This is a genomic window from Rhizobium sp. CBN3, from assembly GCF_030518245.1.
GTDB classification, from domain to species: domain Bacteria; phylum Pseudomonadota; class Alphaproteobacteria; order Rhizobiales; family Rhizobiaceae; genus Rhizobium; species Rhizobium aethiopicum_A.
In genome coordinates, this window is sequence record NZ_JAULSE010000021.1 from 1 (window position 1) to 57,671 (window position 57,671).

The window sequence follows — 57,671 nt, forward strand, 5'->3', positions numbered from 1 at the left end:
CAATCGCCAATCCGCTTGAGTTTCTTAAGAGCGAGAGACTTCGTCGCCAGCAGCGCCGCCGCCCTCGTTCAGTGAGTGGGCTTATAGAGCTAACCCCTTTTCTAAGTCAACTGCCATCACAAAAGTTTTTTGACATTTTTGTAACAGGTTGTTTCAAAAAGGGTTTTTGGCTTGCCGTCCGAAACTGCGCAAATTTACTGCCCGATCTGGCAGTTCCGGGGATTCGTTTTCGCCGAATCTCGATAAATCGCTTCGACGGCGAGGCCATGACCTATATGGGAAGCCGTGAGATGGAATTCCAGGGCGCTTGCCTCTCACGCACGGCACTCGCTAGTTTGCCGCGGAGAGAATGATCCGGCGGAGAGAAAAATGCTTGTACTCAACGAAGAACAGACGCGCGAGGCCCTGCCCTGGCCTGAGCTGATCGAAGCGATCGCCGCCATGTTTGCGAGCGAATGCGTGATGCCGGTGCGTCATCACCACGAGATGGATGTGCCCGGTGAAGAGAGCGCGACGCTGCTTCTGATGCCGGCCTGGGATCCCGGGCGTTATGCCGGGGTGAAGGTGGTTTCGGTCTTTCCCGGCAATGCGCAGCGAAGCCTGCCAGCAATTTCAGGGACCTATCTTCTTTCCTCAGGCGCGACCGGCGAAATGCTGGCCGTGATCGACGGCGCCGAATTGACGGCGCGGCGGACAGCGGCGGCATCGGCGCTCGCCGCCCGTTATCTCGCGCGCCCGAATGCGGAGGAAATGCTCGTCTGCGGAACCGGGCGGCTGTCACTCAACCTGATGCTCGCCCACGGCACGGTCCGGCCCATCCAGAGATACAGGATCTGGGGACGCAACGCGCAAGCGGCGGAGAAGATCGCGGCGGAAGCGCGAGCGCTGGGCCTCGATGCTAGAGCCGTCGCCGACAGGGAAGCGGCGGCGCGGACGGCCGACATCATTTCCTGCGCCACGCTTTCCAGCGAACCGTTGATATCAGGGGCATGGCTGAAGCCCGGCGCACATCTCGACCTCGTCGGCGCGTTCAAGCCGAGCATGCGCGAAAGCGACGACGAAGCCATCCGCCGCGCTTCGGTGCATGTCGATACCCGCGCCGGCGCCACCAGCGAGGCTGGCGACATCGTTCAGCCGATGAAAAGCGGCCTGTTGGACATGAACGACATCCAATCGGAGCTTGCGGAGCTCGTCAGCGGCGCCCATGGAGGGCGAAGCCATGACGAGGAAATCACGCTGTTCAAGTCGGTCGGCGCAGCACTCGAGGATCTCGCCGGCGCCATCCTTGCCTATGAGACGGTGGCGGGCCGCAAGTGACGATCAGTGCATCATTGCCGGAGCTTCCGGTTTCGCATGTCCTGCCCGCCGTCGCGGCGGCACTGGCCGAGCAGAGACGCGCCGTTCTTTCCGCTCCGCCCGGCGCCGGCAAGACGACGCTGGTGCCGCTCTACCTGCTCGACCAGGCCTGGCGCGGCGACGGCAAGATCATCCTGCTCGAACCGCGGCGGCTGGCGGCGCGAGCCGCAGCCAGCCGGATGGCGTCGCTCATCGGCGAACAGGTGGGCGAGACGATCGGCTACCGCATGCGCCTCGACAGCAGGATATCGGCGGCGACCCGGGTCGAGGTAGTGACCGAAGGGGTTTTCGCCCGGATGATCCTCGATGATCCGGAATTGACCGGCGTCTCGACCGTGCTTTTCGACGAATTCCATGAGCGGTCGCTCGATGCCGATTTCGGGTTGGCGCTGGCGCTCGACGTGCAGTCGGCGCTGCGCGAGGATCTGCGCATCCTGGTGATGTCGGCGACGCTCGACGTGGAGCGTGTGGCCGGCCTGCTCGACCATCCCCCTGTCATCGAGAGCCTGGGGCGCAGCTTTCCGATCGATATCCGCTATCAGGACCGACCCGGCGGCGAGCGCATCGAGGATGCCGTCGCGCGGGCGATCATCGAGGCACATGCCGACGAGGACGGCTCTATCCTCGCCTTCCTGCCCGGCCAGGCGGAAATCACGCGCACCGTGGAGCGCCTGCAGGGGCGATTCGGGCCTGAAACCTTGATTGCCCCTCTCTACGGCAATCTCAGCCAGAAGGAGCAGGATGCGGCGATCCGGCCAGCGCCGAAGGGGACGCGCAAGATCGTCCTTGCCACCTCGATCGCCGAAACCTCGATCACCATCGACGGCGTCCGGATCGTGATCGACAGCGGGTTGCAGCGGCTGCCGGTCTTCGAAGCGTCGACCGGGATTACGCGGCTCGAGACGGTGCGGGTGTCGCGGGCCTCCGCCGATCAGCGGGCCGGCCGCGCGGGACGAACGGAGCCCGGCATCGCCATCCGGCTTTGGCACCAAGGGCAGACGGCGGCGCTGCCGGCTTTCACCCCGCCGCAGATCCTCTCCAGCGATCTCTCCGGTCTGGTGCTCGATCTTGCGCATTGGGGCGTCCAGGATCCCAAATCCCTTGCCTTCGTCGATCAGCCGCCGGAAACGACGCTTAAGGAGGCGCGGGCGCTGCTCGGCCAGCTGGGAGCGCTCGACAAGGACGGCGCGTTGACCGTCCGCGGCAGGACGATGCGCGATCTCGCTCTGCCGCCGCGGCTTGCCGCCATGGTCGTTTCATCAGGCGAATCGGGCCACGCCCGGGAGGCGGCGATGATTGCCGTGCTCCTGACCGAACAGGGGCTCGGCGGACCGAGCGTCGACATTGAGGACCGGCTACGGCGCTTCAAGGCCGAGCGCGGCGAAAGAGCCGACGCCTCGCGGCGGCTGGCTGGACGACTGGCCGCCGGTCTCGAGACCGTCACAACAGCCGCACCCGTATTGGCGGGTCAGCTGCTGCTGCACGCATTCCCAGATCGGATCGCGCTTCAGCGCGGCGGGCGCGGGCGATTCGTCATGGCGAACGGGCGGGGAGCTGAACTGCCGGAAACCGAGAGGCTCGCCGGCAGCCAGATGCTCGTCATCGCCGATCTCACCGGGCGCGCGGCGCAGGGGCGGATTCTGGCGGCGGCCGAAGTAACGCGTGCGGATATCGAAGCCGAACTGCCTGGCGAGATCAGAACCGATGACCAGATATTCTTCGACCGGCAAAGCCGGCAGGTGCGGGCGCGGCGGGCAACCCGGCTCGGCGCGATCGTCTTCGAAGAGACGCCCTTGCCGCGTCCTTCCGGGGCCGCCGTCACTCAGGCGCTGATGGAGGGCGTGCGCGAACTGGGACTCGGTCAGCTCGCCTTCTCGAAGGAAGCGCTGCAGCTTCGCGAACGGATCGGTTTCCTTTATCGGACGATCGGTGATCCCTGGCCCGATGTCAGCGACGATGCTCTGCTTTCTCGGCTGGAGGATTGGTTCGCTCCCTTCCAGGAGGACGCCCGTAGCCTTTCCGAGGTTTCTGCGGCAGGGCTTTCGAACGGCCTGATGTCGTTGGTACCACACGAGCTGCAACGCGATCTTAGCCGGCTTGCCCCGACGCATTTCGAGGCGCCGACCGGTCAAAGACATCCTATCCAATATGAGGGCGAGGAGCCGGTCCTGACGATCCGCGTGCAGGAGCTGTTCGGGCTCAAGCAGCATCCGGCGGTCGCCGGAGGCCGCCTGCCTCTGCTCCTGGAGCTGACGTCACCGGCGCACCGGCCGATCCAGACGACGCGCGACCTGCCCGGCTTCTGGGCGGGTTCATGGAAGGATGTACGCGCCGAGATGCGCGGACGCTATCCCCGCCACCCCTGGCCGGAGCGGCCGGAAGAGGCGTCGCCGACGACACGGGCAAAACCACGTGGTACATGAGAGCCATCAAGGAGCCCCGGCATGATCGACAAGCCCGGCGTAATCGACAAGACCGAAAGCCATACGCTGGAAGACCGGCACAGCAGCCGCAGGCTGCGGCTGCAGACGCTGGTGCGGCTGCGCTGGCTTGCGGTCGGCGGCCAGGCGCTGACGGTGTTCATCGTGGCCTTCTGGCTGAAATTTCCCCTGCCATTGATCGCCAGCTCTTCGCTGATTGCCGCGCTTGCCTGGGTGAATTTCTACCTGACGATCCGCTATCCGCCGACGCACCGGCTGGAACCGCCGGCCGCCTTCGCTTTGCTCGGCTTCGACCTTCTGCAGCTCTGCGCGCTGCTCTTCATCACCGGCGGCCTCGCCAATCCCTTCGCCGCACTCGTCTGCGTGCCCGTCATCATCTCTTTCGCCTCACAGCCGATCCGCTACAGCACGGCACTGATCGGCTTTGCGATGGTCTGCATTACAGTGCTTGCCTTTTCGCCGTTCCCGCTCCCCTGGTTCGACGGGGTCGAGATCAATGTCCATAACGTCATGCAGTTCGGCGTCTGGTGCTCGATCGCCTCGACCATGGCCTTTGCCGCCTTCTATGCCTATCGCGTCTCGATGGAAGCGAGCCAGCTTGCCGATGCGCTGGCCGCGACGGAACTGGTGCTGCAGCGGGAAAAGCATCTTTCGCAGCTTGACGGTCTGGCTGCGGCCGCCGCTCATGAACTCGGCACGCCGCTTGCCACGATCAGCGTCGTCGCCAAGGAAATGGAGCGCGAGCTCAAGGACGATGATCGCTTTCGCGAGGATGTCATGCTGCTGCGAAGCCAGAGCGAACGCTGCCGTGACATTCTGCGGCGGCTGACGACGCTCTCCTCCGAAGGCGAGGCGCATATGCGCCGGCTGCCGCTTTCCTCCATGATCGAAGAAGTCGTCGCACCGCACCGGGAATTCGGCATCACGCTCGAGCTCATCGAGAAGAGCTCGCGCAAGAGCGAGCCGGTCACCGATCGCAATGCCGGCATCATGTACGGGCTCGGAAACCTCATCGAAAATGCCGTCGATTATGCCAGGGAGAAAGTGACCGTCACCGTCGAGCACGATCAAGACAAAGTGCTGATCGTCATCGAGGACGACGGCAATGGTTATTCGCCTGACATCCTGACGCGCATCGGCGAGCCCTATGTGACCAAGCGGCAGAAGGAAGATACGGCCGGCGGCCTCGGGCTCGGACTTTTCATCGCCAAGACACTGCTGGAGCGCTCGGGCGCATCGCTGGTTTTCGAGAACCGCGAGCCGGAAAGAGCCGGCGCGCGCATCCGCATCGAATGGCCGCGAATGCTGATCGACGCAAATTCGACAAAATGAGTTTGTGGGCATAAGTAGAATGAGAAACGGTTGCCCAGGATCAGGCGCAACCGCCGGGACCCGAGACGATGACAGAACAGAATCATGGAAATTTCGCCGCACCGGATGAAGACCATATCGGGCCCGACGCCAGCCTGCTGATCGTCGACGACGACGGGCCCTTCCTGCGCCGTCTCGCACGGGCGATGGAGACGCGCGGTTTCGAGGTGGAGACGGCCGAATCAGTGGCGGAAGGCGTTGCGAAATCGAAAGGCAGGCCGCCGAAATATGCGGTAGTCGATCTTCGCCTCGGCGACGGCAACGGCCTCGACGTCATCGAAGCGATCCGGCAGCGGCGCGACGATACCCGGATCATCGTGCTGACCGGCTACGGCAATATCGCAACAGCGGTGACGGCCGTAAAACTCGGAGCCGTCGATTATCTGGCCAAGCCCGCGGATGCCGACGAGGTCTTTTCAGCGCTGACGCAACGGCCGGGCGAAAAGGCCGAGCTGCCGGAGAATCCGATGTCGGCCGATCGGGTGCGCTGGGAGCACATCCAGCGGGTCTACGAGATGTGCGAGCGCAATGTCTCGGAAACAGCACGTCGGCTCAACATGCACCGGCGAACGCTGCAGCGCATCCTTGCCAAACGCGCGCCGAAATAGACGAAACCTTCGTCAGACATCATCCACAGTGAATGGTTTTCCGTTCGCCCATTCGGCCATCATCAGCCTTTGCGCGGCGGCGCGCGAGAAACTGAGCGTGACGGATTTGCGCGTGGCCGGCGCCATGCGGTGTTCCGGCGCCTCGCGAATCATGTGGGCGCCATAGCCATCCGAGAGGAAGAGCCCGCATTCTTCGGGAAAGATGTCGAGCGGCACACCTTCGTGAGTCGCGAAGAACAGGCGGTCGCAATGCAGCCTGTATTCCGGCCATTTGCGATCCACCCGGAAATCCTCGATCGATGTCTTGATTTCGATGATCCAAACTTCGCCCTTTTCCGAAAGCGTGATCAGATCGGCGCGTCGGCCGCTGGCGAGCGGCAGTTCCGGCAGCACGGCATGGCGCATTTCATGCAGTAATATCTGCGTTCCGCGCCGCACCATCATGGCCCTGTCCGATTGCCGGCCATCGATTAACGGATTGTTATTGTAAACGCTCAAAATCGTCATGGATAACCATCGCCGAGCCGGGTGTGTTGTTGCAAAAAAACCATGCGCTTTTAATTTGCGCGGCAGACGGATTCCTCGCGCCGAAGCAGTCTTGCAAAGCGCAAGTTAATCGAAAATAAACCATAATCAACGATGGTCGAAAGACTGTTCTCCTCGCCCGAAAACTTCAAGAGTTATCTATGCGCATCCGCAACGCATTCCCTGTATTTGGCCTGCTGACGACACTCGCACTGGCCGGCTGCTCCACCAATTCCGAAAGCGCATCCGTCGACGACAAGGGCGCAGGCCCGACGGTCCAGACAGCTCAAATCTTCAACGACGCCTATGGCGTTACGAAGGATGCCGGATACTCCCTGCCAGCGATCCCGATCGACAGGGTCAAGCCGCAGTTCCGCCGCCAGGTCGTCAGCTACCAGACCACCGAGCGTCCAGGCACCATCATCGTCAATACGCGCGAGCGCTTCCTCTATTATATCCTGCCAAACGGCAAGGCGATGCGTTACGGCATCGGCGTCGGCAAGCAGGGCTTCGCATGGGCCGGTACCGCCTACGTCGCCTGGAAACAGGAATGGCCGACCTGGCACCCGCCGAAGGAAATGGCTGAACGCCGCCCCGACGTCGCCAAATACGTCGAGGAGGGCATGGGCCCAGGCCTCAGCAATCCGCTCGGCGCGCGCGCCATGTATCTCTTCAACGACGACGGCAAGGACACCCTGTTCCGCCTGCACGGCACGCCGGAATGGGCTTCGATCGGCACCGCCGCTTCCTCGGGCTGCATTCGCCTGATGAACCAGGACGTCATCGACCTCTACAGCCGCGTCCGTCCCGGCAAGGGGACCTCCAAGGTCATCGTCATCCAGTAAGGTAGATACCGAATTCGGTATAAAAAAGGCCGCCGGACTGTCGTCCCGGCGGCCTTTTCGTATTCTCCGTCACGCCGATTGTTTTGCCTTGAACTCGAGGCGGCGGCGGTGAAGCACCGGTTCAGTATAGCCGTTCGGTTGCTCCCTGCCCTTCAGGACAAGATCGAGGGCGGCCTGAAAGGCGACCGAACCATCGAAATTGCCGGCCATCGGCCGGTAGGCCGGATCGGATTCGTTCTGTCGGTCGACGATGGCAGCCATCCGTTTCATCGTTTCGACGATCTGAGCTTCAGTGACGACTTTGTGATGCAGCCAATTCGCCATGTGCTGGGCCGAAATGCGCAAGGTCGCGCGGTCCTCCATCAGGCCGATATTGTTGATGTCGGGCACTTTCGAGCAGCCGACGCCCTGATCGATCCAGCGCACGACATAGCCGAGGATACCCTGGGCATTGTTGTCGAGTTCTCGCTGGATTTCCTCCGGCGTCCAGTTCGGCCGCACCGCAACCGGCACGGAGAGAATGTCTGACAGTTTGGCGCGGGCCCGGTCCTTCAGCCCCTGTTGAACCCGGGCGACATTGACCCGGTGATAGTGGGTGGCATGCAGGGTTGCAGCCGTCGGCGAAGGCACCCAGGCGGTATTGGCGCCGGCCTTGGGGTGGGCGATCTTCTGTTCCAGCATCGCCGCCATCAGGTCCGGCATCGCCCACATGCCCTTGCCGATCTGCGCATGGCCGGAGAGGCCGCATTCCAGACCGATATCAACGTTCCAGTTCTCATAGGCCGATATCCACGCTGCCTGGCGCATATCGCCCTTGCGAATCATCGGACCGGCTTCCATCGAAGTATGGATCTCGTCGCCGGTGCGGTCGAGGAAACCGGTATTGATGAAGACGACACGCTCGCGGGCGGCACGAATGCACTCCTTGAGGTTGACCGTCGTGCGCCGCTCCTCGTCCATGATGCCCATCTTGATGGTGTTGCGCGCCATGCCGAGCGCGTCTTCGACCCGGGAGAAAATCTCGACGGCGAAGGCGACCTCTTCAGGCCCATGCATCTTCGGCTTGACCACGTACATGGAGCCGGTGCGGGAATTCTTCTCCCGGCCGGCGGGACCGATATCATAAAGCGCGATCAGAGCAGTGATGACCGCATCCATGATGCCCTCAGGCACTTCGTTGCCGTCCTTGTCGAGGATCGCGGGGTTGGTCATCAGGTGGCCGACATTGCGCACGAGCATCAATGAACGGCGATGCACCTCGAACGAAGCACCATCCGGGCCGGTATAGTCCAGATCCGGGTTGAGCTTGCGGATGAAAGTCGTTCCGCCCTTTGCCACCTCTTCCTGCAGATCGCCCTTCATCAGGCCGAGCCAGTTGCGATAGACGACGACCTTATCTTCAGCATCGACGGCGGCAATCGAATCCTCGCAGTCCATGATCGTGGTGATCGCCGATTCCAGCCAGACATCGGAAATATGGGCCGGATCGGCCTTGCCGATCGCGGTTGTCGGGTCGATGACGATATCGATATGGATGCCGTTATTCTTCAGGAGAATGTGGGTCGGCGCCGCGGCATCGCCGCGATGGCCAGCAAAATGCCCGCCATCCCCGAGTATTGTCTGCTCGCCGTCGACCGATCTGACGACGAGCGTTCCGTCCTTGACGGCGAAGCTGCCGACATCCTTCCAACTGCTGTCCTGCAGCGGCGCCGCCGTATCGAGGAAATCACGCACCCAGGCGATGACCTTTTCGCCGCGTTTCGGATTGTAGCCCTTGCCCTTCTCGGCGCCGTCGCTCTCGGGAATGGCATCGGTGCCGTAGAGCGCGTCATAGAGCGAGCCCCAGCGGGCATTGGCGGCGTTCAGGGCGTAACGCGCATTCATCACGGGAACGACAAGCTGCGGACCGGCGATCGAGGCGATCTCTGGATCGACCTTTCCGGTCGAGACCTGGAAGTCCGATCCTTCCGGCAGAAGGTAGCCGATGCTGCGGAGAAAGGACTGATATTCGTCCATATCCAACGGGGCGCCATGCTGGCGATACCAGTCATCGATCTTCGTCTGTAGCTCGTCGCGTTTGGCCAGCAGCGCGCGATTGCGCGGGGCGAGATCGTGGACGATCACCGAAAAATCGGCAAAGAACCTGTCCGCATCGATCGCCAGACCCGGCAGAACCTCCTGCGTCAGGAAATCGTGAAGGACGGTTTCGATGGCAAGACCGTTCTTATCAATGCGGCTCATGCGATATTCTCCCTGGCAACGCCTGTGAATGCTGCCACTTTGCCCGGCTTTCATTCACAGTCAATTCCGCAATAGTTCGAAAGATTTATGCCGTTCGGGAAATTATGCGCGACGTCACGCGCATCGGAAGCCCGTTCTGCGGCTGAGTCGTCAGCTTTTGCACCGGCCAGGGATTGGTGGTTGCCGTCTGATCGAAACGGAAACGGTGCATCATCACCGCCAGTGCGATCACCGCCTCCTGCAGCGCGAAGGTCGCGCCGATGCAGACGCGCGGGCCGGCGCCGAACGGCAGAAACTGGAACCGGCCGATGCTGCCGCGGTTTTCCGGCAGGAAGCGCTCCGGCATGTAGGCGCGCGGCTTTTCCCAATAAAGTTCGTGGCGATGCAGTGTCCAAGGCATGATCAGCACGGTGATATCGGCCGGTATTTCGATCTTATCGCCCTTGGCATTCCTCCAGAGGTCATCAGCGATCGCGGCGCGATTGATGGACGGTGCGGGCGGATAGAGCCTGAGAGCTTCTTCAAAGGCCGCCCGCGTCACCGGCATCAGATCCAGCCATTCCACAGGTTCGGCTCCAGTCGCCAGGACGGCATCGATCTCCGTCTCCATCGCCTCGCGAATATGCGGGCTGTTGGCCACACAATAGAGCGTCCAGGCAAGCGCACGTGCGGTCGTCTCGTGCCCGGCTCCGATGAAAGTTAGGATATTATCCTCGATCTCCTCCTTGGTCAGTCCATCCGGACCCGCCTGTTCCAAGAGCAGCGTCAGAAAATCTTCCGGTGCGGCGGCGCGATCGGCCTTCATCTTCGCCAGACGCATATCCATGGTGTCGCGAACGATCGCCCTGAATTTTTCCAGCACCTTCTGACCGCCGATGCGGGTGAGCCGCGGCACCCAGGCGGGCGCGCGCAGCAGGTCCATCGGGTCGATGCGGCCCATGCGGTGGAGAAGCTGGTTGACGTCGTCGGCGAAATGACCGCTCGATGAGACGATTTCGCCGGAAAAGAGCGTCTCGGCAAGAATAGCAAAGGTCAGATCGGTCATGTCGGTGGCGATATCGAAGACCTGGCCAGCCGCATCGACGTTCTCGTATTTGCGGACAAAATCTTCCGATTGCCGCAGCATCTGGCCGGCAAAGCCTTTGGCGTGGCGCGGCGTGAAAACAGGGGCGACCGCCTTTCGTGATCGCTTCCAGACCTGGCCTTCCGCCGTCAACAACCCGTCACGCAGGATCGGCCGCAGCACCAACTGGCGAATGTCGGACATGCGGTAATTGGCGGCATTGTCGACCAGCACGTGCTTGATCAAGCCGGGATCGTTGACGATCAGGGTGTGTTGCCCGAAGAAGCTCGTCTTGATCCAGGGCAGCGTATAAGAGGGCTCGCCCCAAAGTTCGAGCGGGTTGCGCAGGATGATGCGGATGATATCAAGCCGGCTCGGAGGCACGGTGCGCGGCAGCGGTGCCGGCGGAACGAAGGGGTCCGGACGCATGTCCATCGTCAAAGCCTTTCGGGGAAGAGCGACGCCTTCCCGGCAAGCTTGAAGCTAGAGCAGGCCCTTGAGTTCGTCCAGCTTGTCGTTGATCAGCCAGCCGTAATAATTCTCTTCAGGCCAAACGGTCGCACCGGAAGAGCGGTTTTTCGCCGCGAGTGCCGCGGCACGCTGGCGGGAATTGCCGACATTGTACAGCGTCGCCGTCAGGCCGGGATTGCCCGAGATATCCATGCTGGCAATCTCCTTGTAATCGTCGATCGACCGGCGGATCGAGGCCGCGACGAAGGCGAGTGAGATGTCGGGATCCATGATCGCCTTATAGACGTCGCCGGCATTCTTCTCGTTCAGCTTCGGATAGCCGGAGACGCGGCTGACGAGATCGGAGAGCATCAGCGCCGTCAGCGGATTGACCTGGCCGAGGCCGAAGGTCTGGCCGGCGTAAAAGGGCTGGAAGAAGACCGCACTGAAGCGATTGTTGGGGAAGCTCTCGCCGCCCACGGTCTTGCCGCGGAAATCGCTTTCCCAGACATCTTCGCGGCAGGACCAGAGGGTGTAGGAATCACTCTTGCCCTTGCACTGCGCAAATTGCGGCCGCGCCACGAAATCATCGACGTTTTCGCCGTCATATGCGAAGCGGAAGCTTTCACCGGCATAGGAGGCCGCCTTGACATAATAGGCCTGCAGCCGGTCGTAGGCGTCTACATTATAGGTGTGTTCGCCAACGATTGCGCCGACGACATGGATGGGATTGATGCCGTAAGCGCTGGAAACCTTGCGGATCTTGGCCATCAGCTCGCGATCGGTCGCCAGAAGCTCGTGGACCTTCTCGTATTTCAGATCGAAGCTGCTCTTGGTGCCCTTGGTGCGGCGGACGGATGCGCCGGGAATATCGGGCTGCTCAGCATGGCGATTGCCGGCCGGCACCGTCTGCATGGCGAAGGCCGGCGCAGAATTCACCAGGGCAACGGCTATCAAAAGGCTTGTCAAAAGGCGTCGCACGATCCGCTATCCCCTCCGTTCATCGTCCTGTTCGCGATGCGGCTGACTGGACCAGAATCTTGGCCGAATAAAGCCGTAGCGGAAAACAAAACGGGCCTTCACTAAAAAGGAAAAGGCCCGCTGTCGATAGTCGAGGTCAACAGAATGCGGCATTCACATCGGTAAAGCCATGAACCGGTGCGCCGATATCACAGAATGAAGCGTGACAGATCGGTATTCTGCGCGAGATCGCCGACATGTTCGCGCACATAGGCTGCATCGATAGTGATGGCTGCCCCGGCCCGATCGGGTGCATTGTAGGAAATATCGTCCAACACCCGCTCCATCACCGTCTGCAACCGGCGTGCGCCGATATTCTCGACCGAGGAGTTCAAGTGCACGGCGACATCGGCGAGCGCGTCGATCGCGTCCTCGGTGAAATCGAGGTTCAGATTTTCGGTTTCCATCAGCGCCCGATACTGGCGGATGAGGCTTGCTTCGGTTTCCGTCAGGATCCGGCGGAAATCTTCCTTGTTCAGCGGACGCAGCTCGACGCGGATCGGCAGGCGACCCTGCAGCTCCGGCAGAAGATCCGAGGGTTTGGAGACATGGAAGGCGCCAGAGGCGATGAAGAGGATATGGTCCGTCTTCACAGGGCCGTATTTGGTCGAAACCGTCGTGCCTTCGACGAGCGGCAGGAGATCGCGCTGGACACCTTCGCGCGAAACGCCGGCGCCCATGCCGCCGTCGCGGGCGGCGATCTTGTCGATCTCGTCGAGGAAGACGATACCGTCGTTCTCGGTGGAGCGGACGGCCTCGCGCTGGATCACCTCGTTGTCGATCAGCTTGTCGGATTCATCGCGGATCAGATCGGTATAGGAAGCCTTGACCGTCGTGCGCACCTTCTTGGTGCGTCCGCCCATCGCCTTGCCGAACATTTCCGACAGGTTGAGCACGCCGATATTGGCGCCCGGCATGCCGGGTATTTCGAAGCCGCCCATGCCGGAACCGGCATCGGCCACCTCGATATCGATCTCCTTCTCGTCGAGCTCGCCGTCCCTGAGCTTCTTGCGGAAACTTTCGCGGGTGGCGGGCGAAGCGGTGGTGCCGACCAGCGCATCGAGCACACGCTCCTCGGCGCTCACATGCGCCTTGGCCTGCACCTCGGCCCGCTTCTTCTCGCGCACCAGGCCGATGCCGACTTCGACCAGATCGCGGATGATCTGCTCGACATCACGGCCGACATAGCCGACTTCGGTGAACTTGGTGGCTTCGACCTTGATGAAAGGTGCGCCGGCGAGTTTTGCCAGACGGCGGGAGATCTCCGTCTTGCCGACACCGGTCGGGCCGATCATCAGGATGTTTTTCGGCATGACTTCGTCGCGCAGGCTTGGGTCGAGCTGCTGGCGACGCCAGCGGTTGCGTAGCGCGATCGCGACAGCGCGTTTGGCGTCATGCTGGCCGATGATGTAGCGATCGAGCTCGGAAACGATCTCGCGGGGGGAAAAGGTCGTCATTGCGTATCATTCTCCTGGCGATCCGGAGCCATCGGCGCCCGGCCGCAATTCGTTATTTCGCCGCGGCAGGTCAGCCGCGGCAGCAGCTGAAAGGCCGGGGATTCAGCTTTCGACATCCAACAATTCCACCACGATATTGTGGTTGGTGTAGACGCAGATATCAGCGGCAATCTCAAGAGCCCGCCGCGCGATCTCTTCGGCCGACTTGTCGGTATCCATCAGTGCACGGGCGGCGGCGAAGGCAAAATTGCCGCCAGAACCGATCGCCGTCGTGCCGTGTTCGGGCTCCAGAACATCGCCGTTGCCGGTGATTGCCAGCGTGATCGACTTGTCGGCGACGAGCATCATGGCTTCGAGATTACGCAGGTATTTGTCGGTGCGCCAGTCCTTGGCGAGCTCGACGGCGGCACGCATCAGCTGGCCGGGATATTGCTCCAGCTTCTTTTCAAGCCTTTCGAGCAGGGTGAAGGCGTCAGCTGTGGCGCCGGCGAAACCGGCGATGACCTCGCCCTTGCCGATGCGCCGCACCTTGCGGGCATTGCCCTTCATGACGGTCTGGCCGAGGCTCACCTGGCCATCGCCCGCCATCACCACCTTGCCGCCTTTTCGAACTGTAATGATTGTTGTCATAAAACACCTGTCTGCCCATGAGGCGGGCCTTTACACGAGACCGCAAACCGGCCCTTGTTGAACCCTATGTAAGCAGGCCGGAGCCGATTGCAAATGGGCGGGCTTTTCTCCTGGCCGGCTTCTGGATATTTGCCGATGCGCCTGATAAGGAACGGCCTTATTCCGATGGAGGGCCACATGGCCGAGACCGCAGCAAGCCGTACGGGCAGCGTTGCCCGCAAGACCAACGAGACGTCGATTTCCGTTTCCGTCAATCTCGACGGCACCGGCAAATCGAAGATTTCGACCGGCGTCGGCTTCTTCGACCATATGCTCGACCAGCTTTCGCGGCATTCCCTCATCGACATGGACATCGAAGCCAAGGGCGACCTGCATATCGACGATCATCATACGGTCGAAGATACCGGCATTGCGATCGGCCAGGCGATCTCGAAAGCGCTCGGCGACCGCCGGGGCATCACACGCTACGCTTCGATCGATCTCGCCATGGACGAGACGATGACCAAGGCTGCTGTCGATCTTTCGGGCCGACCCTTCCTCGTCTGGAATGTCGCCTTCAGCGCGCCGAAGATCGGCACCTTCGACACGGAACTCGTGCGCGAATTCTTCCAGGCGCTCGCCCAGAACGCCGGCATCACCTTGCATATTGTCAACCATTATGGCGCCAACAATCACCATATTGCCGAGACATGCTTCAAGGCGGTTGCCCGCGTGTTGCGCACGGCGACAGAGATCGATCCGAGACAGGCGGGCCGCGTTCCCTCGACGAAGGGCACGCTCGTCTGAGCCCCTCAGGGAGCGGCGACAATGACCTCCAGCTATATTTTCCTGACACCGCCAGGCGGGGCGAGCGTAGCGACCGATGAGGTGCGCACGATTCGCGACGGTTTCACCTGGCTCGGCCTCCTGTTTCCATGGGCTTGGCTTCTGGTGCACCGGCTATGGCTGCATGCGGCAGCGGCGTTTCTCTTGCAGGGAATCGGCGGCGCACTGATGGACGAACCCGGTCTGGGGCCGGCGGGTGCGGCGATCATGCTGGGCGTGAATATAGTGGTCGGTCTCGAAGGCCAGAACTTTCGCATCCGCAATCTTGCCGCCAAGGGCTGGAACGAGGACGCCCTCATTGCAGCCGATAAGCTCGATATTGCCGAGCAGGTCTATTTTGCGGACAAGACGGTCCCTGCGGGCAGTGACGAGACGGCCGCACCGGATTGGCAGAACAAGCCCGGCGCAAACAGGCTGCGCGGCCAAGCGACATCGCTTGGTCTCTTTGGTTTTGATGGAGGACGCTGACGATGCGCGTCGCGATTATCGACTACGGTTCCGGCAACCTTCGTTCGGCGACCAAGGCTTTCGAGCGGGCCGCGCGCGAGGCGGGCATCGATGCCCATATCGATCTCACCGATAAGGCGGAGGACGTTGCTGCGGCCGATCGCATCGTGTTGCCCGGCGTCGGCGCATACGCCGATTGCCGGCGCGGACTGGACGCCGTGCCCGGGATGAGCGAGGTGCTGATCGAGGCTGTCGAGAATAAGGCGCGGCCTTTCCTCGGCATCTGCGTCGGCATGCAGCTCATGTCCTCGCGTGGCCTCGAGAAGACCGTGACACACGGCTTCGGCTGGATCCCAGGCGACGTCATCGAGATGACGCCTGGCGATCCCGCCTTGAAGATTCCGCAGATCGGCTGGAACACGCTCGACCTGAAGCGCGAACATCCGCTGTTCGACGGTATTCCCACCGGGCCGCAGGGACTGCACGCCTATTTCGTGCATTCCTACCATCTTGCCGCCAAAAGTGCCGAGGATGTCATAGCGACCGTCGATTATGGCGGGCCGATGACCGCCCTCGTCGGGCGCGACAACATGGTGGGCGCCCAGTTTCACCCGGAAAAGAGCCAGAAGCTCGGCCTCGCCTTGATCGCCAATTTCCTGCGCTGGAATCCGTAATACCTCCGCCTTATTTCCTCTTTATGGAAAGGGCGGAACAGGAGTGCGCTCGGTGCCGGCTTCGCGGAAATCAGGCAAGGTGTTCTATATGCTGCGGCCCTCCAGGGAGGGTCTGCCTCCCTTCTCGGATATCCGGCTTCCTGACGGGACGATCATTCGCCGTGTCGACGAGGCCCTCCATAAAAGAGCGCTTTCCAACGCGGCCAAGGCATTGAAAGAAAGGCTGGACCGATGATCCACGAATTCCTTGCCGGCAGCGAGAATTCGCAGCTGCGCGCCAACGGGATCAATGCCGGCGATATCACCGAAGCCGTGCTGGAATTCTATATCGAAGGCGAAGACGATCTGATCGGCCTGCTTGCCTACGCCCTTTACGAGCGGCAAAAGCGCGATTTCGTCGTCAGCTATCGCAAGCGGAATGCCGGCCGTTCGCCCAATGAGGCCGAGCTTGCCGCCGTCTCCAGTAACTATCTCTCTACCGATCTGCGCAATACGCTGCGCGATCGCGCCTCGCAGATTCTTTCGAGCTATGCCGAGACCTATGTGGAAGCGATGGAGCCGGATATCCGGCTCGCCGCCGTCAACAGCGACGCCCTGCGGCGGGTGCGCGAGATCGAGACATCGGTGAAGAAGCGCCTCGGTTTCTGGCGCCAGGTGCGCGCCGGCTTCATCGTCACCTTTCTGCTTCTGCTGCTTTTGAGCGCGGCCGCCATTGCCGCTGTCTTTTTCCGCTCGGATATCGTAGATGCGTGGAATGCGCTGATGGCAGCGATCACTCTACGGACGTAAGACGACATGATCCTTTTTCCCGCGATCGATCTGAAGGGCGGCCAATGCGTCCGCCTGAAGCTCGGCGACATGCAGCAGGCGACGGTTTACAACACCGATCCGGCCGCCCAGGCGAAATCATTCGAAGACCAGGGCTTCGAATGGCTGCACGTGGTCGATCTCGACGGCGCCTTCGCGGGACAATCGGCCAATGGCGACGCCGTCGAAGCGATCCTGAAGGCGACGAAAAACCCGGTGCAGCTCGGTGGCGGCATCCGCACGCTCGACAACATCGAAGCCTGGCTGTCGCGCGGGTTGCGGCGTGTCATCCTCGGCACCGTCGCGGTCAGAAATCCTGAGCTGGTCATCGAGGCCTGCCGGAAGTTCCCCGGCCAAGTCGCCGTCGGCATCGATGCCAAAGGCGGCAAGGTGGCTGTCGAGGGCTGGGCTGAAGCTTCCGAACTCGGGATCATCGAGCTTGCCAGGAAATTCGAGGGCGCCGGCGTTGCCGCGATCATCTACACCGATATCGACCGCGACGGCATCCTGACCGGCATCAACTGGAGCTCGACACTGGAACTCGCCGATGCCGTCTCCATTCCTGTCATCGCTTCGGGCGGCCTGGCCTCCATCGAAGATATCAGGCGCATGCTGCAGCCCGACGCGCAGAAGCTGGAAGGGGCGATTTCAGGCCGGGCGCTTTACGACGGCCGCATCGACCCCAAGGAGGCGCTGGCGCTGATCAAGGCCAACAGGGCCAAGGAGACTGCGTAATGACCCTCAAGGCCCGTGTCATTCCCTGCCTCGACGTCAAGGACGGCCGCGTCGTCAAGGGCGTCAATTTTCTCAATCTCGTCGATGCCGGCGATCCGGTCGAAGCGGCGAAGGCCTATGACGCCGCCGGCGCCGACGAGCTCTGCTTCCTCGACATCACTGCTTCCTCGGACAATCGCGAGACGATTTTCGATGTCGTGTCGCGCACAGCAGATCAATGCTTCATGCCGCTGACGGTCGGAGGCGGGGTCAGAACCATCGCCGACATCCGCAAGCTCCTGCTGTGCGGCGCCGACAAGGTGTCGATCAACTCGGCAGCTGTCAGCAATCCCGATTTCGTCGCCGAGGCGGCCGACAAGTTCGGCGACCAGTGCATCGTCGTCTCGATCGACGCCAAGCGCAGGCGCACGCAAGCGGTCGGCGGCGACAATCTCAGCGCCTGGGAAATCTATACGCATGGCGGCCGCAACGCGACTGGCATCGATGCCGTCGAATTCGCTCAGAAGATGGTGGCGCGCGGGGCCGGCGAACTGCTGGTCACCTCCATGGACCGCGACGGCACCAAGGTCGGCTACGACCTGGAGCTGACGCGGACGATCGCCGATGCCGTGCGTGTGCCGGTCATTGCATCCGGCGGAGTCGGCGACCTCGACGATCTCGTCGCCGGGGTGAAGGAGGGCCATGCCAATGCCGTGCTCGCCGCATCGATCTTCCACTTCGGCACCTATACCGTCGGCGAGGCAAAACACTATATGTCGAAGTGCGGCATCGACATGCGTCTCGACTGAAACCTGAGAGCAGACAATGAGCGGATTTTCCCTTTCCGACCTCGAACGCATCGTCGAAGAGCGATCGAAAGCCTCACCGGAGCAGTCCTGGACAGCCAAACTCGTGGCCGCCGGCCAGCCGAAAGCGGCGAAGAAGCTCGGCGAAGAGGCCATCGAAGCGGTGATGGCGGCGGTGACAGGCGATCGCGACAATCTGACCTATGAGGCGGCCGATGTGCTCTATCACCTATTGGTCGTATTGAAGATTGCTGAAATACCGCTAGAGAATGTCATGGCCGAACTCGAGCGCAGAACCGCGCAGTCCGGTCTCAAGGAAAAGGCCAGCCGGCAGAGTTCATGAGTATCGCGACTGAGATTATCGGGGTGTCGGAGATATTGGATCACTTCCAGTCTGAATCCTATTCGCCCTACCATTTCTTCTCTTCCGAGCAATGGGCGAAATTCCGCGCCGACACGCCGCTGACGCTGACCGGCGACGAGGTCAAGCGGCTGCGCTCAATGGGCGACCCCATCGATCTCGACGAGGTCCGGCGCATCTACCTCTCGCTGTCGCGCCTGCTCTCGTCGCATGTCGAATCCTCGCAGATGCTGTTCGACCAGCGCAACCGCTTCCTCAGCATGTCGGATGTGACGAAAACTCCTTTCGTCATCGGCATCGCCGGCTCGGTCGCTGTGGGAAAATCGACCACAGCCCGTATCCTGAAGGAGCTCCTGGGCCGCTGGCCTTCCAGCCCGAAGGTCGATCTCATCACTACGGATGGCTTCCTCCACCCGAACGCGGTGCTGCAGCGGGAAAAGCTGATGCAGCGCAAGGGTTTCCCGGAAAGCTACGATACGGGCGCGATCCTGCGCTTCCTCTCGGCGATCAAGGCCGGGCGGCCTGATGTGAAGGCGCCGTGTTATTCGCATCTCGTCTATGACGTGCTGCCGGACGAATACAAGATCGTCGACCGTCCCGACATTCTGATCTTCGAAGGCATCAACGTGCTGCAATCGCGCGACCTGCCGGCCGATGGCAAGATCGTGCCGATGGTGTCCGACTTTTTCGACTTCTCGATCTATATCGATGCCGCGGAAGACCAGATCCACAACTGGTATGTGACGCGCTTCATGCGGCTGCGGGAAACCGCCTTCCGCGATCCGAACTCCTATTTCCATCGCTACGCCTCGATCACCGATGCGGAAGCGCTTGAAATCGCCGAAGATCTCTGGACGAACATCAACTTGAAAAACCTGCGCCAGAACATCCTGCCGACGCGGCCGCGCGCCGATCTCATCCTGAAAAAGGGCAAGGACCACCTGATCGAACAGGTCGCGCTCAGGAAACTATAGCAGGCGATCAATTTTCACGGACGAACGCGTCGCAGCGTCAGATTGATGCGGCCGCCGTTCTTCAACAGCGTCGACGTCGCAGGGTAGATGCGGTCGACGCCATGAAAGCAGAGCCTCCCCTCGCCGCCCAGCACCACCAGATCGCCGCTCGCGAGCTTGAAGGATAGCGTGCGATCATTGCGGTTGAGACCGCCGACCCGGAAGAGGCAGCTATTGCCGAGCGAGATCGAGACGACCGGCGCCTCCAGGTCCTGCTCGTCCTTATCCTGATGCAGGCCCATGCGAGCGTCGTCGGAATAGAAATTGACGAGGCAGGCCTCCGGTGGCTTCTCATAGCCGGAAACGTCATTCCAGATATCGAGCAAAAGCTTCGGCATCTCAGGCCAGGGCCCGCCGGTTGCCGGATGCGTCGGCTGATAACGATAGCCCCGCTCCTTGTCCGTTACCCAGCCGAGCGGCCCGCAATTGGTCATCCTGACCGACATCGGCTTGCCGGTGCCGGGCATGGCGGGCACATAGAGCGGCGCTTCGGCGACGACGGCACGGATCACTTCGACCAATGCTTCCTGGCGCGTCCGGTCGAGATAACCAGGAAGATGGCGGATGCCGTTCAGGAGACCGGACATATCATTCGCCGCCGCCGGGGCGGCCACGCATTTTCTTGACCTCCGAGCGGCCGGATTTTTCCTTCAGGCGGCGCTCGACCGAACCTTTGGTCGGCTTGGTCTTCTTGCGCGGCGGCGGCGGCGGCTTGGCAGCCTCCAGAATCAGTTCCTTCAGCCGCTCGCGCGCATCCTCGCGGTTGCGGTCCTGGCTGCGAAAGCGGCTCGCCTCGATCATCAGCACGCCCTCCTTCGACATACGCCGGCCGGCGAGCTTGATCGCGTTGGCTTTGACGCGATCGTTGAGGGAAGGCGAATTCGCGATGTTGAAGAACAGCTGGACCGCCGTCGAAACCTTGTTGACGTTCTGCCCGCCGGGGCCGCCCGCCAGAACGAATTGTTCCGTCAGTTCCCATCCCGCGATGGTGATCCTGTCGTCGATATAGAGTGCGTCGCTGGCCATGCGGCGTTCTATCTCATATCGGCCGCCGATTGAAAACATCGGCTATCACGGAGAAACCCGACAATCCTGCGACGCCGGGTTTCACGTGAATCAGAGAGTCTGTTTAACGCAATTCCCGGCAAAAGCGCTTCGCGCTTTGCCTGGCAAAACCGCTGCACACTTTTGCTGGAATTGCTTGCGCTTCTTATTCGGCTGCGACCTTCACGCCGGGGGCCGCATCGCGGACGCCGCCATCGACGTGACCTTCGAACTTGGCGAAATTGGCGATGAACATCGAGACCAGCTTTTCGGCCTGCGCGTCATAGGCTGCCTTGTCGGCCCAGGTCGAGCGCGGATCGAGAATGCCGCCGTCGACACCATCGACGGAAACCGGCACAGCAAAGCCGAAATTCGGATCTGCGCGGAATTCGACCTGGCCGAGCTTGCCGCTGAGGGCGGCAGCGAGAAGGGCGCGCGTCGCCTTGATCGGCATGCGCTTGCCGGTGCCGTAGGCGCCGCCGGTCCAGCCGGTGTTAACGAGCCAGCACTCGACGCCGTGGCGGCTGATCAGCTCCTTGAGCAGGTTGCCGTATTCGGCCGGGTGACGCGGCATGAAGGGCGCACCGAAGCAGGTGGAGAAGGTCGCTTCCGGCTCGACGACACCCTTTTCGGTGCCGGCCACCTTGGCGGTGTAGCCGGAAAGGAAGTGATACATCGCCTGATCGGGCGTCAGGCGCGCGATCGGCGGCATGACGCCGAAGGCATCGGCGGTCAGCATGATGATCGTCTTCGGATGCCCGGCCCGGCCGGTTTCGGAGGCATTCGGGATGAAATGCATCGGGTAGGCGCAACGGGTGTTTTCAGTCAGCGAACCATCATCGAAATCCGGCTCACGCCGTTCGTTGAGGACGACGTTTTCGAGCACGGTGCCGAAGCGCTGCGTCGTCGCGTAGATTTCCGGCTCGGCCTCGGCCGAAAGGCGGATGGTCTTAGCGTAGCAGCCGCCTTCGAAGTTGAAGATGCCGTTTTCGCTCCAGCCATGTTCGTCGTCACCGATCAGCGTGCGGGCCGGATCGGCTGAAAGTGTCGTCTTGCCGGTGCCGGAAAGACCGAAGAAGACCGCCGCGTCACCGTCGGGGCCGACATTGGCCGAGCAGTGCATCGGCATCACGCCCTTGGCCGGCAGCAGGTAGTTGAGCACAGTGAAGACCGACTTCTTCATTTCGCCGGCATAGGAGGTGCCGCCGATGAGGACGAGACCGTTGGTGAGATCGCAGGCGATCACCGTTTCCGAACGGCAGCCGTGGCGCGCCGGATCGGCCTTGAAGCTCGGCAGATCGATGATCGTCAGCTTGGGCACGAAGGTCGGCAGCGCCGCCGGCTCGGGGCGGATCAGCAGATTGCGGATGAACAGCGAATGCCAGGCGAATTCGGTGATGACGCGGGTCGGCAGGGAATGGCCTTCCTCGGCACCGCCGACAAGATCCTGGGCGAACAGTTCCTTGCCGGCGGCATGCGCCAGCATGTCGTCGCGCAACAGGGCAAAATGCTCCGGCGAGAGCGGCTTGTTGTTGTCCCACCAGATTTGACCATCGGTATTGGCGTCGCGAACGACGAATTTGTCGCGCGGCGAACGGCCCGTATGCTGACCGGTGAGGGCCCGAAGCGCGCCCTGAGCGGTCAGTTCGGCTTCACCCCGGCGGATCGCTTCTTCATAGAGCGCTGCAGCGGAAAAGTTATAACGGACGCTGGCTGCGCCGCCCAATCCCACCGTTGCGAGCTCCGTTGCCGGGTTATGAACTCCGAACTTTTCCATGGCTAGTTCCCTTTGCTCAGGCTCGTTGCCGTTAAAACTAACCGGGAAAATACGGGGATAAATTTTAAAAGACAAGAGTTAAAAATGGAGAAAATATAGTAATATCAAATAATTAATCGATTTAAATTTGTTTCATTCTTTTTAAATCGTTTGAAGAACTACGTGAAACATTTCGACACACAACTTTTGGATGCTGATGGATTTTACAACAATCTTCCCCTTTATCTTTGCCACAATTTGTTCCACCTTTATCCTCCATAAGCGCATCCGGTCATTGAGACCGCCTGGGGACGACCAAAATCCGGGAGATTGCGCACTGATGACGGAGACCAATGCTATGGCTACAATCGCGCTCGTTGACGACGACCGCAACATCCTCACCTCGGTGTCGATCGCACTGGAAGCCGAAGGATATAAGGTCGAGACCTATACGGACGGCGCCTCGGCGCTCGACGGCCTTCTGGCGCGACCGCCGCAGCTGGCGATCTTCGATATCAAGATGCCGCGTATGGACGGCATGGAACTGTTGCGCCGCCTGCGGCAGAAATCGGATATCCCGGTTATCTTTCTCACCTCCAAGGATGAGGAGATCGACGAGTTGTTCGGCCTGAAGATGGGCGCGGACGATTTCATCACCAAGCCTTTCTCGCAGCGCCTGCTGGTGGAGCGCGTGCGAGCCGTCCTGCGCCGCGCCTCGAGCCGTGAAGCCACAGCCGCCGGCGGCACGAGCCCCGGCGGTGCGCCGAAGGCCGGCGCGGTGCAGCAGGCGCGCTCGCTGGAGCGCGGGCAGCTGGTCATGGACCAGGAGCGCCATACCTGCACCTGGAAAGGCGAGGCCGTGACGCTGACGGTGACCGAGTTCCTGATCCTGCATTCGCTGGCGCAGCGCCCCGGCGTCGTGAAAAGCCGCGACGCGCTGATGGATGCAGCCTATGATGAACAGGTCTATGTCGATGACCGGACCATCGACAGCCACATCAAGCGGCTGCGCAAGAAATTCAAGATGGTCGATACCGACTTTGATATGATTGAAACGCTCTACGGAGTGGGATACCGCTTCCGCGAAGCAGCTTGAGCCCGAGCGGCACAGCTGGAAATATTGAAGGTTGCCGGCCAGTTTATCGGGCCCAACCTTTCGAAAGGGCCTATCATTGGCACAGTTCGTGCAGGAAAGGGATTTGGACGACGCGGAGGGCGTGAGCACCCGTCGCGTCCGAGGCCGCCGTTGGTCGCATCCCTTTACGCTGATCCGCCGCATCTTCGGCAATGCGGTGTTTTCGAGCCTGACGCGGCGCATCCTGTTCTTCAACCTCGTCGCGCTGGTGGTGCTCGTCGGCGGCATCCTCTATCTCAACCAGTTTCGCGAAGGCTTGATCGACGCCCGCGCCGAAAGCCTGCTGACGCAGGGTGAAATCATCGCCGGCGCCGTTTCGGCCTCCGCGTCGGTCGATACGAACTCGATCACCATCGATCCGCAAAAGCTGCTCGAGCTGCAGGCCGGCCAGAGCATCACCCCGGTGCCGAACGACGAGGATCTGGAATTTCCGATCGATCCGGAAAAAGTCGCGCCGGTCCTGCGCCGGTTGATCTCGCCGACACGCACACGCGCGCGCATCTTTGACGCGGACGCCAATCTGCTGCTGGATTCGCGTCATCTCTATTCGCGCGGCCAGGTGCTGCGCTTCGATCTTCCGCCGGTCGAAGAAGAGAAGCAGACCTGGAGCGATTGGTTGGCGACGCTGTTCAACAAAGCGCTGCAGCCGGGCAATCTGCCGCTCTATAAGGAAGCGCCGGGCGGCGACGGCTCGATCTATCCCGAAGTCATGAACGCGCTGACCGGCGTGCGCGGCGCGGTCGTGCGCACCACCGAGAAAGGCGAGCTTATCGTTTCCGTCGCCGTGCCGATTCAGCGCTTCCGCGCCGTGCTCGGCGTGCTGCTGTTGTCGACGCAGGCGGGTGACATCGACAATATCGTTCACGCCGAACGGCTGGCCATCATGCGCGTCTTTGGAGTGGCGACGCTCGTCAACGTACTGCTGTCGCTGGTGCTCTCATCGACGATCGCCAATCCGCTGCGCCGTCTTTCGGCCGCCGCCATTCGCGTTCGGCGCGGCGCCAAGACACGTGAGCAAATTCCGGACTTTTCCGCCCGCCAGGACGAAATCGGCAACCTCTCCATAGCCTTACGCGAGATGACGACGGCGCTCTATGACCGCATCGACGCGATCGAGAGTTTTGCCGCCGATGTCAGCCATGAGCTCAAAAACCCGCTGACCTCGCTGCGCAGCGCCGTCGAAACACTGCCGCTCGCCAGGTCGGAGGATTCCAAGAAACGGCTGCTTGATGTCATTCAGCACGATGTCCGCCGCCTCGATCGCCTGATCAGCGACATTTCCGACGCCTCGCGGCTCGATGCCGAACTCGCACGCGTCGACGCCGCCTCCATTGACATGGAGGTGCTGCTGCGCGACCTGATCGACGTGTCCCGCCAGATCAGGGGAAGCAAGAAACAGGTGGAAATCGAGTATACGGTCGAACGCAAGCCGAACATCAAGACCCGTTTCGTCGTCAACGGCCACGATCTGCGCATCGGCCAGATCGTCACCAATCTGATCGAAAATGCCCGCTCCTTCGTGCCCGAGAAGGGCGGCAAGATCACCGTGCGGCTGGTGCGCACACGGTCACGCTGTGTCACCACGATCGAAGACAACGGTCCCGGCATCCAGGCGGAAAATATCGACCGCATCTTCGAGCGCTTCTACACCGACCGGCCGGAATCGGAAGGCTTCGGCCAGAATTCGGGACTCGGCCTGTCGATCAGCCGCCAGATCGCCGAGGCGCATGGCGGATCGCTCAGAGCAGAGAACATTACCGACGCCGACAGCGGGCAGGTGCTCGGCGCGCGCTTTATCCTCGCCCTGCCCCTCGATCCAGCCGCATGACGGCGGCCGCCAACATCCATGCCACGGCGATCGTCGTCGGCAGAACGGGGCTGCTGTTCAGCGGTCCCTCTGGCTGGGGGAAATCGATGCTGGCTTTCACCTGCATGACGGAGGCGCGCCGCCTCGGTCTCTTCACGGCGCTGGTCGCCGATGATCAGGTGCTTCTGTCGGGAGAGACCGGCACGGTGATCGCCACCTGCCCGCCGTCGATCGCCGGGCTCATCGAACTTCGCGGCACCGGCATCGTTCGGCAGGACCACGTCCCTCAGGCGGCCATGCATTATGCCGTGCTTCCGGGCAGCGCTTCCGGTGAGAACCGTGTGCCTCCCGAAGGGGAAATGGTCAGCCTTGCCGCCGGTGTTTCACTTCCCGCATTGCGGTTGCTCACAGGCGTGTCTTCACCGCTTGCAATCCTGATGGCAAAAGCCCCTGATATCGGAGATTGAGGCCGTCCGGATTGATCAATCTGCCTTATATATTTGCATTTTTGTCTTGCACTTCGGCTTTTCATGGCCAAGATGTGCCCCCACCGGTGGACGTAATTGCTGCATTGCGATATTGGGGCCACCGTTTGCGTATATGGGAGCAGTAATATCATGATCGGACTTGTGCTTGTCACTCATGGCAAGCTGGCTGAAGAGTTTCGTCATGCTGTCGAGCACGTCGTCGGTCCTCAGAAATTTATCGAGACGGTCTGTATTGGCCCCGAAGACGATATGGACCAGAGACGGCAGGACATTCTGCAGGCCGTTTCCGGCGCCGATGACGGCCATGGCGTCGTCATCCTGACCGACATGTTCGGCGGCACGCCGTCCAACCTCGCCATCTCGGTCATGAGCAGCGGCCATACTGAAGTCATTGCCGGCATGAACCTGCCGATGCTGATCAAACTCGCCGGCGTACGCGGGGAGAACAACATGGAGAAGGCGCTGGTGGAGGCTTCCGAAGCCGGGCGGAAATATATCAATGTCGCGAGCCGCGTGCTCAGCGGAAAATAACGGCGCTTCATGACATCGCTTTCCCGGGAACTCCTTATCATCAACAAGCGCGGCCTTCATGCTCGCGCTTCCGCTAAATTCGTGCAGATGGTCGAGAATTTCGATGCAGCCATCACCGTTTCCAAGGATGGAATGACGGTCGGCGGCACCTCGATCATGGGTCTCATGATGCTTGCGGCAAGCCCCGGCTCCAGCGTCGTCGTCTCGGCAAGCGGCAGCCAGGCTCAGGAAGCCCTGGAAGCGCTGGATCAGCTGATCCAGAACAAGTTCGGCGAAGAAATGTGAGCTCGGCCGAGTTCATATAAACATATAAAGACTTCTTTATATCCTTATTGCCATCCCGGGCGAAGCCTGCTAAACGGCGGATATGCCGTGCGCTTGCTTGCGCCTGCGCCAATTTTTGAGACGTTTTTCAGCCTGGAGACCTCTATGAGCACTGAAAAAGATTATGTCGTCGCCGATATCGGGCTTGCGGATTTCGGCCGTAAGGAAATTACGATCGCCGAAACCGAAATGCCGGGGTTGATGTCGTGCCGCGCCGAATTCGGCGAGACAAAGCCGCTGAAGGGCGCGCGCATCACCGGCTCGCTGCACATGACCATCCAGACGGCCGTGCTGATCGAAACCCTGGTTGCGCTCGGCGCCGAAGTCCGCTGGGCCTCCTGCAATATCTTCTCGACGCAGGATCATGCCGCTGCCGCGATCGCCGCCGCCGGCGTGCCTGTCTTCGCCATCAAGGGCGAGTCGCTCGAGGATTACTGGGTCTATACCGACAAGATCTTCCAATGGGCCGATGGCGGTCTTTCCAACATGATCCTCGATGATGGCGGCGACGCCACCATGTACATCCTGCTCGGCGCCCGCGCCGAAGCCGGCGAGGACGTGCTCTCCAACCCGCATTCGGAAGAAGAAGAAATCCTCTTCGCCCAGATCAACAAGCGCCTCGCCGCTTCGCCGGGCTGGTTCACCAAGCAGCGCGATGCCATCAAGGGCGTCACCGAGGAAACCACGACCGGCGTCAACCGCCTCTACCAGCTCAGCCAGAAGGGCCTGCTGCCCTTCCCGGCGATCAACGTCAACGACTCCGTCACCAAGTCGAAGTTCGACAATAAATACGGCTGCAAGGAATCGCTGGTCGACGGCATCCGCCGCGGCACCGACGTGATGATGGCCGGCAAGGTCGCCGTCGTTTGTGGTTACGGCGACGTCGGCAAGGGTTCTGCCGCTTCGCTCTCCGGCGCCGGCGCCCGCGTCAAGGTGACGGAAGCCGATCCGATCTGCGCCCTGCAGGCCGCCATGGACGGCTATGAAGTCGTGCTGCTCGAGGACGTCGTTTCCTCGGCCGATATCTTCATCACCACGACCGGCAACAAGGACGTCATCCGCATCGACCATATGCGTCAAATGAAGGACATGGCGATCGTCGGCAATATCGGCCACTTCGACAATGAAATCGAAGTCGCCGCGCTGCGGAACCTCAAGTGGACCAATGTCAAGCCGCAGGTCGACCTGATCGAGTTCCCCAAGGGCAACCGCATCATCCTTCTCTCCGAAGGCCGTCTGCTCAACCTCGGCAATGCGACAGGCCACCCGTCCTTCGTGATGTCGGCTTCCTTCACCAATCAGACGCTGGCGCAGATCGAACTCTTCACCAAGCCCGGCCAGTACGAGAACAAGGTCTACATTCTGCCGAAGCATCTCGATGAGAAGGTCGCGCGCCTGCATCTCGACAAGCTCGGCGTGAAGCTGACGGAGCTTTCTGCGGAACAGGCTGCTTATATCGGCGTCTCGCCGAAGGGACCGTTCAAGTCCGACCACTACAGATATTAATCTTATCGTTAATATCCACAAGATGTAGAAGCCGCGGCATTGACAAACGCCGCGGCTTATTTTTTGGCCGCTCCCTTCCCGCCGATTCCCTTCCGAAGTATTGTTTTAAGACTTGATTCGGGACGCCGGACGCCGTCCGACCGCTCCGAAAATGGGATGTCTTGTCGTAATGCGGCACATTGAAGGACGGAGACATACCGCGGATGTCGGAAATGAAAAACAGCCTGCACGGTCAGGCGGATGACGGCGCTCGCGCCGGTCGCCGCCCGCTCTCGGCAGGCCAAGAATATAAATCTGCAACGGCACGCGAGGCCGCAAAGCAAAAGCATGGATCATTGGCGCGCTTCCTGAAAACCTGCGCGGCCGGCACGGCGCTTGTCGGGCTGGCGCGGCCGGTTCTGGCACAAGGCGAGCAGCAGGCGGCCGCGGCTCACCTCTTCACCTCCTCGCAGGTCATCGGCGTTTCCGTCGTCATCGGCGTCATCTCGGCGGCGCTGCTTTCAACGTTGTGGCTCGTGCGCCAGCGCGGCAATCTGGAAAACGAGAGCCGCGAAATCCGCTCGGCGCTCTCCGATGCCCAGCAGCGCATTTCGCAATATCAGGCGCTGATCGCCGACAAGAACCGGCGGATCGTCATCTGGGACGGCAATGCGCGCCCCGAGCTTCTCGGCCAGCTTCCGCCCGAGACCGGCGCGCCGCAGGACGGCGAATTCCTCGCCTTCGGCCTCTGGCTGAAATCGCATTCGGCCGCCGATCTGGAAAAGGCGATCGACCGGCTGCGTGACGGCGCGCAGAGCTTTGACATGGTCGTCGAAACCATCCGCGATGAAATCCTCGAGGCGCAGGGCCGGGTTTCCGGCGGACGCGCCTTTGTCCGCTTCGTGGCGCTCAACAATCTGCGCGCCGAGCTTGCCGAACTCAGGATCGAGCGCGACCGGCTGATGACCTCGATCTCGGCCTTTCAGACAATGCTCGACGCGATCGACATGCCGGCCTGGCAGCGCGACCCGGCGGGCCGCCTCACCTGGGTCAACCAGGCTTATGGCGACGCGGTCGAGGCACGCTCGCCGCAGCAGGCGATCAATGAAGGCCGCGAGATGCTGACGACCGTGGCGCGCGAACGCATCCGCGCGACGGCGACGCCGGAATCACCCTTTCATGACACGATCTCGACGGTCGTGCGCGGCAACCGGACATTCTTCGACGTCGTCGACGTCAAGGTTCCCGGCGGCTCGGCCGGCATTGCGGTCGACGTTTCCGACATCGAAGCGGTACGCGCCGAGCTGGAACGGACGCTGAAGAGCCATGCCGAAACGCTCGACCATCTCGCTACACCCGTCGCCATCTTCGACGGCGAGCGCCGGCTGCAATTCTACAACCAGGCCTTCGTCGCCCTCTGGGAACTGGATATCGCCTTCCTCGAAGGCCGGCCTGATAATAGCGAGTTGCTCGAACGGCTGCGGGCAGCCAAGAAGCTGCCGGACCAGCTCAACTGGAAAAGCTGGAAGGAAGCCGCCCTTTCCGTCTATCGCGCGCTCGACACGCAATCGGATCTCTGGCACCTGCCCAACGGCCAGACGCTGCGCGTCTTCGCCACCGCTCATCCGCAGGGCGGCGCCACCTGGGTATTCGAAAATCTGACCGAGCAGGTTGATCTCGAAACGCGCTACAACACGCTGGTTAAGGTACAGGGCGAGACGATCGATCACCTTTCCGAAGGGGTGGCGGTATTCGGGCCCGATGGACGTATCCGCCTGTCGAATCCGGCCTTCCGGGCGCTCTGGGGCATTACTGAAACCGAAGCCAAGCCCGGCACTCATATCCGCGCGTTGGGCGAGGCCTGCGCGCCGTCTTATGACCGGCCGGACGGCTGGAAGACCTTCGCGGAACTGATCACCAGCTTCGATGACGAGCGCCGCTCGAGCCAGGGGACGCTGGAACTCTTCTCCGGCCTCGTGCTCGATTACGCCGTTATCCCGCTGCCGAACGCGCAGACCATGCTGACCTTCGTCAACATGACCGACAGTGTGCGGGCCGAGCGGGCGTTGACCGAGAAGAACGAGGCGTTGCGCAAAGCCGATGAGTTGAAGAACGATTTCGTTCAGCATGTTTCCTATGAACTTCGCTCGCCGCTGACGAATATCATCGGCTTCACCGATCTCCTGCGCACGCAGGGCGTCGGGCCGCTGAACGACCGGCAGGCCGAATATATCGATCATATCTCGACCTCGTCCTCTGTTCTGCTGACCCTCGTCAACGACATTCTCGACCTGGCGACCGTCGATGCCGGCATCATGCGGCTCAACTATGCCGAGATTGATCTGAACGACCTGCTCGACGACGTCTCGATGCAGATCGCTGACCGGCTGCACGAAAGCGGCGTTGCGCTTGAAATCACCGCCCCCGCCTATCTCGGTTCGATCGTCGCCGATCCGCAGCGGTTGAAGCAGATCCTTTTGAAGCTGCTTGCCAATGCGGCGAATTTCTCGCCCGAGGGCACCTCGATCTCGCTGGAATGCCATCGCGAAGGCACGGATTTCGTCTTCTCCGTCCGCGATCGCGGCCCCGGTATTTCGCCCGACATGATCGCGACGGTCTTCGACCGGTTCGCGACCGGGGCTAAAAGCGGCAAACGCGGCGGCGCCGGCCTCGGCCTGTCGATCGTCGACAGCTTCGTCAGCCTGCATCATGGCGACGTGACGATCGACAGCGAGCCGGGCAAGGGCACGACGGTCGTCTGCCGTATCCCCTCGGTCAACATACCGCATTCCGCCGCCGCCGAATGACGACTGACGATACGATCTCGCTGTTCCTGAAGGACGAAGCGGCCACGGTTCGCCTCGGCGAAGACCTGGCATTGGCCTTGAAGGCCGGCGATTGTCTTGCCCTGTCGGGCGATCTCGGCGCCGGCAAATCCTCGCTTGCCCGTGCGATCCTGCGTGCCATTGCCGATGACGATGGGCTCGAAGTCCCGAGCCCGACCTTCACACTGGTGCAATCCTACGACCTGCGTATCCCGGTTTCGCACTTCGATCTCTACCGGCTCGGCGATCCCGGCGAATTGACGGAGCTCGGCTTCGACGAGGCCCTGCAGAACGGCATATGCCTCGTCGAATGGCCGGAGATGGCGGCGAGCGAGTTGCCTGAGGAATGCATCACGTTGACGCTGACCCATGAAGGCAACGGCCGCCGGGCGACGATCAGCGCCGCCGGCGCACAGGCTTTGCGCATCCGGCGCGTCCTGGCGATCCGCAATTTCCTCGAAGACGCAGGCTGTTCCGATGCCAAACGTCGCTTCCTGACTGGCGATGCGTCGCTGCGTGCCTACGAGGCGATCTATCGTGAGAGCATCAAGGGCCGTCTCATCCTGATGGACTGGCAGCCGCATCCCGAGGGACCGCCGGTCCACGACGGCAAGCCCTATCCCAAGGTCGCACATCTGGCACAGAACGCCTATCCCTTCGTTGCGATTGCCAATGCGCTGCGCGAACGGGGATTTGCGGCGCCGGAGATTTATAAGGTCGATTATGACAAGGGCATCCTCTTGATCGAGGATCTCGGCACCGAAGGCGTGCTCGATGACGAGGGGCGGCCGATCGTCGAGCGTTACCGGCAAAGCGTCGCCTGTCTTGCCCATCTTCATTCCATGCAATTTCCGCAGGATATACCGGTTTCCGCCACCCATAGGCATCACATACCGGACTTCGATCGCACGGCGATGAAAATGGAAGTGCAGCTTCTGCTCGACTGGCACATTGCCTGGAAGCGCGGCACCGCCCCCTCGGAGGCAGAGCGCAAGGAATATCTGGCGATCTGGGACGCCCTGATCGATGAACTTGCCACGGTCGAAAAGAACCTGCTGCTGCGCGATTTCCACTCACCGAACATCATTTGGCGGCCGCAGGAGCCGGGCATCAGAAAGATCGGCCTCATCGACTTCCAGGACGCCATGATCGGGCCCACCGCCTATGACCTTGCCTCCATTGTCCAGGACGCCCGCGTCACGATCGAGCCGCAGCTTTTCCGGCAGCTGATGGATGATTATATGGCGCTTCGCCGCAGACAGGGCGGCTTTGACGAAGTCGGATTTCTGAAAGCATGGGCGATCATGTCGGCGCAGCGCAATTGCAAGCTTGCCGGTCTCTGGGTGCGGCTGCTGCAGCGGGACGGCAAGCCCGGCTATCTCAAACATATGCCGCGCACACTCGCTTATCTGAATGTCGCGCTCGAGCACGAGGCGCTTACCCCCTTGCGTGATTGGTGTGCAAGGGCTGGAATAGGCCAGAGCGAATCATAAGTTCCGGATCAAGATGACCATCAGACAAGCCATGGTACTGGCCGCGGGTCTCGGGACCCGCATGCGCCCGATCACCGATACGATTCCGAAGCCGCTGGTGAAGATCGACGGCAAGCCGATGATCGACTATTCGCTGGACGCGCTGGTTTCGGCCGGCGTCGAGCGGGCCGTCGTCAACGTTCACCATCATGCCGAGCAGATGCTCGAGCATCTCGGCAAGTATCGCGGCCTCGACATCGTCATATCGGACGAGCGGGACGGGCTGATGAATTCCGGCGGCGGACTGGCGAAGGGCCTGACGCTGCTGGACCGTGACGACATCTTCGTCATGAATGCCGATCTCTTCTGGATCGGCGAACAGCCGGGACGGCCGACGAATCTGCAGCACTTAGCCGGATTCTTCGACGCAGAGCACATGGACATGGCGCTGCTTTGCGTCAGGATTGAGGATACGACGGGTCACAACGGCAAGAACGATTTCAGCCTCGCTGCAGATGGCCGGCTGACGCGGTATCGCGACGATCCGTCCAATCCCGTCGTCTATGCCGGGGCGATCGCCATGAATCCGGCACTGCTTGACGATGCGCCAAAGGATCCTTTCAACCTCAATATCTATTTCGACAAGGCGATCGCGGGCCGACGGCTGTTCGGCATTATGCTCGAAGGCCATTGGCTGACGGTGGGAACACCAGAGGCGATCGGCGAAGCGGAGGAAACGATCCGCCGATTGCGGGCGTTCGCGTGAGCTCATGGCGGACCGGCACCAGCCACGCATCCTGACGATCTCGGCGGGCCTCCCCTTCCTGAAAACGCTGGCGACGACGCTTTGCGACGGACGCCTGACGCCACTCTTTCGGCATGAGCCCGATGATTCGCTGTCGCTCGCCAGGGTGACGATCTACCTGCCGACCCGCCGCGCCGTGCGTGTGCTGCGGTCGGAATTCGTCGACCTGCTCGGCGGCCGCTCGGCGATCCTGCCGGTGATCCGTCCCCTCGGCGAAACCGATGACGACAGCGGATATTTCGAAGAGGCGCTGCCGGCAACGATCGATCTCGCCCAGCCGTTGTCGAATACCGCCCGGCTCTTGGAACTGGCGCGGCTGATCCTTGCCTGGCGAAACAAACTGCCGGAGATCGTCCGCCATATCCATTCCGACTCGCCCCTCGTTGCGCCGGCAAGCCCGGCGGACGCGATCTGGCTCGCCCGCAACCTCGCGGAGCTGATCGATTCCATCGAAACAGAGGATCTCGACTGGACGGAACTGTCGAAACTCGACACCGGCGACTACGCCGCCTGGTGGCAGCTGACGGCGGAGTTCCTGCAGATCGCCAGCGCCTTTTGGCCGGAGCGGCTTTCCGAGCTTGGCAAGTCCTCGCCGGCGCGGCACAGAAACGCCATTCTGCGGGCCGAGGCAGCCAGGATTTCTGCGGCGAAGCCGGCGGGGCCGATTATCATCGCCGGTTCGACGGGTTCGGTCCCTGCCACGGCCGATCTCATCGCCGCCGTTGCCAATCTGCCCGAAGGCGTGATCGTCCTTCCCGGCCTCGATCTCTCCATGCCCGATAGGCATTGGCAAATGGTGGCGCCGGAACCGGCACCGGGCCAGCATGCCAATCCGGCCAGCCGGAGCCATCCGCAATATGGCCTGTCCTCGCTGCTGAAGAGGCTGAGGCTGACGCGAGCCGACATCAGCCTGCTTGAGAGGCCGGAGGCCGATCTCGATCGGCGCGCCGAAATCCTCTCGTGCGCGCTCGCCCCGGCAGAGGCGACCAGCGACTGGGGCGCCTGGAAGGGCGCGCTCCCCGAGGGAGCGCTGGATTCAGCCTTCGGCGATGTTTCGCTGATCGAAGCTGCCAATGAGCGCGAGGAAGCAACCGCAATTGCCATCGCGCTCAGGCTGGCGCTGGAAAGACCAGGCCAGGACGGCGAAAGCCGGGCAGCGCTGATCACGCCGGACCGCAATCTCGCCCGTCGGGTGATGGCCGAGCTTTCCCGCTTCGGCATCCTCGCCGACGATTCGGCCGGCACGCCGCTTTCGGCCATGCCGCAGGGCACCCTGCTGCAACTGCTGCTGGAGGCGGCGCTGCGGCCGGGCGATCCGGTGGCGATCGTGTCGCTGCTCAAACATCCGCTGGCGCGCTTCGGCCTCGACCGCGATGCCCTTATTTCCGCCACCGAAGCGCTCGAACTGCTGGCGCTGCGCGGCGGTGTGGCGGAGGTGGATATCAACACACTTGAATTGCTCCTGACCCACCAGCTCGGCGAACAGGCCCTCGACCGCCATCCGCCGCAATGGCGCAAGGCGCTGCCAACCGAGGCCGCCGAGGCCGCATCCGAGCTTGCCCGCCGGGTTACCCGCGCAACCGAGCCGCTTGCTTCCGCGCTGGTCCGGCACCGGCCGGAGGAGCGCGGCAAGACGGCAAGTTTCACGCTGTCCGAATGGGCGAAGCGGACCGGCCGTTCGCTTGAAGCGGTCGCGGCAGATCCGCACGGCAATCTTGCCGATCTCTGGTCGCACGAGGCAGGCGACGCCCTTGCCTCGCTTCTCAGCGAAGTGATCGAGACGAACGGCCAGATGGAGGCCGACGGGCCGCAATGGATCGACATCATGGCCGCGCTCGCCGCCGGCCATGCGGTGAAGCCACGGGCACTCAGCCATCCCCGTCTCTTCATCTTCGGTACGCTTGAAGCCCGCCTGCAGAGTGTCGACACGCTGATCCTCGGCGGGTTGAACGAAGGCTCCTGGCCAGGGCAAAGCGCCAACAATCCCTTCATTCCGCGCATGATGAAGACGGAGATCGGGCTCGAACCGCCGGAGCGGCGCATCGGCCAGCTGGCGCATGATTTCGAGATGGCGAACGGCACGCGCCACCTGATCTATTCGAGAGCGCTGCGCCAAGGATCGACGCCGACCGTCGCCTCACGCTGGCTGCAGCGGCTGCTGGCGCTCGGCGGAGAGGCATTTGAGGCGGCATTGAGAGGGCGCGGTGACCGGTATCTGCAATGGGCCGGTCTCATCGATCGGGGAGAGGCCCAGGCTCCGGCGCAGCGGCCCTCGCCGAAACCGCCGCTGGCGCTGCAGCCGAAATCCTATTCCTTCAGCGAAGTCGGACGGCTGCGCCGCGATCCCTATGCGATCTATGCCCGTCGCATCCTGCGGCTCGATCCGGTCGATGCCTTCAACCGCGACCCGGGAGCGGCCGAACGCGGAACGCTCTATCACACGATCGTCGACCGGTTCGTCCGCGAGGCCCATGTGGCCGGCACGCCGGAGGCGGCAGCGGCGATGGAGCGGATTCTTACCGAGCTTTTCAACATGGAAAAGCTGCCGCCGCATATTGATGCCGTCTGGCGGCCGCGCTTTCGCGAGGTGGCCCGTGCCTTCCTCGAATGGGAAGCCGGACGACGTCCCGCCATCCGCAGGACGCTGACGGAAGTGCGCGGCGGCGTGGAGCTGGAGGCGATCAATATCCGGCTGAACGGCGTTGCGGACCGGATCGATATTACAGGACCGGGCGCGGCCGATATCATCGATTACAAGACCGGCTACAACCCCTCACCGGCACAGGCACGCGCGCTTCTCGATCCGCAGCTCGCGCTGGAAGCGGCGGCTTTGAACGCCGGCGCCTTCCGCGATGCCGGCAGTCTCATCCCGCAGGATCTGCTCTATGTCCGCCTGCGTCCGGGACGCCGGTTTCAGGTCGATACGGTGAACAACGAAAACTCGGCCCGCAGCGACAAGGCGAAATCGGCGATGGACCTTGCCGGGGACTCGATCGACCAACTGATCAAGTTCGTCAGTTTGCTGCAGTCCGGCGAAAAGGGCTTCACCTCGCGGCTCATTCCGGCGCAGCAATTTGATTTCGGCGGCGATTACGATCATCTCGCCCGTGTTTCCGAATGGTCGACGGCCGAGACCGAGGAAGGCGGCGGCGATGAGTGACCAGACCGCTCTTCCGACTGACGACGATCCCGGCGCCTGGATCGGCTGGACGACGATTCAGCAGGCAATCGCCTCCGATCCCGAGCGCTCGGCCTGGGTTTCGGCCAATGCCGGTTCCGGCAAGACGCATGTCCTGACCCAGCGTGTCATTCGTCTGCTGCTTGCCGGCGCGCGGCCGTCCGCCATTCTCTGCCTGACCTACACCAAGGCCGCGGCCTCCGAAATGTCGAACCGCGTCTTCGAACGGCTGGCGGACTGGGTGGTGCTTGACGACGAAGATCTCAGCCGGCGGATCATGCAGATCGAGGGTACGGCGCCCGATGGGCTGAAGCTTGCCGAGGCGCGCCGTTTGTTTGCCAAGGCGCTGGAAACGCCGGGCGGGTTGAAGATCCAGACGATCCATGCCTTCTGCGAAGCGCTGCTGCACCAATTCCCGCTGGAGGCCAATGTTGCCGGGCATTTCTCGGTCCTCGACGATCGCGCGGCGGCGGCACTGCTTTCCGATGCACGCCGGGCGCTGCTGACGGCGACCGCGCCGGAGGAAGGCAGCGCCCTTGCCGAGGCGTTCGCCTATGTGCTCAATCTCGGCGACGAATCCGGGCTGGAGAACCTGCTCGCCGACATCGTCGCTAACCGCAACGCGATTCGCCGCTTCACGGCGGCTGCCGAACGGCGGGGTGGCGTGGAGGCGGTTCTGCGCGACAGGCTCGGCCTTGCCGCGGGCGATACGGAAAGCCGGATCGCCGCGCAATATTGGCCGTTGCCGGAGCTTTCGGGCGGCATGCTGGAGCTTTATCTGTCGCTTGCCGACCACAAGGGCGGCGCCAAGGCGCAGGAGGTTGCTTATGGGCTCAGGCTTGCCGGCCGGGAGCGGGACGATGCCAGGCGCGCCGAAATGCTGGAGAAGATCTTCCTGACGGCAAAAGGCGAGCCGAAATCGGACTCGCAGTTCCTGGTCAAGGCCATGCTTGCGGAGGCGCCGCAGTTGACGGGTGCCATCGCCGCCGCCCGTGCGCATGTCGCGGCAAGCCGTGACCGGTTGAAAATGATGCGAATGTTCGGCGCCACGCAGGCCGCGCTGGTGCTCGCCGGTCGGCTGAACCACGACTACGAGGAGCTGAAGAAGCAGCGCAGCCAACTGGATTTCGAAGACCTGATCACCCGCACCGCCGACCTGCTGACGAAGAGTGGCGTCGGTCCCTGGATCCATTACAAGCTTGACCGGGGTATCGATCATATCCTCGTCGACGAGGCGCAGGATACCAGCCCGATCCAATGGAGCGTCATCCAGTCGCTCGCCGAGGACTTCTTTTCCGGCGAGAGCGCCCGACCGGTCGTGCGCACGCTCTTTGCCGTCGGCGACGAGAAACAGTCGATCTATTCTTTTCAAGGGGCGCGGCCCGAGCGTTTTTCCGAAGAGAGCGACCGGACGCGGCGGCGGGTCTCCGACAGCGGGCAGAGCTTTTCCTCCGTGCGGCTGCCGCTCTCCTTCCGCTCAACTGCCGACGTGCTCGAGGCCGTCGACCAGATCTTCAGGACATCGGATAATGCGCGGGGTCTCAGCGCTGTCGGCGAACCGGTCGTGCATCGTTCCAGCAGAATCGGGCATCCTGGCGCCGTCGACCTCTGGGAGATGGTCGCGCCTGAGGCGGTGGTGAAGGAAGAGGATTGGACGGCGCCCTTCGATGCGACGCCGGAAAGCGCGCCGGCCGCAATCCTCGCGCGGCGGATCGCCCATGCGATCGGCACGCTCGTCGGCCGTGAAACGATCGTCGACAAAGGCAAGGAGCGGCTGATCGAAGCCGGTGACATTCTTGTTCTGGTGCGCAAACGCGACGCCTTCGTCAATGCGTTGACACGCGCCTTGAAGCGCCGCGGCGACATTCCCGTCGCCGGCGCCGACCGACTGACGCTGACCAGCCATATCGCCGTGCAGGATCTGCTGGCGCTCGGCCGTTTTCTGCTTCTGCCGGAGGACGATCTTTCACTCGCTGCCGTGCTCAAAAGCCCGCTTTTCGATTTTTCCGAGGACGATATCTTTGCGATCGCCGGCCTACGGGGCGACAACGAGAGCGTCTGGAGCCATCTCAAGAGGTTTGCGGCCGACGGCACCGAACGTTTCCGTGCTGCCGTCGAAAGGCTGGAGCTGTTTCTTCGGCAGTCGAGGCATCTGTCGGTCCACGATTTCTATGCGCGCGTGCTGGGCAGCCATGGTGCGCGGCGGCAATTCCTCGCTCGTCTCGGCACCGAGGTCAGCGATATTCTCGACGAGTTCCTGACCTTTACCCTCGACCACGAGAGTTCCGGCCTTCCCGGGCTGCAATCCTTCATCTCGACGCTGGAGCTCGAAGCGCCGGAGGTGAAGCGTGAGCAGGACAAGGGGCGCAACGAGGTCAGGATCATGACCGTGCATGCCTCCAAGGGTCTTGAAGCACCAATCGTCTTCCTCGTCGATGGCGGCTCCAAGCCCTTCGCGCATACACATCTGCCGAAGCTTCGCCTGATCGAAACCGATCCGGACGAGCCGCCGCTGCCGGCCTGGGTTCCCGTCTCCGACCTCGCCAATTCGCTGACGCAAAACGATGCCGCACGCATCCAGATGCTGGCGGAAGAGGAGTATCGCCGGCTGCTTTATGTCGCCATGACGCGGGCCGCCGACCGGCTTGTTGTTTGCGGCTATCGTGGCGTTCGTGTGAATAACGATACCTGGCACATGATGATCTCAGCCGCGCTCAGCGAAGGCCATCCGCATGTGGAGGCGGCCACTTTCTCCGGCCCTGACGGCGAATGGCCGGGCATCCGCTGGCGCGTGCCGCGGGTGGAGCGGCGCTTCGAGCGTCTCGATCGCAACGAGGCGCGCGACAGTCAGGAGGCGTTGCCGGAAGGCCTGTTGCGGCCATTACCGCCGCAGGCTGAGCTGCCCCGTCCCCTCAGCCCATCCGGCGCCGGGACGATCGTCGACGAAGACGAGGGCAGCTTGTTTGTCGCTTCGCCGCTGTTCGGCGAGAAGGAGCGCAGCGATCGTTCGCTGGAAAAGGGCAGGCTGATCCATCGCATGCTGCAGGCGCTTCCCGACATTCCGCCGGTCGAACGGCCGGATGCCGCACGCCGCTATGCCGAGCGGGCGGCGCGGTTCTGGCCGGAAGCGGAACGCCGCCGGCTCGTCGATTCGGTTCTGAAACTAATGGACGAAGAGGGTCTGCAGCCGGTTCTCGGGGCAGAGACCCTGCCGGAAGTTTCGATCATGGGAACATTGACGCTTGAAGACAGGCGCTACGCGGTCTCCGGCCGTATCGACCGGCTCGCCGTGCTTGCCGATCGCGTCGTCATTCTCGACTACAAGACCAATCGGGTGCCGCCTTCGACCGAGGAGGCGATCCCTTTCGCACATAAGGCTCAGCTCGCGATCTATCGTGAGATCCTGGCGCCGCTCTATCCCGGCAAACGCATCGACTGCATGCTCGTCTATACCGAGAATGCGTCGCTCTATACGCTGAGCGAAAAGGCGCTCGGTTTGGCGCTTGCAGGACTCAAGACAAAGTGAAATACCGGACATTGAAAATTTGGCGCCGCACCATCACATGTGGTTCAACATCTTCTTCGGTCAAAGGAGCAGCCTATGGCTACCGTGAAAGTCGATATCAATAACTTCCAGTCGGAAGTTCTGGAATCCGCAGAACCCGTCGTCGTCGATTTCTGGGCTGAATGGTGCGGTCCATGCAAGATGATCGCTCCGAGCCTCGAGGAAATCTCCGTCGAGATGGAAGGCAAGATCAAGGTTGCCAAACTCAATATCGATGAAAATCCGGAACTCGCCGCCCAGTTCGGCGTGCGCTCCATTCCGACGCTTGCGATCTTCAAGGGCGGCGAAGTGGCCGATATTTCGGTCGGCGCCAAGCCGAAGACAGCTCTTTCGAACTGGATTTCGAACGCCGCCTGATCGATATCGTCTTCATATCGCATGAAAAAGCCCGGCTTCGACCGGGCTTTTTTCGTCTGCTTATTTCGGCGGCGTGCCGTTGTCGGCAAGCACATCGCCGACAAGATAGAGAGAGCCGCCGACAAGGATGCGGGGCGGCAGTGCCGCCGGGTCGAGGGCCGATTTTATCGCCTCCAGCGCCTCGCCGACCGTCGACATCGGTTCGGCGATCAAACCGGCATCATAGGCGGCGTTCGACAATATCACCGGGTCGATCATCGCGTCGCTGCCGCGGATCGGCACGCAGAACACCTTCTCGACCAGGCCTGTGAATGCCTTGAAATAACCGATCGGGTCCTTGGTGTTGATCATGCCGATGATCAGGAAAAGCGGCCGCGGCTGGCGCTCCTCGAAATTAGCCATGGCTTCGGCGATCACCTCTCCCGCTCCGGGATTATGCCCGCCATCGACCCAGATCTCGGCGCCGGCGGGCGCATGCGATAGCAGCCGGCCCTCGCTGAGGCGCTGCAGCCGGCCCGGCCACTCCACAAAATCCATCGCCTTTTCCATCATCGTCTCGGTGACGGTGAAGCCGGCGGCCTTGACGGCGCGGATGGCAGCGGCGGCATTGGCATATTGATGGCGACCGGGAAGGCGCGGCAGCGGCAGGTCGGCAAGCCCGTACTCGTCCTGATAGACCAGCCGTCCATATTCCTCATGCGCCATGAAATCCTGCCCGAAGACGGCGCTCGGGCAATGCAGCCGCTCGGCCGTCGACATCAACACGTCGAGCGCCGCATCATATTCCTGATGGCCGATGACGACGGGCCGTCCGGGCTTCATAATGCCGGCCTTTTCAGCCGCGATCAGTTCCACCCTGTCGCCGAGATAGGGCTGGTGATCCAGCGAGATCGGCATGATGACGGACACAGCCGGATCGGAAATGACATTGGTGGCGTCGAAACGGCCGCCGAGACCGACTTCGATGATCGCGGCATCGGCCGGGTGTTCGGAAAACAGAATGAAGGTGACCGCCGTCAGGATTTCGAAGACGGTGATATGCTGCCCGGCATTGGCTTCGGCCACGCGTCGGACAGCATCGGCGAAGACGGCATCATCGACAAGCTGTCCGCGCCCGCCCGCCACACCGATGCGATAGCGCTCGTGCCAGTTGACGAGATGCGGCGAGGTGTGGACATGGGCGCTGTAGCCGCCTGCTTCCAGCAGAGCCCGGCAGAAAGCCGTTACCGAGCCCTTGCCGTTGGTGCCGGCGACATGGATCACCGGCGGCAGTTTCCGGTGCGGATTGCCGAGTTGGTCGAGAAGACGGGTAATGCGATCGAGAGACAGATCGAACCCCTTGGGATGCAATCCCATGAGTTTTTCGATCTCCTGCGCTGCCTCACTCACCGCGGTTTGGCCTCTGGGTATCAATTCGGCACCCCGCCTGCTTGCCTGATATCAGGCGCTCGCCGCCAAGGCGATCGCTCCACGAGTCACGTCGTTGGCTGCCGATACGGGCTTCTTCGTCAGAATCTTCAGGATGCGCGCCAGCGTTTCCGGAATGTCGTGACGTTTGACAACCATGTCGACCATACCATGTTCCAGCAGATATTCGGAGGTCTGGAAGCCTTCCGGCAGCTTTTCACGCAGCGTCTGCTCGATCACCCGCTTGCCGGCAAAGCCGATTTCGGCGCCGGGCTCGGCCAGGTGAATATCGCCAAGCATGGCATAGGAGGCCGTGACGCCGCCCGTCGTCGGGTTGGTCAGCACGACGACGTATGGCTGGCCGGATTCCTTGAGCAGATCGACCGCAACAGTCGTGCGCGGCAGCTGCATCAGCGAGAGAATGCCTTCCTGCATGCGCGCACCGCCGGAAGCCGGGAACATCACCAGCGGGCATTTTTCCGACGTCGCACGTTCGAAAGCCTTGACGATCGCCTCGCCGGCGGCGATGCCGAGCGAACCGCCGATGAAGTTGAATTCGTGCACGACGGCCACGAGTTTCACACCCTGCACCTTTCCGAGGCCGGCGAGGATCGTGTCCTCCTGCTCGGTCTTCAGGCGGCTGTCACGCAGACGATCGCTGTATTTCTTCGAATCGCGGAATTTCAGCGGGTCCTGGGCGACCTTCGGCTGCGGCAGCGATTCGTATTCACCATTGTCGAAAAGGTCGGCAAGGCGGGCCTTGGCCGGCATCTTCATGTGGTAGCCGGAAGCAGGGATCACCCACTTATTGCCTTCCAGGTCCTTGTGGAAGACCATCTCGCCCGTTTCCGGGCACTTGATCCAGAGATTCTCCGGCACTTCGCGACGGCCCAGCATGGAATTGATCCGCGGGCGAACGTAGTTGGTGATCCAGTTCAACTCGAATTCTCCTGGTTGAATAGCGCCAATGTGGGAAAACTATTCGGCAGCAACAAGGCGCGCCGAGCGTGTTCCCGAGGAAAGGCCGCGCACCAGCGTTGCGACCGCCTGAACGGTGTCGGCCGTCGCTTTGCCATCGCTGGTCAAGCTCGTCGCGACCTGGTTGACGATGGCGGTGCCGACGACGACGCCGTCGGCCGAGCCGCCGATGACCTTTGCATGTTCGGCCGTCTTGACGCCGAAGCCGACGCAGACGGGCAGCTCCGTATGCTGCTTGATACGCGCCACTGCGCCGGAAACCAGCGACGTATCTGGCAGTGCCGAACCGGTAATGCCGTTCATCGACACGTAGTAGACGAAGCCGGAGGTGTTCTTCAACACGGTGGGCAGGCGCTTTTCGTCGGTGGTCGGCGTCGCCAGGCGGATGAAGTTGATGCCCTTGCGGATCGCCGGAATGCAGAGTTCGTCATCCATCTCCGGCGGCAGGTCGACGACGATCAGGCCGTCAATGCCGGCGGCCAGCGCATCGTCCAGGAACGTTTCGACGCCGTAGATGTAGATCGGATTGTAATAGCCCATCATGACGATCGGCGTCGCATCGTTGCTCTTGCGGAAATCGGCTGCCAGCTGCAGCGTCTTCTTCAGCGTCTGGCCGCCTTTCAGCGCCCGCTGACCCGCCAGCTGGATCGCCGGCCCATCCGCCATGGGATCGGAAAAGGGCATGCCGAGCTCAATGATGTCGGAGCCCGCTTCCGGCAGCGCCTTCATGATGCCGAGAGAGGTATCGTAATCAGGATCGCCGCCCATGAAATAGGTCACGAGCGCCGGACGGCCCTCGGCCTTCAGCTCGGCAAAGCGTTTGTCCATGCGTGCGGTCATGTCTTACAGTCCCATTCCCAGAATCTTGCCGACGGTGAAGATATCCTTGTCGCCGCGGCCGGAGAGGTTCATCAGGATGATCTCGTCCTTGCTCATCTTCGGGGCGCGCTTAATGACCTCGGCGATCGCATGCGCGGCCTCAAGCGCCGGAATGATGCCTTCGAGGCGGGTCAGGGTCTGGAAAGCCTCGAGCGCCTCGTGGTCCATGATCGGCACGTAATCGACGCGGCCGATGTCGCTCAGCCAGGAATGTTCGGGACCGATGCCGGGATAATCGAGACCGGCCGAAATCGAATGGCCTTCCTTGATCTGGCCGTCGCCGTCCTGCAGCAGGTAGGTGCGGTTGCCGTGCAGAACGCCGGGGGACCCGGCGGTGATCGAGGCGCAATGTTCGTCGCCCTGCAGACCCTTACCGCCGGCTTCGACGCCGACGATCTTCACGGAGGAATCATCCAGGAAGGGGTGGAAGATGCCGATCGCATTCGAACCGCCGCCGACGGCTGCGACGACGAGATCCGGCAGGCGGCCTTCGGCGGCCAGCATCTGCTCTTTCGCTTCCGCGCCGATCACCGACTGGAAGTCACGGACCATCTCCGGATAGGGATGCGGGCCGGCCGCCGTGCCGATCAGGTAATAGGTATCCTCGACATTGGTGACCCAGTCGCGGAGCGCCTCGTTCATCGCGTCCTTCAGCGTGCCGCTGCCGGCTGTTACCGGCTTCACTTCGGCGCCGAGCAGCTTCATGCGGAAAACGTTCGGCGCCTGCCGCTCGACATCGGTGGCGCCCATGTAGACGACGCAGGGAAGGCCGAAGCGGGCGGCAACGGTTGCGGAGGCGACGCCGTGCTGGCCGGCGCCGGTTTCGGCGATTATCCGCGTCTTGCCCATGCGCTTGGCAAGCAGGATCTGGCCGATGCAATTGTTGATCTTGTGCGAACCGGTGTGGTTCAGCTCCTCGCGCTTGAAATAGATCTTCGCGCCACCGAGTTCGGCCGTCAGCCGTTCGGCGAAATAAAGCGGGCTAGGCCGGCCGATATAGTGGGCGCCAAGATGCTTCAGTTCCGCCTGGAAGGCCGGATCGTTCTTCGCCTTGTTCCACTCATCCTGCAGATCGAGGATCAACGGCATCAACGTTTCGGCAACGAAACGACCGCCATAAATGCCGAAGCGGCCATCTTCATCGGGCCCGGAACGGAAGGAATTCGGTTTAGGCGTTTCGTTCACTCTCAACTCCCTGAGGCCGTCACAGGCGTTTCCGCCCTTTCGACCGCATCGAAAAATTCATCGATCATCGCGACGCTCTTCACGCCGGGCTCGGTTTCGACACCCGAGGAGACGTCGATACCACGTGCCTTGGTGTTCACAAGCGCATCCGCGACATTGTCCTTGTTCAGCCCGCCGGACAGCATGTAGTCGATGCTGCCGTCGAGCCAGCCGAGAAGGCTCCAGTCGAAGGAAATCCCGTTGCCGCCAGGCAGTTCCGAACCCTTCGGCGCTTTCGCATCGAAGAGGAAGCGGTCGGCGATGCCGATATAGGCTTCGACGCGCCTGAGATCGTCGGCCGTACGCACGGAAAAGACTTTCATCACAGGCAGACCATAGAGCGCCTTGATGGTCAGCACATGTTCGGGACTCTCGTTGCCATGGAGCTGGAGGATATCCGGCTTCAGCAGCGACACGATTTCGTCCAGATCGTCATTGGTGGGATCGACGACGACGGCGACGATCTTCGCCTTGCCCCGGGCGGGTTCGGCAAGCTTTGCCGCCACATCGGGCTCGACGTAACGCGGGCTCTTTTCGAAGAAGATAAAACCGATATGGGTCGCGCCGCGTTTCAGCGCGCGATCGATCGCTTCGGGCGTCTTCAAGCCACAGATCTTGATATCGGTTTTCATGGCAGCGAAGTGACACGAAATGCGGCAAGAGTCGAGCCAATTTGCATGGAAAGCTGTATTTAGCGGGGCTTGTGTCTAATCGAAATCGATGGCGTGCAGCTGGCTGCCATGCCGCTTCAGCCACAATTTCGCGTCCTCCATACCGGGGCAAAGCTTCTTGCAGAGCGCCCAGAAGCGAGGGCCGTGGTTCATCTCCTTGAGATGGGCGACTTCATGAGCGGCGAGATAGTCGATCACCGAAGGCGGCGCCATGACGATACGCCAAGAGAAACTCAAATTTCCCTCCGACGAGCAGGAACCCCAACGGCTGCGGGTATCCTTCATCGAGATCGAGCGGATCGGCGCCCGGATCGTTGCCGCATGCATCGCCGCCAACCGTTCGAGATCGGCGCGCGCCTCTTTCTTGAGGAAGGCCGCGATGCGCCGTCCGACATGTTCGGGCAGGCCGCTGACGCGCAGCACAGGACTGCCATCCAAAAAGACCACCTCCGTCAAGCCGCGCAGGCTGCCCGTGTGCTCGATGCGATGGGAAACGCCGCGCAGGAGGATCTTGCCGCCGGCACTTAAGCTGGTATCGATTGAAAACTTGGCGAGCTTGGTGAGCAGCCATCCCTGGTGCCGATCAAGGAAGGCATTGACCTCCCGCGCCGCCAGGCCTCTCGGCACCGTCATCTTCAGGGCCCGCCCGCCCGGCTCAATGCGCAGCGTGATACGGGTCGCCTGATCGTGCTGTTTGATGGTCAGCGGCATGAGCCGGCCGGCGACGTCGAGCGTCCGCGTTTCGGGCGGAGCCGGCTTTCGCGCCTTTGGCCGTGTCTTCAGAAGCGGAAACATGGCGCCTTTCTATACGATTCGCCGCTGAATCTAAACGATTTGCGAGGCAGGCAGACATGGAAAAACCGGCATCGGTGCGATGCCGGTCATCATTTCATCGCCTAAAGCGCGTCGCGATCTTTCAGATTCGCAAAACCGCTTCACACTTTTGCGCGACATGTTCTAAGCCTTTACGGCGTCTGGAACTCTGCGACCGGGCCGTTATCGTCGCGCTTGGCGTTCTTGCGGTCACGCATGAAGCGATCAAACTCTTCCTGGTCCTTGGCGCGGCGGAGTTCACGCAGATATTCGTCGAATTCCTCGCGCATTTCGTCGAGCTTGCGGCGCTCTTCCTCGATCCGGTCGAGCTCGGCCTTACGCCAGTCGTCGAAGGCGACATTGCCGGTCGAGAAATGCGGGCGGTGACGGCCATGCGAACGGCGGCAGGAGGCAAAGAAACCATCGGTCGCCTGGTTGACGTCGCGCTTGAAGCCGCGCAGACGATCGCCGAAAATGATATAGGCAAGCATGGCCAGACCCAGAGGCCAGAAAACCATGAAGCCGAGAATCATCAGGGCAATGGTAGCCGGAGTCCAATCCGGTCGAAGCAATGCTGACTGGTTCATCGTGCGGTATCCTCGATTTCGGCGCCCGGCAAGATGCCGAACGCTGGAAATCGATGTGGTAACCGCAAGAACCGCCTTCAAGACGATTGCCGGCGAAATCGGACAAAGCCTTGAATCGGCGTTGCTAATTCAGAGGTTACTGAATCACGCTGTCCGTCCGCCTTTGATGACGCGCTGCACCGGGCGTTTGACGGCGACGCGAGAATGCTGGCGGACGAAATTGACGATGCGCGGCGCGATCTCGCGACGGAATCGCGAGCCGTTGAAAACGCCGTAGTGGCCGACATCCGGCTGGAGATAGTGCATGCGCATATCTTCGGGGATGTTGACGCAGATGGTCTGCGCCGCCCTGGTCTGGCCGACGCCTGAAATGTCGTCATTCTCGCCCTCGACGGTCAGCAGCGCGACGTTGCGGATCGCCGCCGGATCGACGCGCTTGCCGCGGTGCATCAATTCGCCCTTCGGCAGCGAATGCTTCATGAAGACCTGTTCCACCGTCTGCAGATAGAACTCGGCGGTCAGATCCATGACGGCGAGATATTCGTCATAGAAATCGCGATGTTTTTCCGGTTCGCCGTCGTTCTTCACGAGATGCATGAAGAACTCCTTGTGGGCGACGAGGTGCCGGTCAAGGTTCATCGACATGAAGCCCGACAGCTGCAGGAAGCCCGGATAGACAGGTCGCATGAAGCCCGGCTGCGGCCAGGGCACGTTCATAATGACATTGTCGGAAAACCATTGCAGCGACCGCTCTTGGGCGAGCTTGTTGACCGCCGTCGGGTTGATGCGCGTGTCGATCGGGCCGCCCATCAGCGTCATCGATGACGGCGACAGAGGATCCTGGGCCTCCTCCATCACCGCGGCTGCGACCAGCACCGGCACCGACGGCTGACAGACGGCGATCACATGAGTGTCATGACCGAGGAAATGCAGCATCTCGATCACATAATCGACGTAATCGTCGAAATCGAAGGTGCCTTCCGTCATCGGCACCATGCGTGCGTCGATCCAGTCGGTGATGTAGACATCGGCACTCGGCAGCAATGCCTCGACCGTGCCGCGCAGCAGCGTCGCGTAATGGCCGGACATCGGCGCGACGATCAGGATGCGGGGATCGCTGGCGCGGCCGGGCGGAACGTTGCGCGAGAAATGCAGGAGGTTGCAGAAGGATCGCGACCAGACGATCTCTTCACGAACGGAAACCGTCTGATCGCCGATCACCGTCTGCTTCAATCCGAATTCAGGCTTTCCGTAGCGGCGTGTCGTGCGCTCGAACATTTCGAGGCTTGCCGCCATCGTACGGCCAAACGGCGTCTGGGCAAACGGGTTCAGCGGATTGGCATAGGCAAATCGCATGATGTCAGCCGCGGCGCGAAACGGCGCCATGGCGGCATGATTCAATTCATAAAGCTGATAAAACATAGAAGGCGCCGCCTTTCTCTATCGAAAAGATGACGTCGATTGATCGACATCAGGCTCTTTCCGCACGCTGGCACGTAACGCAGACTAACAGGTTTTTGTTGCACAGCAACATGGACGTCCCAGACCTGCACAGGAAATGCCAGAGAGTTGATCTCTGGCATCACCATAGAACGGAAAGCTTAAGGTTCCGCTGAGGAAGCGTCGTTAACGATCGGCAACGAAGCTCTGCTTCTGGCTGCCGAGACCTTCGATGCCGAGCTCGACGACATCGCCATCCCTGAGGTAGCGCGGCGGCTTCATGCCCATGCCGACGCCGGGCGGCGTCCCCGTCGAGATGATATCGCCCGGATGCAGCGACATGAACTGGCTGAGATAGGAAACGATGTGGGCGACGCCATAGACCATGGTCTTGGACGAGCCATTCTGCATTGTCTGGCCGTTGACCTTCAACCACATGCCGAGGTTCTGCGGATCGGCGATCTCATCCTTTGTGACCAGCCATGGGCCAATCGGGCCGAAGGTGTCACAGGACTTGCCCTTGGTCCACTGGCCGGCGCGCTCCGTCTGAAAGGCGCGTTCGGAGACGTCATGCGACACGCAGTAGCCGGCGACGTAGTCGAGCGCCTCGGTTTCGCTGACATATTTTGCCGTTTTGCCGATGACGACGCCGAGTTCGACTTCCCAGTCGGTCTTTTCGGAACCGCGCGGGATGAGAACGGTGTCGTTCGGGCCAACGATCGCCGAAGTCGCCTTCATGAAGATCACCGGCTCGGGCGGCACGGTGGCGCCGGTTTCGGCGGCATGGTCGGAAAAATTGAGACCGATGCAGATGAATTTGCCCGTGCCGGCAACGCAGGCGCCGATCCGGCTGGGCGCAAGTTCCGGAAGGTCCTTCGGATCGAGCGCGGCGATCCTTGCAAGGCCAGCCGGCGAGATTGCCTCGCCGCCGATGTCGGCGATATGCGCCGAGAGATCGCGGATCTTGCCATCGGCATCGAGAAGCGCCGGTTTTTCACGACCTGCTTCGCCAACACGCATCAGCTTCATGGAATGCCTCCTCATCGAAAACGAATTTGCAGCCACCTATGAACGAATTATTCATCGGTGTCATTACGGCTTTGCCCGGAAGCGGTACGGCGTTCCTAGAAAATTTCGGAGAGATCCGGACCGGCAGGAACGATTTTCGTCGGGTTCAGGCTTTCGACCGAGTAGTAGCCACGCTTGACGTGGTCGAGATTTACCGTTTCGGCAATGCCCGGCCAATCCAGCATGCGCCGGCAGAAGGCGCGCAAATTGGCATAATCCGAAAGCCGGCGCAGATTGCATTTGAAGATGCCGTGATAGGCGACGTCGAAGCGCACCAACGTGACGAAAAGGCGGATATCGCTTTCCGTGGGGTGATCCGCGAAGAGGAAAGACCGGCCTTCGAAAGTGCCTCGATCCACTCGAGGCAAGAGAAGACATCGGCGAAGGCTTCCTCATAGGCGATCTGCGTGGTGGCAAAACCGGCGCGATAGACCCCGTTATTGAGGGCGGGATAGATGCGTTCGTTGAAAGCATCTATCTTGGCGCGTCTTTCGATGGGATAAAGGTCGATCGGATTTTTCGCCAGATCGCCGAAGCCGCTGTTCAGCATGCGCAGGATATCGGCCGATTCATTGTTGACGATGGTCTGCCTCTCTCTGTCCCAAAGAACCGGCACGGTGGCCCGGCCGCTGAAGTCAGGCGCTGCCCTCGTATAGATTTCATGCATGTAGGTCGTGCCGTTGACATGGTCCGGCGTTGCACCGGGATAGTCGCCGAAGCGCCAGCCCTGCTTTGTCAGCACCGGTTCGACGACCGAGACGGAAATGACATCTTCCAGGCCTTTGAGTTTACGGCCGATCAGGGTGCGCGAGGCCCAGGGGCAGATATAGGCGACGTAGAGATGGTAGCGGCCGAGGCTGGCTTCAAAACCGCCCTCGCCCGTCGGCCCGGCGCTGCCATCCGGCGTCACCCAATTGCGGAAACTCGAAATCTGCCTGACGAAGCCGCCTTTTTCATCCTTTGACTGAACGGGCTGCCAGTCTTCCGTCCATTTTCCGTTCACCAGCATACGCACTGCTCCGACCGATTGATTGAAGCAGTCCATTACTCTGCTTCGGCGCACGCGTAAGGCCGCCTTTATGGAGACAGTCCGTCCACCCAACTGCGACGACACGGCGCTTGCCAAGCCGGCGAAGCAGGAAATATGACTTGGCTCTAAAGCGCGTCACGATCTTTCAGATTCGCTTGGCCCGCGCTTTAGGTCCTTGTTTTACGCGTGTCGTTATCGCAAAACCGCTGCACAGTTTTGCGCGACATGCTGTTGTCCAACATGAGATGGAGTTCGACATGCACCTCTCCAAGGCCGTCGTACGCACCGAACATGCGAGCCGCTACCTGCAGCAGCTCTGCAAACACTGGAGCCACAAGTTCAGCGTCGATTTCGATCCGCATAAGGGCCGGGTGCCGTTCAGCGATAGCGCCGAGGTGACATTCGCCGCCGACGATGCGGCGCTCACCATGACGCTTTCCGTTGCCGATCTCGACCAGCAGGCAAGGATGCAGGGCGTGATCGACGATCATCTGAAGCGTTTCGCCTTCCGCGAGGAACTCGACATCGTCTGGACCGATTGACCTCAACAATTTTTGTGCCCCAACCCTGGAACAAGCATGACGCAGAGCAATAACCGCGAATCCCAATATCCGATCGATCCGATGTTTCTCGACCGCTGGTCGCCCCGCGCCTTTACCGGCGAAATCATCGAGGAGGCACAGCTGCTCAGCCTGCTCGAAGCCGCCCATTGGGCGCCGTCCTCTTCCAACCAGCAGCCCTGGCGCTTCATTTATGCCCTCAAGGGCTCGGAGCATTGGGAGAAATTCGTCGCACTGCTCGTCGACGCCAATCAGGAATGGGCGAAGAACGCGTCGGCGCTGATCTTCGTCGTCTCACGCAGCTTCACCGGCGTTGCTGGGTCCGGCGAGGAAAAGCCGAGCTACACCCATTCCTTCGACGCCGGTGCAGCCTGGGGATACCTGGCGCTGCAAGCGCGCCTTTCCGGCTTCTATGCCCACGGCATGGGCGGCATCAAACATGAGGACATCAGAAAGACCTTCGATATCCCCGAGGGTTACCGGGTCGAAGCGGGCATTGCCGTCGGCCGTCTGGCCGACAAGAGCGTCCTTTCAGAGCGCAATCAGGCGCGCGAAGTCCCGAGCCAGCGCAAGCCGCTCTCCGAGCTCGCCTTCAACGGCCATTTCCTAGGCAACTGAGCGAGATCAGAATAAGCAAAAGCCCCGCCGTTCTGCGACGGCGGGGCTTTTTGTTGAAGGCATATCGATCAGATATCGAGGTTTGCGACGCTCAACGCATTGTCCTGGATGAATTCACGCCGTGGCTCGACTTCATCCCCCATCAGGCGGGCGAAGAGGCCATCGGCATCGGTGGCATCGGCAACTTTGACCTGCAGCAGCGAACGGACATTCGGATCGAGCGTCGTTTCCCAGAGCTGCTCGGCATTCATCTCGCCGAGGCCCTTGTAGCGCTGCATGCTGAGACCCTTGCGGCCGCTGGCAAAGATCGCGTCGAGCAGGGCGCGCGGCCCTGAAATCTCGATGTCGCCTTCGCGCCGGTGCAGCGACGGCGGCGTCTGATAGATTTCCTTGAGGCGCGCGGTCAGCTGGTCGATGTGCCGGGCGTCGGAGGAGCCGATCAGCGCCATGTCGAGCACCACCACTTCCTTGACACCGCGAACCATGCGCTCAAGGCGCAGGCCGCCATCGCTCGCCAAGTCGCTCTGCCAGCCGCGTTCGGTCTCTTCGGCAATGATGTCGAGACGGCTTGCGACCTCGCTCGCCAATGCCTGCGCTCTTGCCTGATCGCTGACGAGCTCGGCATTGAGCGCGCCGGCGATTGCCGCCTGTTCGACGACGGCGCGATTGTAGCGCGAATGGAGATTGTCGAGCAAAGCGCGCATGCGCAGCGCATCGAGGATGACTTCGCGCAGGTCCTGCCCGGTGCGGACCTCGCCGCTGCCGAGCCTCAATGCCGCATCCTCCAGGCCTTGGGCGATGAGATATTCCTCGAGCGCCTTCTCGTCCTTCAGATACTGCACCGACTTGCCGCGTGCGACCTTATAGAGCGGCGGCTGGGCGATGTAGAGATGGCCGCGCTCGATCAGTTCCGGCATCTGGCGGAAGAAGAAGGTGAGCAGCAGGGTGCGGATATGGGCGCCGTCGACATCGGCGTCCGTCATGATGATAATCTTGTGATAGCGCAGCTTTTCGGCATTGAACTCATCCTTGCCTATGCCGGTGCCGAGCGCGGTGATCAGCGTGCCGATTTCCTGGCTGGAGAGCATCTTGTCGAAACGGGCGCGCTCGACGTTCAGGATTTTGCCGCGCAGCGGCAAGATCGCCTGGTTCTCACGCGACCGGCCCTGCTTGGCCGAGCCGCCGGCGGAATCGCCCTCGACGAGGAAAACTTCGGATTTGGCCGGGTCGCGCTCGGAGCAGTCGGCAAGCTTGCCGGGCAGCGAGGCGATATCGAGCGCGCCCTTGCGACGGGTCAATTCGCGGGCCTTGCGGGCCGCTTCGCGCGCAGCGGCGGCTTCGACGACCTTGCCGACGAGGATCTTGGCTTCGCTCGGATGCTCCTCGAACCAGGTGTTCAGCGCTTCGTTGACGAGGCTTTCGACGACAGGGCGGACTTCCGAGGAAACCAGTTTGTCCTTGGTCTGCGACGAGAATTTCGGATCGGGCACTTTGACCGACAGCACCGCCGTCAGGCCTTCGCGGCAATCTTCGCCCTGCAGCGTCACCTTTTCCTTTTTGGTGATGCCGGAATTGTCGGCATAGGAAACCACCTGACGGGTCAAGGCCGCGCGGAAGCCGGCCATATGGGTGCCGCCGTCACGCTGGGGAATGTTGTTGGTGAAGCAGAGCACGTTCTCGTGATAGCTGTCGTTCCACCACATCGCCACTTCGACGGTGATGCCGTCCTTTTCGCCGCGGATGGCAACCGGCTTGTCGACGAGCGACTTCTTGGCACGGTCGAGATAGGCGACGAAAGCCTCGAGGCCGCCATCATAACGCAGCTCTTCCTGCTTGATATCGGAATGGCGCTTGTCGGTCAGCAGAATGCGGACGCCGGAGTTCAGGAAGGCGAGCTCGCGCAGGCGATGCTCCAGCGTGCCGTAGTCGAACTCCGTCATGGTGAAGGTTTCGCTGCTCGGCATGAAGCTCACTTCCGTGCCGGTCTCATCGGGCGCGTCGCCGGTGACCTTCAGCGGCGCATCGGCCACGCCGTGGGTGAAGCTCATTTCGTGGATCTTGCCCTGGCGGCGGATCTTCAGCTTCAGCCAGACGGAGAGCGCGTTGACGACGGAAACGCCGACGCCGTGGAGACCGCCCGAGACCTTGTAGGAGTTCTGGTCGAATTTGCCGCCGGCATGCAGCTGCGTCATGATGACTTCGGCTGCCGAGACGCCTTCGCCGCTATGGATGTCGGTCGGGATACCGCGGCCGTTATCGGTGACCGTCACCGAGCCATCCGGGTTAAGAGTGACGGTGACGATGTCGGCATGGCCGGCCAGCGCTTCGTCGATCGCGTTGTCGACGACTTCGTAGACCATGTGATGCAGGCCGGAGCCGTCGTCGGTGTCGCCGATATACATGCCGGGGCGCTTGCGCACAGCGTCGAGGCCCTTCAGGACCTTGATGGAATCTGCGCCATATTCGGTGCTTACGCCGTTTTCCGTCGCGGATGTATCGCTCATTCTGTCGAGATTTTCCCTGTTGTCGTAAAGCGGCGGCGCGCCCTGCGAATCACCGGCTTTCTTCACCTTCGTATATAGGTTTTTTGAGCCCGGTTCCCAATGGCAAGTCCCCTGAACCAGCCATAAAACAGGGGATTATGACGCTTTTCCGTCGCCTTTGCCGCCATTTTCGAGAACAGCCGATAACCGGGCGATCTCAGCACTGTCAAGCTTACGGATCCGCCGGGCCAGCCGGTTGGCGAAATCGGTATATTCCGGCGGCAGGCCTGACGTGTCGATGACGACGCGGGGGTCGGAGGAACGGGCAAGCAGAAACAGTTCCTCGGCCTCGTCCCAGATGATGTTGAAATAGCCGGCGATGCGCTGCAGCAGGTCGAATGTCGGCAGGCCGCGCTTGCCATGTTCGAGCGCCGAGAGATAGGCGGGAGAGACGTTCAGCGCTTCGGCCATCTCCTTCTGCGAGACACCCTTGCGCACTCTCAGCCTGCGAACCGCCTCTCCGAAGGGTGTCATGGCTTTTCCCCATGCCGCCGCGACAGACGAATATAGAGCGCACCCTCGCCGCCATGATGCTGGGCGGCCGGCTCGTAGGAGGAGATCAGGTAGCGGAATTCGGGCTTCGAGAACCACAGGGGGACGGCCCGCTTCAATGCACCTTCGCTGCCCAGCGAGCTGCCCTTGCCGGTGATGACAAGCACATGGCGCATGCCGCGCTCATGGGCGCGGATTAAAAAATCGAGAAGAATGACATGGGCCTCGCTCTGCACCAAGCCATGCAGGTCAATGCGCGCCTCGAGCGCCAGACGGCCTTTGGCGATCTTGCGCTTGACCGGCCGTTCCAGCGGATGGTGCACCTTGGCCGGCTGCCTCGGCGTCGACGGTGGAGCCGGCTGTGCTGCCGTCGGCGAAACGGAGGTCTGCTTTTCGGCTGTCTGCCGTTCGGCTGCCGCTTCCGTTTCGACGAGAAAGGCATCGAGTTCGCTAAGCTCACCGGCCTTGCCCGGCATCGGCCGCGTGCTGCGGGCAACCTTGCCCCACAGGATCCTCTCATCGACGCTGAGCTTGCGATCCCTGGCCATCAGTCGAATCGTCCGGCGGCGGCTTTGGAGATGAGGATGACGAAATCGGCATCGTTGCGGACGGTGCCGGCGCGCTCTCCGGCCAAGTCTCCCGAACCGGTGAAGATATCGCCGCGCGCCGGCCCGACGATCGCCGAGCCGGTATCGAGCGCCAGCATCAGCCGGCGGAAGGGGCGGCCGTGATCAAGATGGGTGAGGCTGTCGGCGCGGATGAAAAAGGGGAAGCCGAAGGTATGGATCAGCCGGTCGACCGCGAGCGAGCGCCCGGCGAGAAGCGGCACCTTGGCGGCGGCGATCGGACCGGCCTCAGGATCGGCAGCCGCCGCTTCCCGGAAGAAAATATAGGAGCGGTTGTGCCATAGCACCTTGTCCACCCGCTCGGGATTGCGGGCCAGCCAGGCGCGGATCGACTGCATGGAAATCTCGGCGCGGTCGATCTCCCCGCGCTCGATCAAGAGCTTGCCGATCGCCGAGAAGGGATGGCCGGCCTTCGCCGCATAGGTGATGCGGCCGATTCGGCCGTCGCGATGGCGCAGGCGCGCGGCACCCTGCACATGTACAAAGAAGACATCGACCTTCGATTTCGCCCAGGCGATTTCCAGGCCGCGACCGGCGAGAAAGCCCTGATCGATCTCGCGGCGATCCGGATAAGCGCCAATGCGGCCGTCATCATGCAAGCGGCCGAAAACATAGGATCCATCCAATTCGGCGGGGCGATTGCCGTCATCGAGATCGATCAGATCGTTCGGGCGACTGTAGAAGGGAAAACGGAAGAGCTCGTTTGGCCGATCCGATACCTCGACCTCCGGCTCGTAAAAGGCGGTGACGAAACCGGACTTGCCGTCCTGGCGGCGGATCAGAAATGGCCGGCAACGCGTCTCGAAAAAGGCGCGCGCCACTGCGGGCGACGACGGGGTAAAATTTTCAGCGTCCACAAGAAGCGGAAGCAGATCCTCCGCGCTCAGGCCAAGCGAGCCGGTGCGATAGGATTTGACGTCGGTGATCTGCCGGCGGCAGCGTCGCATCACTTCAAAAAGGCTGGAGGGATCATCATCCTTCCAGCCTTCCAGATTATCAAAGCTGATGGCCTGCAGGACGAAGTCCGATGCCTGATCACTCATGTTCCGATTCGGTCGCCACAAGTTTCCAGTTCGGATCGCGCGAACGGGTGTCGCGGGCGAAGGTCCAGAGATCGTTGACCTCGGCGACGTTCTCGGCGTCCCCTTCAATCAGCGCATCCGCCTTGTCATAGGTTGCCGATATCAGCTGGCTGACGATGCGCACAGTGATCTGCGCTTCGCTGCCCTTGGTCTCGGCATGGGTGATCTCGGCCTTGTCGATACCGACGAAGGTGGACTTGACCTTGTCGCCCCGGGCCTCGCGCTCGGCGATCGCCGCCTCGAAGCCGTCATAGACCTCGCGGGACAAAAGGCTCTTCAGCGTTTTGCGGTCGCCGTCGGCAAAGGCCATGACGACCATTTCGTAGGCCATGCGGGCGCCGTTCAGAAACTCCTTCGGGCTGAAGGAAGGATCGGCCTTGTTGAGCGCGCGCAGCGATTCATTCAGCGGTGTCCCCGGTGCGGCAAAGGCGTCGATGGCGGAGAAGCGATCCTCATCATCGGCCGTCGCATCACGGCGCGGCAGGGTCACGACCTTACCGGCATCAGCAGCTTCGGGCGGAGCCGCATCTCGCGGGCTATAGAGATCGCGCGGCGGCTTCTCATTTCCTGTGCGGCGCCCGAGCACGGAGCGAAGCTGAAAGAAGATCAGCACCGCCGCCACCAGGAAGAATAATGTGATGAAGTCGTTCGAACTCATGTCGTATCGCAACCGCCGTTAACATCTCTGATTTGTACTCCCATATAGTCCGCCTATACAGATGATTCAAATCATGGCTGGCATCTTCGCCAGCGCCACGAGGAGACCGGCAAAGCCCGGGACATGACAACCATGCGTTTTTCAATTCTGCCGGCTTTCATTCTGTTGCTGCCGCTTGGCGAAATTGCCGGCTTCGTCGTCGTCGGCCGGGCGATCGGCCTGGCGCTGACCCTTGCGCTCGTCATGGCGAGCTTCGCTCTCGGCGTGGTCCTGCTGCGCCGGCAAGGGATCGGTATCCTGCGCCGGATGTCGAGCGAAGGACGGAACGGCGTGATGCCCGGACGCGATCTGCTGAGGCCGGCGATGACGGTCATTGCCGCGCTGCTCCTGATCATTCCCGGTTTCCTCACGGATATCATCGCCATCCTCATTCTCATTCCGCCGGTGCGCGATTTCGTCTGGCGGTCGATCGCCAAACGCTTTGTCGTCGTCAACGCCAAAGGCGGCTTTTCCGACGGCCCAAAAGCCGATTTCCGCGATCGCAACCCCAATTCAAAGGTGGTCGATCT

The 57,671-nt window shown here is 61.6% G+C and carries 53 protein-coding genes and 1 pseudogene (1 of these 54 running past the window's edge); 30 read left to right on the plus strand and 24 right to left on the minus strand.

Features of this window, described 5'->3' with window-relative positions; translation table 11 throughout:
* The 5 genes from QWJ46_RS24625 to QWJ46_RS24645 all read left to right on the plus strand — a co-directional run.
* Positions 1-353, plus strand: a 353-nt coding sequence (locus QWJ46_RS24625) for a hypothetical protein (protein ID WP_302754368.1), incomplete at its 5' end; no start/stop codon positions are given.
* 16 nt (positions 354-369) lie between these two features.
* Positions 370-1,317, plus strand: coding sequence for an ornithine cyclodeaminase family protein (locus QWJ46_RS24630; protein WP_302754370.1), 948 nt, complete (start codon positions 370-372; stop codon positions 1,315-1,317).
* A complete protein-coding gene (hrpB, locus tag QWJ46_RS24635) occupies positions 1,314-3,779 on the plus strand; it encodes an ATP-dependent helicase HrpB (protein ID WP_302754372.1) in 2,466 nt (821 codons plus the stop codon). Before QWJ46_RS24630 ends, hrpB begins: the two co-directional genes overlap by 4 nt.
* 21 nt (positions 3,780-3,800) lie before the next feature.
* Entirely contained in the window at positions 3,801-5,129 is a 1,329-nt protein-coding gene (locus tag QWJ46_RS24640; RefSeq protein WP_302754374.1) for an ActS/PrrB/RegB family redox-sensitive histidine kinase, read from the plus strand.
* Positions 5,130-5,197: 68 nt separating this feature from the next.
* The gene (locus QWJ46_RS24645; RefSeq protein ID WP_285193321.1) at positions 5,198-5,776 is read left to right on the plus strand and encodes an ActR/PrrA/RegA family redox response regulator transcription factor; all 579 of its coding nucleotides are present in this window, start codon (positions 5,198-5,200) and stop codon (positions 5,774-5,776) included.
* A gap of 12 nt (positions 5,777-5,788) precedes the next feature.
* Here the strand turns inward: QWJ46_RS24645 and QWJ46_RS24650 are convergent, their stop codons facing one another.
* Positions 5,789-6,283 (minus strand): MmcB family DNA repair protein, encoded by a 495-nt coding sequence (locus tag QWJ46_RS24650; RefSeq protein WP_011423458.1) that lies wholly within the window; start codon positions 6,281-6,283, stop codon positions 5,789-5,791.
* 179 nt (positions 6,284-6,462) lie between these two features.
* On the opposite strand from QWJ46_RS24650, the gene QWJ46_RS24655 reads away from it, so the two are divergent.
* Positions 6,463-7,146 (plus strand): L,D-transpeptidase, encoded by a 684-nt coding sequence (locus QWJ46_RS24655; protein ID WP_011423457.1) that lies wholly within the window; start codon positions 6,463-6,465, stop codon positions 7,144-7,146.
* 69 nt (positions 7,147-7,215) lie between these two features.
* On the opposite strand, the gene QWJ46_RS24660 is transcribed toward QWJ46_RS24655, so the two are convergent.
* From QWJ46_RS24660 to hslV, 5 genes are all read right to left on the minus strand, one after another.
* Complete coding sequence (locus QWJ46_RS24660) at positions 7,216-9,387, minus strand: malate synthase G (RefSeq protein WP_302754376.1); 2,172 nt, start codon at positions 9,385-9,387, stop codon at positions 7,216-7,218.
* Between the two features lie 85 nt (positions 9,388-9,472).
* Positions 9,473-10,885, minus strand: a complete 1,413-nt coding sequence (locus QWJ46_RS24665; RefSeq protein ID WP_302754378.1) for a cytochrome P450 — start codon at positions 10,883-10,885, stop codon at positions 9,473-9,475.
* 48 nt (positions 10,886-10,933) lie between these two features.
* Positions 10,934-11,881 (minus strand): DUF1402 family protein, encoded by a 948-nt coding sequence (locus tag QWJ46_RS24670; RefSeq protein ID WP_302754380.1) that lies wholly within the window; start codon positions 11,879-11,881, stop codon positions 10,934-10,936.
* Positions 11,882-12,069: 188 nt separating this feature from the next.
* On the minus strand, positions 12,070-13,377 hold the full coding sequence (hslU, locus tag QWJ46_RS24675) for an ATP-dependent protease ATPase subunit HslU (RefSeq protein WP_184454360.1): 1,308 nt from the start codon (positions 13,375-13,377) through the stop codon (positions 12,070-12,072).
* 102 nt (positions 13,378-13,479) lie between these two features.
* On the minus strand, positions 13,480-14,007 hold the full coding sequence (gene hslV / locus QWJ46_RS24680) for an ATP-dependent protease subunit HslV (protein WP_184454362.1): 528 nt from the start codon (positions 14,005-14,007) through the stop codon (positions 13,480-13,482).
* Positions 14,008-14,184: 177 nt separating this feature from the next.
* Here hslV and hisB point away from each other — a divergent pair, with 177 nt between their 5' ends.
* From hisB to coaA, 9 genes are read left to right on the plus strand one after another with little or no spacing between them, the layout of a single operon-like run.
* Positions 14,185-14,793 carry an imidazoleglycerol-phosphate dehydratase HisB gene (hisB, locus tag QWJ46_RS24685; RefSeq protein WP_184454364.1) on the plus strand — a complete coding sequence of 203 codons (609 nt, stop codon included), beginning with the start codon at positions 14,185-14,187 and terminating at the stop codon, positions 14,791-14,793.
* 21 nt (positions 14,794-14,814) lie between these two features.
* On the plus strand, positions 14,815-15,300 hold the full coding sequence (locus tag QWJ46_RS24690; protein WP_184454366.1) for a DUF2628 domain-containing protein: 486 nt from the start codon (positions 14,815-14,817) through the stop codon (positions 15,298-15,300).
* Between the two features lie 2 nt (positions 15,301-15,302).
* Entirely contained in the window at positions 15,303-15,953 is a 651-nt protein-coding gene (gene hisH, locus QWJ46_RS24695; RefSeq protein ID WP_302754385.1) for an imidazole glycerol phosphate synthase subunit HisH, read from the plus strand.
* 52 nt (positions 15,954-16,005) lie between these two features.
* Complete coding sequence (locus QWJ46_RS24700; RefSeq protein WP_184454370.1) at positions 16,006-16,188, plus strand: hypothetical protein; 183 nt, start codon at positions 16,006-16,008, stop codon at positions 16,186-16,188.
* The gene (locus tag QWJ46_RS24705) at positions 16,185-16,742 is read left to right on the plus strand and encodes a hypothetical protein (protein WP_184454372.1); all 558 of its coding nucleotides are present in this window, start codon (positions 16,185-16,187) and stop codon (positions 16,740-16,742) included. Before QWJ46_RS24700 ends, QWJ46_RS24705 begins: the two co-directional genes overlap by 4 nt.
* A 6-nt stretch (positions 16,743-16,748) precedes the next feature.
* On the plus strand, positions 16,749-17,495 hold the full coding sequence (gene hisA, locus QWJ46_RS24710) for a 1-(5-phosphoribosyl)-5-[(5-phosphoribosylamino)methylideneamino]imidazole-4-carboxamide isomerase (RefSeq protein ID WP_302754386.1): 747 nt from the start codon (positions 16,749-16,751) through the stop codon (positions 17,493-17,495).
* Positions 17,495-18,283: an imidazole glycerol phosphate synthase subunit HisF gene (hisF, locus tag QWJ46_RS24715; protein ID WP_184454375.1), complete on the plus strand. Its 789-nt coding sequence runs from the start codon at positions 17,495-17,497 to the stop codon at positions 18,281-18,283. Before hisA ends, hisF begins: the two co-directional genes overlap by 1 nt.
* A 16-nt stretch (positions 18,284-18,299) precedes the next feature.
* On the plus strand, positions 18,300-18,623 hold the full coding sequence (locus QWJ46_RS24720) for a phosphoribosyl-ATP diphosphatase (RefSeq protein WP_128403852.1): 324 nt from the start codon (positions 18,300-18,302) through the stop codon (positions 18,621-18,623).
* Positions 18,620-19,615: a type I pantothenate kinase gene (gene coaA / locus QWJ46_RS24725; RefSeq protein ID WP_184454378.1), complete on the plus strand. Its 996-nt coding sequence runs from the start codon at positions 18,620-18,622 to the stop codon at positions 19,613-19,615. Before QWJ46_RS24720 ends, coaA begins: the two co-directional genes overlap by 4 nt.
* A gap of 14 nt (positions 19,616-19,629) precedes the next feature.
* Here coaA and QWJ46_RS24730 read toward each other — a convergent pair whose 3' ends face one another.
* The 3 genes from QWJ46_RS24730 to QWJ46_RS24740 all read right to left on the minus strand — a co-directional run bounded on the left by QWJ46_RS24730 (position 19,630) and on the right by QWJ46_RS24740 (position 22,475).
* On the minus strand, positions 19,630-20,241 hold the full coding sequence (locus QWJ46_RS24730) for an alpha-ketoglutarate-dependent dioxygenase AlkB (protein WP_184454380.1): 612 nt from the start codon (positions 20,239-20,241) through the stop codon (positions 19,630-19,632).
* A 1-nt stretch (position 20,242) separates the two neighbouring features.
* A complete protein-coding gene (arfB, locus tag QWJ46_RS24735) occupies positions 20,243-20,680 on the minus strand; it encodes an alternative ribosome rescue aminoacyl-tRNA hydrolase ArfB (protein WP_183705804.1) in 438 nt (145 codons plus the stop codon).
* Positions 20,681-20,864: 184 nt separating this feature from the next.
* Positions 20,865-22,475: a phosphoenolpyruvate carboxykinase gene (locus QWJ46_RS24740; protein ID WP_184454382.1), complete on the minus strand. Its 1,611-nt coding sequence runs from the start codon at positions 22,473-22,475 to the stop codon at positions 20,865-20,867.
* Positions 22,476-22,812: 337 nt separating this feature from the next.
* Here QWJ46_RS24740 and QWJ46_RS24745 point away from each other — a divergent pair, with 337 nt between their 5' ends.
* From QWJ46_RS24745 to trxA, 12 genes are all read left to right on the plus strand, one after another.
* On the plus strand, positions 22,813-23,550 hold the full coding sequence (locus QWJ46_RS24745; protein WP_210303091.1) for a response regulator transcription factor: 738 nt from the start codon (positions 22,813-22,815) through the stop codon (positions 23,548-23,550).
* A gap of 76 nt (positions 23,551-23,626) precedes the next feature.
* Positions 23,627-25,417 (plus strand): sensor histidine kinase, encoded by a 1,791-nt coding sequence (locus QWJ46_RS24750; protein ID WP_302754388.1) that lies wholly within the window; start codon positions 23,627-23,629, stop codon positions 25,415-25,417.
* Complete coding sequence (locus tag QWJ46_RS24755) at positions 25,414-25,863, plus strand: HPr kinase/phosphorylase (protein WP_302754389.1); 450 nt, start codon at positions 25,414-25,416, stop codon at positions 25,861-25,863. Before QWJ46_RS24750 ends, QWJ46_RS24755 begins: the two co-directional genes overlap by 4 nt.
* Before the next feature lie 150 nt (positions 25,864-26,013).
* Positions 26,014-26,415 carry a PTS sugar transporter subunit IIA gene (locus QWJ46_RS24760; RefSeq protein ID WP_011423437.1) on the plus strand — a complete coding sequence of 134 codons (402 nt, stop codon included), beginning with the start codon at positions 26,014-26,016 and terminating at the stop codon, positions 26,413-26,415.
* A gap of 9 nt (positions 26,416-26,424) precedes the next feature.
* A complete protein-coding gene (locus QWJ46_RS24765; RefSeq protein WP_011423436.1) occupies positions 26,425-26,700 on the plus strand; it encodes an HPr family phosphocarrier protein in 276 nt (91 codons plus the stop codon).
* A gap of 144 nt (positions 26,701-26,844) precedes the next feature.
* Positions 26,845-28,245, plus strand: coding sequence for an adenosylhomocysteinase (gene ahcY, locus QWJ46_RS24770; RefSeq protein WP_302754390.1), 1,401 nt, complete (start codon positions 26,845-26,847; stop codon positions 28,243-28,245).
* Between the two features lie 203 nt (positions 28,246-28,448).
* Entirely contained in the window at positions 28,449-31,031 is a 2,583-nt protein-coding gene (locus tag QWJ46_RS24775) for a PAS domain-containing sensor histidine kinase (protein ID WP_302754391.1), read from the plus strand.
* Entirely contained in the window at positions 31,028-32,542 is a 1,515-nt protein-coding gene (tsaE, locus tag QWJ46_RS24780; RefSeq protein ID WP_302754393.1) for a tRNA (adenosine(37)-N6)-threonylcarbamoyltransferase complex ATPase subunit type 1 TsaE, read from the plus strand. Before QWJ46_RS24775 ends, tsaE begins: the two co-directional genes overlap by 4 nt.
* Before the next feature lie 13 nt (positions 32,543-32,555).
* Positions 32,556-33,287, plus strand: coding sequence for a nucleotidyltransferase family protein (locus tag QWJ46_RS24785; protein ID WP_302754395.1), 732 nt, complete (start codon positions 32,556-32,558; stop codon positions 33,285-33,287).
* Positions 33,288-33,291: 4 nt separating this feature from the next.
* Positions 33,292-36,486 carry a double-strand break repair protein AddB gene (addB, locus tag QWJ46_RS24790; protein WP_302754396.1) on the plus strand — a complete coding sequence of 1,065 codons (3,195 nt, stop codon included), beginning with the start codon at positions 33,292-33,294 and terminating at the stop codon, positions 36,484-36,486.
* Complete coding sequence (addA, locus tag QWJ46_RS24795; RefSeq protein ID WP_302754397.1) at positions 36,479-40,030, plus strand: double-strand break repair helicase AddA; 3,552 nt, start codon at positions 36,479-36,481, stop codon at positions 40,028-40,030. Before addB ends, addA begins: the two co-directional genes overlap by 8 nt.
* Positions 40,031-40,105: 75 nt before the next feature.
* Positions 40,106-40,426 (plus strand): thioredoxin, encoded by a 321-nt coding sequence (trxA, locus tag QWJ46_RS24800; RefSeq protein WP_064800143.1) that lies wholly within the window; start codon positions 40,106-40,108, stop codon positions 40,424-40,426.
* 60 nt (positions 40,427-40,486) lie between these two features.
* Here trxA and QWJ46_RS24805 read toward each other — a convergent pair whose 3' ends face one another.
* From QWJ46_RS24805 to QWJ46_RS24850, 10 genes and pseudogenes are all read right to left on the minus strand, one after another.
* Positions 40,487-41,839 (minus strand): folylpolyglutamate synthase/dihydrofolate synthase family protein, encoded by a 1,353-nt coding sequence (locus QWJ46_RS24805; protein ID WP_184454405.1) that lies wholly within the window; start codon positions 41,837-41,839, stop codon positions 40,487-40,489.
* Positions 41,840-41,866: 27 nt separating this feature from the next.
* A complete protein-coding gene (gene accD, locus QWJ46_RS24810; protein ID WP_302754398.1) occupies positions 41,867-42,772 on the minus strand; it encodes an acetyl-CoA carboxylase, carboxyltransferase subunit beta in 906 nt (301 codons plus the stop codon).
* 39 nt (positions 42,773-42,811) lie between these two features.
* Positions 42,812-43,651, minus strand: coding sequence for a tryptophan synthase subunit alpha (gene trpA / locus QWJ46_RS24815; RefSeq protein WP_302754399.1), 840 nt, complete (start codon positions 43,649-43,651; stop codon positions 42,812-42,814).
* Positions 43,652-43,654: 3 nt separating this feature from the next.
* Entirely contained in the window at positions 43,655-44,875 is a 1,221-nt protein-coding gene (gene trpB / locus QWJ46_RS24820; protein WP_302754400.1) for a tryptophan synthase subunit beta, read from the minus strand.
* 2 nt (positions 44,876-44,877) lie between these two features.
* On the minus strand, positions 44,878-45,546 hold the full coding sequence (locus QWJ46_RS24825) for a phosphoribosylanthranilate isomerase (RefSeq protein WP_302754402.1): 669 nt from the start codon (positions 45,544-45,546) through the stop codon (positions 44,878-44,880).
* 75 nt (positions 45,547-45,621) lie between these two features.
* Positions 45,622-46,380, minus strand: a complete 759-nt coding sequence (locus tag QWJ46_RS24830) for a M48 family metallopeptidase (protein WP_302754404.1) — start codon at positions 46,378-46,380, stop codon at positions 45,622-45,624.
* Between the two features lie 170 nt (positions 46,381-46,550).
* Positions 46,551-46,985, minus strand: coding sequence for a DUF2852 domain-containing protein (locus QWJ46_RS24835; RefSeq protein ID WP_064800136.1), 435 nt, complete (start codon positions 46,983-46,985; stop codon positions 46,551-46,553).
* A 144-nt stretch (positions 46,986-47,129) separates the two neighbouring features.
* On the minus strand, positions 47,130-48,407 hold the full coding sequence (locus QWJ46_RS24840; RefSeq protein ID WP_184454417.1) for a polyhydroxyalkanoate depolymerase: 1,278 nt from the start codon (positions 48,405-48,407) through the stop codon (positions 47,130-47,132).
* Positions 48,408-48,611: 204 nt separating this feature from the next.
* Positions 48,612-49,454 (minus strand): fumarylacetoacetate hydrolase family protein, encoded by an 843-nt coding sequence (locus QWJ46_RS24845; protein WP_184454419.1) that lies wholly within the window; start codon positions 49,452-49,454, stop codon positions 48,612-48,614.
* A gap of 95 nt (positions 49,455-49,549) precedes the next feature.
* A pseudogene (locus QWJ46_RS24850) lies at positions 49,550-50,502 on the minus strand (glutathione S-transferase family protein).
* A 278-nt stretch (positions 50,503-50,780) separates the two neighbouring features.
* On the opposite strand from QWJ46_RS24850, the gene QWJ46_RS24855 reads away from it, so the two are divergent.
* Positions 50,781-51,065, plus strand: a complete 285-nt coding sequence (locus QWJ46_RS24855) for a DUF2218 domain-containing protein (RefSeq protein ID WP_302754407.1) — start codon at positions 50,781-50,783, stop codon at positions 51,063-51,065.
* Positions 51,066-51,101: 36 nt separating this feature from the next.
* Entirely contained in the window at positions 51,102-51,701 is a 600-nt protein-coding gene (locus QWJ46_RS24860; RefSeq protein WP_302754408.1) for a nitroreductase family protein, read from the plus strand.
* A 68-nt stretch (positions 51,702-51,769) separates the two neighbouring features.
* Here QWJ46_RS24860 and gyrB read toward each other — a convergent pair whose 3' ends face one another.
* The 5 genes from gyrB to QWJ46_RS24885 form a co-directional block, all read right to left on the minus strand.
* Positions 51,770-54,205 (minus strand): DNA topoisomerase (ATP-hydrolyzing) subunit B, encoded by a 2,436-nt coding sequence (gene gyrB / locus QWJ46_RS24865; protein ID WP_302754410.1) that lies wholly within the window; start codon positions 54,203-54,205, stop codon positions 51,770-51,772.
* 135 nt (positions 54,206-54,340) lie between these two features.
* Positions 54,341-54,718, minus strand: a complete 378-nt coding sequence (locus tag QWJ46_RS24870; protein WP_302754412.1) for a helix-turn-helix domain-containing protein — start codon at positions 54,716-54,718, stop codon at positions 54,341-54,343.
* Positions 54,715-55,284: a Smr/MutS family protein gene (locus QWJ46_RS24875; RefSeq protein WP_302754414.1), complete on the minus strand. Its 570-nt coding sequence runs from the start codon at positions 55,282-55,284 to the stop codon at positions 54,715-54,717. Before QWJ46_RS24875 ends, QWJ46_RS24870 begins: the two co-directional genes overlap by 4 nt.
* Positions 55,284-56,405: a murein transglycosylase A gene (locus QWJ46_RS24880; protein ID WP_302754416.1), complete on the minus strand. Its 1,122-nt coding sequence runs from the start codon at positions 56,403-56,405 to the stop codon at positions 55,284-55,286. The genes QWJ46_RS24875 and QWJ46_RS24880 overlap by 1 nt, the downstream gene beginning before the upstream one ends.
* Positions 56,398-57,102 carry a Tim44/TimA family putative adaptor protein gene (locus QWJ46_RS24885; protein ID WP_184454433.1) on the minus strand — a complete coding sequence of 235 codons (705 nt, stop codon included), beginning with the start codon at positions 57,100-57,102 and terminating at the stop codon, positions 56,398-56,400. The genes QWJ46_RS24880 and QWJ46_RS24885 overlap by 8 nt, the downstream gene beginning before the upstream one ends.
* Positions 57,103-57,234: 132 nt before the next feature.
* Here QWJ46_RS24885 and QWJ46_RS24890 point away from each other — a divergent pair, with 132 nt between their 5' ends.
* Positions 57,235-57,671 carry the 5' portion of an FxsA family protein gene (locus tag QWJ46_RS24890; RefSeq protein WP_302754419.1) on the plus strand. Its footprint extends 70 nt past the window's final position, so only the first 437 of its 507 coding nucleotides appear in the window; it begins with the start codon at positions 57,235-57,237; the stop codon falls past the right edge of the window.

Coding starts and splice junctions, on each gene's coding strand:
- QWJ46_RS24785 (WP_302754395.1), top strand. CDS start 32,556: ATGACCATCAGACAAGCCATGGTACTGGCCGCGGGTCTCGGGACCCGC.
- QWJ46_RS24645 (WP_285193321.1), top strand. CDS start 5,198: ATGACAGAACAGAATCATGGAAATTTCGCCGCACCGGATGAAGACCAT.
- QWJ46_RS24640 (WP_302754374.1), top strand. CDS start 3,801: ATGATCGACAAGCCCGGCGTAATCGACAAGACCGAAAGCCATACGCTG.
- QWJ46_RS24875 (WP_302754414.1), bottom strand. CDS start 55,284: ATGGCCAGGGATCGCAAGCTCAGCGTCGATGAGAGGATCCTGTGGGGC.
- QWJ46_RS24720 (WP_128403852.1), top strand. CDS start 18,300: ATGAGCGGATTTTCCCTTTCCGACCTCGAACGCATCGTCGAAGAGCGA.
- ahcY (WP_302754390.1), top strand. CDS start 26,845: ATGAGCACTGAAAAAGATTATGTCGTCGCCGATATCGGGCTTGCGGAT.
- QWJ46_RS24830 (WP_302754404.1), bottom strand. CDS start 46,380: ATGTTTCCGCTTCTGAAGACACGGCCAAAGGCGCGAAAGCCGGCTCCG.
- QWJ46_RS24745 (WP_210303091.1), top strand. CDS start 22,813: ATGGCTACAATCGCGCTCGTTGACGACGACCGCAACATCCTCACCTCG.
- QWJ46_RS24690 (WP_184454366.1), top strand. CDS start 14,815: ATGACCTCCAGCTATATTTTCCTGACACCGCCAGGCGGGGCGAGCGTA.
- gyrB (WP_302754410.1), bottom strand. CDS start 54,205: ATGAGCGATACATCCGCGACGGAAAACGGCGTAAGCACCGAATATGGC.
- hisH (WP_302754385.1), top strand. CDS start 15,303: ATGCGCGTCGCGATTATCGACTACGGTTCCGGCAACCTTCGTTCGGCG.
- trxA (WP_064800143.1), top strand. CDS start 40,106: ATGGCTACCGTGAAAGTCGATATCAATAACTTCCAGTCGGAAGTTCTG.
- QWJ46_RS24755 (WP_302754389.1), top strand. CDS start 25,414: ATGACGGCGGCCGCCAACATCCATGCCACGGCGATCGTCGTCGGCAGA.
- hisB (WP_184454364.1), top strand. CDS start 14,185: ATGGCCGAGACCGCAGCAAGCCGTACGGGCAGCGTTGCCCGCAAGACC.
- QWJ46_RS24835 (WP_064800136.1), bottom strand. CDS start 46,985: ATGAACCAGTCAGCATTGCTTCGACCGGATTGGACTCCGGCTACCATT.
- hslV (WP_184454362.1), bottom strand. CDS start 14,007: ATGACAACAATCATTACAGTTCGAAAAGGCGGCAAGGTGGTGATGGCG.
- QWJ46_RS24845 (WP_184454419.1), bottom strand. CDS start 49,454: ATGAAGCTGATGCGTGTTGGCGAAGCAGGTCGTGAAAAACCGGCGCTT.
- hslU (WP_184454360.1), bottom strand. CDS start 13,377: ATGACGACCTTTTCCCCCCGCGAGATCGTTTCCGAGCTCGATCGCTAC.
- hisA (WP_302754386.1), top strand. CDS start 16,749: ATGATCCTTTTTCCCGCGATCGATCTGAAGGGCGGCCAATGCGTCCGC.
- QWJ46_RS24825 (WP_302754402.1), bottom strand. CDS start 45,546: ATGAAAACCGATATCAAGATCTGTGGCTTGAAGACGCCCGAAGCGATC.
- QWJ46_RS24855 (WP_302754407.1), top strand. CDS start 50,781: ATGCACCTCTCCAAGGCCGTCGTACGCACCGAACATGCGAGCCGCTAC.
- addB (WP_302754396.1), top strand. CDS start 33,292: ATGGCGGACCGGCACCAGCCACGCATCCTGACGATCTCGGCGGGCCTC.
- trpA (WP_302754399.1), bottom strand. CDS start 43,651: ATGACCGCACGCATGGACAAACGCTTTGCCGAGCTGAAGGCCGAGGGC.
- tsaE (WP_302754393.1), top strand. CDS start 31,028: ATGACGACTGACGATACGATCTCGCTGTTCCTGAAGGACGAAGCGGCC.
- arfB (WP_183705804.1), bottom strand. CDS start 20,680: ATGGCCAGCGACGCACTCTATATCGACGACAGGATCACCATCGCGGGA.
- addA (WP_302754397.1), top strand. CDS start 36,479: ATGAGTGACCAGACCGCTCTTCCGACTGACGACGATCCCGGCGCCTGG.
- QWJ46_RS24860 (WP_302754408.1), top strand. CDS start 51,102: ATGACGCAGAGCAATAACCGCGAATCCCAATATCCGATCGATCCGATG.
- QWJ46_RS24740 (WP_184454382.1), bottom strand. CDS start 22,475: ATGGAAAAGTTCGGAGTTCATAACCCGGCAACGGAGCTCGCAACGGTG.
- QWJ46_RS24655 (WP_011423457.1), top strand. CDS start 6,463: ATGCGCATCCGCAACGCATTCCCTGTATTTGGCCTGCTGACGACACTC.
- QWJ46_RS24660 (WP_302754376.1), bottom strand. CDS start 9,387: ATGAGCCGCATTGATAAGAACGGTCTTGCCATCGAAACCGTCCTTCAC.
- QWJ46_RS24880 (WP_302754416.1), bottom strand. CDS start 56,405: ATGAGTGATCAGGCATCGGACTTCGTCCTGCAGGCCATCAGCTTTGAT.
- QWJ46_RS24765 (WP_011423436.1), top strand. CDS start 26,425: ATGACATCGCTTTCCCGGGAACTCCTTATCATCAACAAGCGCGGCCTT.
- hisF (WP_184454375.1), top strand. CDS start 17,495: ATGACCCTCAAGGCCCGTGTCATTCCCTGCCTCGACGTCAAGGACGGC.
- QWJ46_RS24665 (WP_302754378.1), bottom strand. CDS start 10,885: ATGGACATGCGTCCGGACCCCTTCGTTCCGCCGGCACCGCTGCCGCGC.
- QWJ46_RS24840 (WP_184454417.1), bottom strand. CDS start 48,407: ATGTTTTATCAGCTTTATGAATTGAATCATGCCGCCATGGCGCCGTTT.
- QWJ46_RS24730 (WP_184454380.1), bottom strand. CDS start 20,241: ATGTCCGGTCTCCTGAACGGCATCCGCCATCTTCCTGGTTATCTCGAC.
- QWJ46_RS24760 (WP_011423437.1), top strand. CDS start 26,014: ATGATCGGACTTGTGCTTGTCACTCATGGCAAGCTGGCTGAAGAGTTT.
- coaA (WP_184454378.1), top strand. CDS start 18,620: ATGAGTATCGCGACTGAGATTATCGGGGTGTCGGAGATATTGGATCAC.
- QWJ46_RS24885 (WP_184454433.1), bottom strand. CDS start 57,102: ATGAGTTCGAACGACTTCATCACATTATTCTTCCTGGTGGCGGCGGTG.
- QWJ46_RS24870 (WP_302754412.1), bottom strand. CDS start 54,718: ATGACACCCTTCGGAGAGGCGGTTCGCAGGCTGAGAGTGCGCAAGGGT.
- QWJ46_RS24775 (WP_302754391.1), top strand. CDS start 28,449: ATGTCGGAAATGAAAAACAGCCTGCACGGTCAGGCGGATGACGGCGCT.
- QWJ46_RS24630 (WP_302754370.1), top strand. CDS start 370: ATGCTTGTACTCAACGAAGAACAGACGCGCGAGGCCCTGCCCTGGCCT.
- QWJ46_RS24705 (WP_184454372.1), top strand. CDS start 16,185: ATGATCCACGAATTCCTTGCCGGCAGCGAGAATTCGCAGCTGCGCGCC.
- QWJ46_RS24650 (WP_011423458.1), bottom strand. CDS start 6,283: ATGACGATTTTGAGCGTTTACAATAACAATCCGTTAATCGATGGCCGG.